At 71.6% G+C, this 46,393-nt stretch carries 48 protein-coding genes; 25 read left to right on the top strand and 23 right to left on the bottom strand.

Annotation, left to right across the window (positions count from 1 at the left end; translation table 11 throughout):
- Positions 1–9 precede the first annotated feature (9 nt).
- Positions 10–174 (bottom strand): hypothetical protein, encoded by a 165-nt coding sequence (locus ACFVYA_RS25850; RefSeq protein ID WP_387048553.1) that lies wholly within the window; start codon positions 172–174, stop codon positions 10–12.
- Positions 175–329: 155 nt separating this feature from the next.
- Here ACFVYA_RS25850 and ACFVYA_RS25845 point away from each other — a divergent pair, with 155 nt between their 5' ends.
- Together ACFVYA_RS25845 and ACFVYA_RS25840 are read left to right on the top strand one after the other, a co-directional pair.
- Positions 330–1,049, top strand: coding sequence for a methyltransferase (locus ACFVYA_RS25845; protein ID WP_387048551.1), 720 nt, complete (start codon positions 330–332; stop codon positions 1,047–1,049).
- Positions 1,036–1,251 carry a CDGSH iron-sulfur domain-containing protein gene (locus ACFVYA_RS25840; protein WP_387048549.1) on the top strand — a complete coding sequence of 72 codons (216 nt, stop codon included), beginning with the start codon at positions 1,036–1,038 and terminating at the stop codon, positions 1,249–1,251. The genes ACFVYA_RS25845 and ACFVYA_RS25840 overlap by 14 nt, the downstream gene beginning before the upstream one ends.
- 42 nt (positions 1,252–1,293) lie before the next feature.
- Here ACFVYA_RS25840 and ACFVYA_RS25835 read toward each other — a convergent pair whose 3' ends face one another.
- Entirely contained in the window at positions 1,294–2,289 is a 996-nt protein-coding gene (locus ACFVYA_RS25835) for an iron-containing redox enzyme family protein (protein ID WP_285991370.1), read from the bottom strand.
- An 8-nt stretch (positions 2,290–2,297) separates the two neighbouring features.
- Positions 2,298–3,431, bottom strand: coding sequence for a glutamate--cysteine ligase (locus tag ACFVYA_RS25830; RefSeq protein ID WP_387048548.1), 1,134 nt, complete (start codon positions 3,429–3,431; stop codon positions 2,298–2,300).
- Positions 3,432–3,537: 106 nt separating this feature from the next.
- On the opposite strand from ACFVYA_RS25830, the gene ACFVYA_RS25825 reads away from it, so the two are divergent.
- Positions 3,538–3,930, top strand: a complete 393-nt coding sequence (locus ACFVYA_RS25825; RefSeq protein WP_387048546.1) for an STAS domain-containing protein — start codon at positions 3,538–3,540, stop codon at positions 3,928–3,930.
- A gap of 12 nt (positions 3,931–3,942) precedes the next feature.
- On the opposite strand, the gene ACFVYA_RS25820 is transcribed toward ACFVYA_RS25825, so the two are convergent.
- Together ACFVYA_RS25820 and ACFVYA_RS25815 are read right to left on the bottom strand one after the other, a co-directional pair.
- Positions 3,943–4,683, bottom strand: a complete 741-nt coding sequence (locus tag ACFVYA_RS25820) for a hypothetical protein (protein ID WP_387048545.1) — start codon at positions 4,681–4,683, stop codon at positions 3,943–3,945.
- A gap of 451 nt (positions 4,684–5,134) precedes the next feature.
- Entirely contained in the window at positions 5,135–6,229 is a 1,095-nt protein-coding gene (locus ACFVYA_RS25815; protein ID WP_387048544.1) for a glutamate--cysteine ligase, read from the bottom strand.
- A 97-nt stretch (positions 6,230–6,326) separates the two neighbouring features.
- Here ACFVYA_RS25815 and ACFVYA_RS25810 point away from each other — a divergent pair, with 97 nt between their 5' ends.
- Positions 6,327–6,806 carry a hemerythrin domain-containing protein gene (locus ACFVYA_RS25810; protein WP_285991375.1) on the top strand — a complete coding sequence of 160 codons (480 nt, stop codon included), beginning with the start codon at positions 6,327–6,329 and terminating at the stop codon, positions 6,804–6,806.
- Between the two features lie 62 nt (positions 6,807–6,868).
- Here ACFVYA_RS25810 and ACFVYA_RS25805 read toward each other — a convergent pair whose 3' ends face one another.
- On the bottom strand, positions 6,869–8,344 hold the full coding sequence (locus ACFVYA_RS25805) for an aminotransferase class I/II-fold pyridoxal phosphate-dependent enzyme (protein ID WP_387048541.1): 1,476 nt from the start codon (positions 8,342–8,344) through the stop codon (positions 6,869–6,871).
- A gap of 47 nt (positions 8,345–8,391) precedes the next feature.
- Between ACFVYA_RS25805 and ACFVYA_RS25800 the strand changes: the two genes are divergently transcribed.
- A complete protein-coding gene (locus tag ACFVYA_RS25800) occupies positions 8,392–9,612 on the top strand; it encodes an amidohydrolase (protein ID WP_387048539.1) in 1,221 nt (406 codons plus the stop codon).
- A gap of 46 nt (positions 9,613–9,658) precedes the next feature.
- Here ACFVYA_RS25800 and ACFVYA_RS25795 read toward each other — a convergent pair whose 3' ends face one another.
- The 7 genes from ACFVYA_RS25795 to ACFVYA_RS25765 all read right to left on the bottom strand — a co-directional run bounded on the left by ACFVYA_RS25795 (position 9,659) and on the right by ACFVYA_RS25765 (position 16,860).
- Positions 9,659–10,555, bottom strand: coding sequence for a TauD/TfdA dioxygenase family protein (locus ACFVYA_RS25795; RefSeq protein WP_387048538.1), 897 nt, complete (start codon positions 10,553–10,555; stop codon positions 9,659–9,661).
- The gene (locus ACFVYA_RS25790; RefSeq protein ID WP_387048537.1) at positions 10,552–11,865 is read right to left on the bottom strand and encodes an LLM class flavin-dependent oxidoreductase; all 1,314 of its coding nucleotides are present in this window, start codon (positions 11,863–11,865) and stop codon (positions 10,552–10,554) included. The genes ACFVYA_RS25795 and ACFVYA_RS25790 overlap by 4 nt, the downstream gene beginning before the upstream one ends.
- Positions 11,862–12,704, bottom strand: a complete 843-nt coding sequence (locus ACFVYA_RS25785; RefSeq protein WP_387048535.1) for an ABC transporter permease — start codon at positions 12,702–12,704, stop codon at positions 11,862–11,864. The genes ACFVYA_RS25790 and ACFVYA_RS25785 overlap by 4 nt, the downstream gene beginning before the upstream one ends.
- A complete protein-coding gene (locus tag ACFVYA_RS25780) occupies positions 12,701–13,474 on the bottom strand; it encodes an ABC transporter ATP-binding protein (protein WP_387048533.1) in 774 nt (257 codons plus the stop codon). Before ACFVYA_RS25780 ends, ACFVYA_RS25785 begins: the two co-directional genes overlap by 4 nt.
- On the bottom strand, positions 13,471–14,490 hold the full coding sequence (locus tag ACFVYA_RS25775; protein WP_387048532.1) for an ABC transporter substrate-binding protein: 1,020 nt from the start codon (positions 14,488–14,490) through the stop codon (positions 13,471–13,473). Before ACFVYA_RS25775 ends, ACFVYA_RS25780 begins: the two co-directional genes overlap by 4 nt.
- Before the next feature lie 101 nt (positions 14,491–14,591).
- A complete protein-coding gene (locus ACFVYA_RS25770; RefSeq protein ID WP_387048530.1) occupies positions 14,592–15,824 on the bottom strand; it encodes an ROK family protein in 1,233 nt (410 codons plus the stop codon).
- 67 nt (positions 15,825–15,891) lie between these two features.
- Positions 15,892–16,860, bottom strand: a complete 969-nt coding sequence (locus tag ACFVYA_RS25765; protein ID WP_285991384.1) for a YafY family protein — start codon at positions 16,858–16,860, stop codon at positions 15,892–15,894.
- Positions 16,861–16,922: 62 nt separating this feature from the next.
- Here ACFVYA_RS25765 and ACFVYA_RS25760 point away from each other — a divergent pair, with 62 nt between their 5' ends.
- The 4 genes from ACFVYA_RS25760 (at position 16,923) to ACFVYA_RS25745 (ending at position 22,700) form a co-directional block, all read left to right on the top strand.
- Positions 16,923–18,050, top strand: coding sequence for an epoxide hydrolase family protein (locus tag ACFVYA_RS25760; protein WP_387048528.1), 1,128 nt, complete (start codon positions 16,923–16,925; stop codon positions 18,048–18,050).
- 145 nt (positions 18,051–18,195) lie between these two features.
- Positions 18,196–21,201, top strand: a complete 3,006-nt coding sequence (locus ACFVYA_RS25755; protein WP_387048527.1) for an ATP-binding protein — start codon at positions 18,196–18,198, stop codon at positions 21,199–21,201.
- Positions 21,202–21,231: 30 nt separating this feature from the next.
- Complete coding sequence (locus ACFVYA_RS25750; protein WP_387048525.1) at positions 21,232–22,470, top strand: FAD-dependent monooxygenase; 1,239 nt, start codon at positions 21,232–21,234, stop codon at positions 22,468–22,470.
- Positions 22,467–22,700, top strand: a complete 234-nt coding sequence (locus tag ACFVYA_RS25745; protein ID WP_387048523.1) for a DUF2945 domain-containing protein — start codon at positions 22,467–22,469, stop codon at positions 22,698–22,700. The genes ACFVYA_RS25750 and ACFVYA_RS25745 overlap by 4 nt, the downstream gene beginning before the upstream one ends.
- On the opposite strand, the gene ACFVYA_RS25740 is transcribed toward ACFVYA_RS25745, so the two are convergent.
- Positions 22,697–23,146 carry an HIT family protein gene (locus ACFVYA_RS25740; RefSeq protein ID WP_285991389.1) on the bottom strand — a complete coding sequence of 150 codons (450 nt, stop codon included), beginning with the start codon at positions 23,144–23,146 and terminating at the stop codon, positions 22,697–22,699. The two genes, ACFVYA_RS25745 and ACFVYA_RS25740, sit on opposite strands and share 4 nt — an antisense overlap.
- A 10-nt stretch (positions 23,147–23,156) precedes the next feature.
- Positions 23,157–24,275 carry a helix-turn-helix domain-containing protein gene (locus ACFVYA_RS25735; protein ID WP_387048522.1) on the bottom strand — a complete coding sequence of 373 codons (1,119 nt, stop codon included), beginning with the start codon at positions 24,273–24,275 and terminating at the stop codon, positions 23,157–23,159.
- Between the two features lie 177 nt (positions 24,276–24,452).
- Here ACFVYA_RS25735 and ACFVYA_RS25730 point away from each other — a divergent pair, with 177 nt between their 5' ends.
- Positions 24,453–25,718, top strand: a complete 1,266-nt coding sequence (locus ACFVYA_RS25730; RefSeq protein WP_387048520.1) for a YncE family protein — start codon at positions 24,453–24,455, stop codon at positions 25,716–25,718.
- Positions 25,719–25,891: 173 nt separating this feature from the next.
- A complete protein-coding gene (locus tag ACFVYA_RS25725; protein WP_387048518.1) occupies positions 25,892–26,179 on the top strand; it encodes a pentapeptide repeat-containing protein in 288 nt (95 codons plus the stop codon).
- A gap of 86 nt (positions 26,180–26,265) precedes the next feature.
- Here the strand turns inward: ACFVYA_RS25725 and ACFVYA_RS25720 are convergent, their stop codons facing one another.
- A complete protein-coding gene (locus ACFVYA_RS25720) occupies positions 26,266–26,679 on the bottom strand; it encodes a DUF5655 domain-containing protein (RefSeq protein WP_285991392.1) in 414 nt (137 codons plus the stop codon).
- A gap of 17 nt (positions 26,680–26,696) precedes the next feature.
- The gene (locus ACFVYA_RS25715) at positions 26,697–27,161 is read right to left on the bottom strand and encodes a MarR family transcriptional regulator (RefSeq protein WP_387048516.1); all 465 of its coding nucleotides are present in this window, start codon (positions 27,159–27,161) and stop codon (positions 26,697–26,699) included.
- A gap of 221 nt (positions 27,162–27,382) precedes the next feature.
- Here ACFVYA_RS25715 and ACFVYA_RS25710 point away from each other — a divergent pair, with 221 nt between their 5' ends.
- Positions 27,383–28,090, top strand: coding sequence for a DUF4142 domain-containing protein (locus tag ACFVYA_RS25710; RefSeq protein WP_285991394.1), 708 nt, complete (start codon positions 27,383–27,385; stop codon positions 28,088–28,090).
- 48 nt (positions 28,091–28,138) lie between these two features.
- Here ACFVYA_RS25710 and ACFVYA_RS25705 read toward each other — a convergent pair whose 3' ends face one another.
- Positions 28,139–29,923 (bottom strand): sigma-54-dependent Fis family transcriptional regulator, encoded by a 1,785-nt coding sequence (locus ACFVYA_RS25705; protein ID WP_387048514.1) that lies wholly within the window; start codon positions 29,921–29,923, stop codon positions 28,139–28,141.
- 138 nt (positions 29,924–30,061) lie between these two features.
- Between ACFVYA_RS25705 and ACFVYA_RS25700 the strand changes: the two genes are divergently transcribed.
- The 9 genes from ACFVYA_RS25700 to groL all read left to right on the top strand — a co-directional run bounded on the left by ACFVYA_RS25700 (position 30,062) and on the right by groL (position 39,135).
- The gene (locus ACFVYA_RS25700; RefSeq protein ID WP_285991396.1) at positions 30,062–30,301 is read left to right on the top strand and encodes a hypothetical protein; all 240 of its coding nucleotides are present in this window, start codon (positions 30,062–30,064) and stop codon (positions 30,299–30,301) included.
- Between the two features lie 105 nt (positions 30,302–30,406).
- The gene (locus ACFVYA_RS25695) at positions 30,407–32,056 is read left to right on the top strand and encodes a methane monooxygenase (protein ID WP_360185760.1); all 1,650 of its coding nucleotides are present in this window, start codon (positions 30,407–30,409) and stop codon (positions 32,054–32,056) included.
- Positions 32,057–32,070: 14 nt separating this feature from the next.
- Entirely contained in the window at positions 32,071–33,099 is a 1,029-nt protein-coding gene (locus tag ACFVYA_RS25690) for an FAD-binding oxidoreductase (protein WP_387048512.1), read from the top strand.
- Positions 33,100–33,106: 7 nt separating this feature from the next.
- Positions 33,107–34,276 carry a toluene hydroxylase gene (locus ACFVYA_RS25685; RefSeq protein WP_387048510.1) on the top strand — a complete coding sequence of 390 codons (1,170 nt, stop codon included), beginning with the start codon at positions 33,107–33,109 and terminating at the stop codon, positions 34,274–34,276.
- On the top strand, positions 34,273–34,644 hold the full coding sequence (gene mimD / locus ACFVYA_RS25680; RefSeq protein WP_387048509.1) for a propane 2-monooxygenase effector subunit MimD: 372 nt from the start codon (positions 34,273–34,275) through the stop codon (positions 34,642–34,644). The genes ACFVYA_RS25685 and mimD overlap by 4 nt, the downstream gene beginning before the upstream one ends.
- 36 nt (positions 34,645–34,680) lie before the next feature.
- On the top strand, positions 34,681–35,718 hold the full coding sequence (locus ACFVYA_RS25675) for an amidohydrolase family protein (RefSeq protein WP_387048508.1): 1,038 nt from the start codon (positions 34,681–34,683) through the stop codon (positions 35,716–35,718).
- Complete coding sequence (locus ACFVYA_RS25670; RefSeq protein WP_387048506.1) at positions 35,715–36,410, top strand: iron-sulfur cluster assembly protein; 696 nt, start codon at positions 35,715–35,717, stop codon at positions 36,408–36,410. The genes ACFVYA_RS25675 and ACFVYA_RS25670 overlap by 4 nt, the downstream gene beginning before the upstream one ends.
- Positions 36,407–37,432 (top strand): NAD(P)-dependent alcohol dehydrogenase, encoded by a 1,026-nt coding sequence (locus ACFVYA_RS25665; RefSeq protein ID WP_387048504.1) that lies wholly within the window; start codon positions 36,407–36,409, stop codon positions 37,430–37,432. The genes ACFVYA_RS25670 and ACFVYA_RS25665 overlap by 4 nt, the downstream gene beginning before the upstream one ends.
- A gap of 11 nt (positions 37,433–37,443) precedes the next feature.
- A complete protein-coding gene (groL, locus tag ACFVYA_RS25660) occupies positions 37,444–39,135 on the top strand; it encodes a chaperonin GroEL (RefSeq protein ID WP_387048502.1) in 1,692 nt (563 codons plus the stop codon).
- A gap of 69 nt (positions 39,136–39,204) precedes the next feature.
- Here the strand turns inward: groL and ACFVYA_RS25655 are convergent, their stop codons facing one another.
- Positions 39,205–39,804 carry a hypothetical protein gene (locus ACFVYA_RS25655; RefSeq protein ID WP_387048500.1) on the bottom strand — a complete coding sequence of 200 codons (600 nt, stop codon included), beginning with the start codon at positions 39,802–39,804 and terminating at the stop codon, positions 39,205–39,207.
- Between the two features lie 131 nt (positions 39,805–39,935).
- Between ACFVYA_RS25655 and ACFVYA_RS25650 the strand changes: the two genes are divergently transcribed.
- Both ACFVYA_RS25650 and ACFVYA_RS25645 read left to right on the top strand, forming a co-directional pair.
- Positions 39,936–40,577 (top strand): GNAT family N-acetyltransferase, encoded by a 642-nt coding sequence (locus tag ACFVYA_RS25650; protein ID WP_387048498.1) that lies wholly within the window; start codon positions 39,936–39,938, stop codon positions 40,575–40,577.
- Positions 40,519–41,031, top strand: coding sequence for a TetR family transcriptional regulator C-terminal domain-containing protein (locus tag ACFVYA_RS25645; RefSeq protein WP_387048554.1), 513 nt, complete (start codon positions 40,519–40,521; stop codon positions 41,029–41,031). Before ACFVYA_RS25650 ends, ACFVYA_RS25645 begins: the two co-directional genes overlap by 59 nt.
- 105 nt (positions 41,032–41,136) lie before the next feature.
- Here the strand turns inward: ACFVYA_RS25645 and ACFVYA_RS25640 are convergent, their stop codons facing one another.
- Complete coding sequence (locus tag ACFVYA_RS25640) at positions 41,137–42,321, bottom strand: epoxide hydrolase family protein (protein WP_387048497.1); 1,185 nt, start codon at positions 42,319–42,321, stop codon at positions 41,137–41,139.
- Between the two features lie 61 nt (positions 42,322–42,382).
- Here ACFVYA_RS25640 and ACFVYA_RS25635 point away from each other — a divergent pair, with 61 nt between their 5' ends.
- Entirely contained in the window at positions 42,383–43,315 is a 933-nt protein-coding gene (locus tag ACFVYA_RS25635) for a helix-turn-helix transcriptional regulator (RefSeq protein WP_387048495.1), read from the top strand.
- Positions 43,316–43,364: 49 nt separating this feature from the next.
- Here the strand turns inward: ACFVYA_RS25635 and ACFVYA_RS25630 are convergent, their stop codons facing one another.
- The 3 genes from ACFVYA_RS25630 to ACFVYA_RS25620 are packed head-to-tail and all read right to left on the bottom strand — an operon-like array spanning position 43,365 to position 45,638.
- The gene (locus tag ACFVYA_RS25630; protein ID WP_387048494.1) at positions 43,365–44,147 is read right to left on the bottom strand and encodes an SDR family NAD(P)-dependent oxidoreductase; all 783 of its coding nucleotides are present in this window, start codon (positions 44,145–44,147) and stop codon (positions 43,365–43,367) included.
- A 22-nt stretch (positions 44,148–44,169) separates the two neighbouring features.
- Entirely contained in the window at positions 44,170–45,153 is a 984-nt protein-coding gene (locus ACFVYA_RS25625; RefSeq protein WP_387048492.1) for a glutathione S-transferase family protein, read from the bottom strand.
- 8 nt (positions 45,154–45,161) lie between these two features.
- Positions 45,162–45,638, bottom strand: coding sequence for a MarR family winged helix-turn-helix transcriptional regulator (locus ACFVYA_RS25620; RefSeq protein ID WP_387048491.1), 477 nt, complete (start codon positions 45,636–45,638; stop codon positions 45,162–45,164).
- A gap of 107 nt (positions 45,639–45,745) precedes the next feature.
- Between ACFVYA_RS25620 and ACFVYA_RS25615 the strand changes: the two genes are divergently transcribed.
- Positions 45,746–46,303, top strand: coding sequence for a YceI family protein (locus ACFVYA_RS25615; RefSeq protein WP_086865416.1), 558 nt, complete (start codon positions 45,746–45,748; stop codon positions 46,301–46,303).
- The last annotated feature ends 90 nt before the right edge of the window (positions 46,304–46,393 follow it).

The raw sequence follows: 46,393 nt of genomic DNA, 5'->3' as shown, positions 1-46,393 counted from the left end.
GGTTCCGGCTCAGCCCGACTGCGGATCGCTGTCGTCGTGCTCGTCGCCGCCCGACGTGCCCTGCTCGCCGCGGAGGGTCTCGCGCTGGGCCTCCGGCGTGTCGCCGTGCGGGTCGTCACCGCGGGCGCCCTCGGCGGGCTGGGTCGGGTGCTGCGTGCGCTCTTCCGACGTCATCTCGTACCTCCTTCACGATCTTTTCCGTACCGGATACCCGGGCACGCCCCGCTCAACCACCGGCGTTTGCCGCGATGATCGCCGGGTAAGCCCGGGAGCGACGCGGTTGTCCGCCGGCGATCGCGCCGGGACCGCGGCGAGTGAAGGAGACCCAGATGACCACGTCGGCGGAACCCGTCCGCCCGGGCCCCTTGGCCGCCCGGTCCGTCGTCCACCAGCCCGTGCCGCCCGCCCCGCGGATGCTGCGGCTGCCCGGCGTCTACCGCCCGCAGGAAGACACCGCCTTGCTCGCGTCGGCGATCGCCGAACTGGCGATCCCGGCCGGCGCGCGCGCCCTCGACCTGTGCACCGGCACCGGCGCGCAGGCGATCACGCTGGCCCGCCGCGGTGCGGGAACCGTGCTGGCGGTGGACCTTTCGCGCCGGGCGCTGGCCTCGGCGCGGCTCAACGCACTGGTCCGGCAGCTCGCCGTGCGCCCGTGCCGGGGAGGCCTCGCCAGAGCACTGCGCGAGGGCCCGTTCGACGTCGTCGTCGCCAACCCGCCGTACGTGCCGTCCCCGGCGCCGGCGGTCCGGTCCACCCGGGGCTGGGACGCCGGCCCGGACGGCCGCGCGCTGCTGGACCCGCTGTGCGCCGCCGCGGGCACGCTGCTGCGCCCGGGCGGGACCATGCTGCTCGTCCACTCGACACTGTCCGATGTGGATAAATCGCGGGAGATGCTGGCCGCGGGGGGATTGCGGGCGTCGGTGGTGCGGCGCGCCCGGATCCCGTTCGGCCCGGTCCTGTCCGGGCGGACGGAGTTCCTCGAGGCGGCCGGGCTGATCGAGCCGGGCCAGCGGATGGAAGAGCTGGTGGTGCTGCGTGCCGACCGCTGAGCGGGATCCCCGCCGGGTGACCGTCGTCCCGGGCGGCCCGGTGCTGGTGGAGGGCCCGGTCGAGCTGAGCACCCCCGAGGGCGAGCTCGTGCGGTCCGACCGGTTCCTGGTCGCGGTGTGCGCGTGCCGCCGCAGCAAGCGGTTCCCGTTCTGCGACACCAGTCACCGCAAACGCGTCCGGACCCGGACCGACGACGACTGACGACGAGGGCCTCCCGGTGCGATCCGGGAGGCCCTCGCCGGGTCAGGGGCGCAGTGAGGACTTCCCGGCCTTCCAGCGGCTCAGCACCTGCTCGCCGAAGCGGCCCTCGAGGAACTCGGTCGCCTGGATGCCGAACACGACGTCGGCGGCCAGCTCGGGCTCCTGCTCCAGCAGGTCGCCGAGCACGTCGTGGCGCATGACCTGCTCGTGGACCGCGTCCGCTTCGATGTGCTCGGTGTAGAAGAACCGGCACGCCTCCGGCGCGTCCAGGCGCCGCAACGCCTGGTCCATCCGCTGCGCGGACGGGGCTGTCGTGATCTCCGCCGCGGCGAAGTGCCCGCACAGCGCGCCCCGCAACGACCGGTGCAGGCCGAACAGCGACATCATGTTGACCACCGCCAGCATCGCGCCGGGGACCTGGTCGATGAGCTCGAGGTAGCCGTCGGGCAGGCCGGCCGCGCGCAGCAGGTCGGCGTAGAGGCGCGCGTGCATCAGCTCCGCGCGGCCGCCGCCGAACTCGTCGAACTCCACCGCCACCAACGCGGCCTTGGCGCGGCCGCGCAGCCGGGGGATCACCCACGCGTGCGGGTCGGCTTCCTTGTGGTGGTAGATCGAGCGGTGCGTGAAGTACTCGCGCATCTGCGTCCAGTCGCCGTGGTCGCGCAGGTAGTGCGAAACACCTTCGACGTCGATCGGCTCGACCAGCAGGGCGTCGAGCCCGGCCGCGACGTCGTCGCCGCCGGGCACGTTGTCGCGCAGCGCGGCGAGGAACCGCGCCTCGAGCGCACCGCGCAGGCGCAGCAGTTCCGGGTCCCACTCCCAGTCGGGTGACACCCCGGGCAGGCCCTGGTAGTGCAGTTCGTAGCACAGGTGCAGCGCCAGCTGGAGGTCGTCGCCGAGCGGGTCGGCGTCCGCGAGGCCGTCGAAGTCCAGGTCCGCCCGCGGGTGTTCGCGCAGGAGGATCCCCAGCACCGACTCCGACAGCGGACCGCGGGCGGTGGGCAGGGTGACCGCGCCGGCAGAGGTGGAAGTCGTCATGATCCCGGCTACCCGGTGAGCAGCGTTCCATGCGTCGCGGGCACGGTCGCGGCGGTGAGCCACCGCACCGCGGCCGCTGTCCCGTCGTCGGCGACCGCGCGCTGCTGCGCGGCGCCGGTACCGCCGTCGCGCACGGCGTCGACGAGCTTCCGCACCTCGGCCAGGTCACCGCTTTCTTCGAGGGGTGCCCGCACGTGCGCCAAGAGCTCGTCGACGAGCGTCCATGCCGGACGCCGGGTCTCCTCGGCGGCGTCCACGAGCTGCCCGGAGAGGCCGTGTCGCGCCGCGGCCCACACGGCCGCCGCCGCCACCTGCGGGGACAGCGGCGCGGCTTCCCGCCCGCCGGCGAGATCGGACAGGGCTCGCTGCACCAGCGCCCGGCTCAGCAGGGCCTGCAGCACGGCGTGGTCGACGGTCAGCGCGGTGTCGGCGACCCGGAACTCGACCGTCGGGAACCGGCCCGACGGGCGGGCCAGCCAGAACGTCTGGTCCGGGTCGACGAGCGCACCGCAGTCGACCAGCGTCTCGACGGCCCGCCGGTACTCGGCGTGCCCGCGCAGGTGCGGGGCGATGCCGGAGCCGGGGAAGCGCGACTGCAGCACCATCCGCCAGCTGTCGTAACCGGTGTCGCGCCCGTGGTCGAACGGCGAATTACCCGAAAGGGCGAGCAGGGTGGGCAGCCACCGGCCGAGGTGGTTGACGACGGCGACCGCGGTGTCGGGATCGGGCACCCCGACGTGGACGTGGCACCCGCAGGCCTCGTAGTCGGCGACGACCGCGCCGTAGGTGGCGTCGATCTCGGCGTACCGGCCGGTGCTCGCCGGCGGCGGCGCGGCCGGTCCGGGTCCGACGGGCGTCCCGGTGGCCAGGAGCGCGCAGTCTTCGGCCGCCGCGGCGCCGGCGAGCACGCGGCGCGCGGCGGTCAGCTGCCCGCGCAGTTCGTCCGCGCCGGTGCAGACGCCGCTGGCGGCTTCGAGCTGGGTGAGCCGCAGTTCCCGGTGCATCCGGACGCCGTCGGGCAGCGGCCCGTGGTGGCGGTACCGGGCGAGCACCGGTTCGGCGCACGGCGAAGCGTGTCCGGTGCGGGGGTTCACGAGGAGGAACTCCTCTTCGACACCCATCGTGGGCGGGCCGTCGGACATGGGCGGGCTCCTTCCGGACCGGCTGGGGTTACCCGTTCCGGTGGCGGAAATGCGCCGGGTCGCCCGGCTTGTTTCGCCAGGCGCTCGCCGGGGGTACTTCGCCCCCATGACGATGCACGAACGGTTGCGCGTGGCGGGGCTCGACCTCCCGCCGACGCACCGGCTTCCGTCGCCTCGAGCGCCGTCCGAAGGCGACCTGGAGAGCCGGATCAGGTGGAAGAGCCCCGAGGCGGTCGTCGTGGAGGTCACCGGCGAAGTCGACCTCTGCACGGTCACCCGGCTCGCTGCGGTGCTGGACGAGCACCTCCGGGCCCGCCCCGGTGTCCTGCGCGTCGACCTCGGGAAGGTCTGGTTCCTGGGCGCCGCGGGGATGCGCGTCCTGATGCGGGCCCGCCGGCACGCCGAAGCCGCCGGGATCCACCTGGTCATCGACGCCGGGGAGTCCCGCGCCGCGGTGCGGGCGCTCGAGCTGCTCGACCGTCTTCCGGACCAGGGGTAGTCCGGAGGAGCGTCACTTCTTGATCGACATCCAGGAGGCGACCTCGGCCAGCGCGTCGAGTGTCTCGCCATCGAAGTGACCGGTGGCGTTGTCGGCTTCGGCCACGACCATCCCGTAGCCCTCCGGGCGGGAGGCGTAGTGCAGGCCGGTCATCTTCACCCCGGCCACCCCGAGCACCACTGCGGCTTCCAGCGGCCGCACGTCGCCGCTGCCCTGCACCCGCTCGACCTTCTCGAACGCGGCGGCCTGCTTCTTGCTGCGGAATCCGACGCGCACCACCGAAATGACCGCGGCGTTGCGATGCCCGTCACCGACCGCCAGCAGCATCCGGTGCAGGGACGAACACGGTGTCTTCACCAGGAAGTCCCGCACTTTGCCCGTGGCGGCCGCGACGCACTCGGCCGCGTGCTCGAGGTCGTGGACTTCCCGCCGTAGCTGCTTGACCTTCAGCCTGCTCCACGCCTCGGCCGGCTTGCCCTTCTTCGCCGACTCGCGGCCTTCGGCCCGGCGCGTCTTGATCGATCGCCCCGGCAGCGAGTCGACGACGTCACCGGCGGCGTTGCCGGCGAAAGCCTCGGAGGCCGCTCCCGCGCCGACGCCACCACCGCCCGCGAACAGGCCGCCCGCACTCGCCCCGGCGACGCCACCGCCGGCAAGGACGACCGCGGCAGCGACCGCCACCAAGGGACCCGCGCCGCCCTTGCCGTCCTCGATGTAGATCTTGTTCCCGTTCTTGGTGATCCAGCGACCCACGTGTGCGCTTCCCCTCGCATCTGTTCCGTGCGCCTCGCGAACGCGAGATGTGACTGAACATTTACGCGGCGCACCCCGGAGGCGGTTGCCCACCATCCGAGTGAACTTGTGCGCCGGAGGGAGCGGGAGAAGCCGGCATCGGACGCGGGCCATCACGTGTCGGCGGAGCTACGGCTGGACGAGTAATGCGTAACTCGGTCAGTGCTCGTAGGCGGTCAGGGATTGGGTGATGGTTGCCGGTGGCGCGGGTGTGCCAAATGGCGGCGGGCCAGGGTGACCAGCTCGGCGTCGGTGAGCTTCGGTGGTCTGCCCACCCTCCGCCGGGCGACCAGATGGTGGTCGATCTCGACGCAGAGTGTGGTGAGAAGGGTGTTCAAGCCGGTCGTCGCAAACCGATCTTGAACACCCTTCGTCCGTCTTCGGCTACCGCCGCGACTTACGCATTGCTCGGCTAGCCGCCCGTGAGCAGGTCGACGACGTCCTCCGCCCGCTGCCGCTCCGCGAACCGGCGTCGCTGCCGGTCGGCGCCGCCGCCTTCGGCAGCCAGGCGGGCCGTTCCTTCGCGGGCGAAGTCGAGGTCCCCAGCCGCTTCGAGGGCGGGAGCCACGAGGTCCACGAGGTCGTCGAGCACCGCCTTCGACGGCTCCAAGTCGCCGCTCTTCGGGTGCGGGCAGCAGCCGGTGACGCCCTCTCGCGACGCGCGCCAGAGCTGGGCCCGGAGCACCTCGTTCGACAGGTGCGGCGCGGGCGCGTCCTCGGCCAGCGCGGTGGCCACCAAGCCGCGCGCCAGTACGCCCAGCAGCACCGCGTCTTCCGGCACCGCGGCGACGTCCGCGATGCGGAACTCCAGCGTCGGCTGCTTGTCCGACAGCCGCACGTCCCAGTAGATCATCCCGCGGTCGAGGATCGAGCCCGCGCGCAGCCAGCCGTCGACGATGCTTTCGTACTCGTCCAGCGACGCGAACCGCGGCGGTGGTCCCGCCGACGGCCACCGGCTCCACTGCTGGTAGCGCCAGCTGCAGTAGCCCGTGTCGTAGCCGTCGGAGATCGCCGAGTTCGCGGTCACCGTGAGCAGGGCGGGCAGCCACGGGCGGATCCGGTTCAGCACCTGGACGCCGCTTTCCTTGTCCGGGATCGCGACGTGCACGTGGCAGCCGCAGGTGAGCGACGTCCGCGCGGTGGCGCCGAAGTGCTCGGCCATCCGCTCGTAGCGCGGGTTCGGCGTGATGACCGGCGGGTCCGCTTCGAACAGCAGCGGGGACGCGGCGGGCAGCACGCGGTACCCGCGCCGCCGGGCGGCCCCGGCGAGGTCTTCGCGCAGCCCGCGCAGCTGGCGCAGGGCTTCGGTGTGGGTCCGGCAGACATCGGTGGCCGCCTCGGCCTGGGACCGGGTGAGCTCGTGCTGCAGCTCGCCCTGGTCGTCGCCCGCGGCTTCCGCGGCGTCGACGACGTCGTCGCCGGCGTGGGACAGCTGCCCGCGGCGGTCGACGACGAAGAACTCCTCTTCGATGCCGAACGTCAGCACATCGCCCGTCGGTTGGTTCACCGGTGTTCTCCTGGGGGGTCGGGAACCGGATGGATACCCGTGCGGTGATTCGGGCAAACAGCGTTTTCCGGCGCGGTGAGCGGGTATTCGCCCGGTCATGTCGACCGATGCGATCGTGCTGCTCAAGAACGACCACAAGACCGTGGAGAAGCTCTTCAAGCAATTCGAAAAGGCGGGGGAGGACGCGTACGACGAGAAGCGGCGGATCGCCGACTCGATCATCGAAGAGCTGACCGTCCACGCCTACATCGAGGAAGAGATCTTCTACCCGGCGGCGCGGGAAGCCGTGCCGGAGACGAAGGACCACGTCCTGGAGAGCGTGGAGGAACACCACGTCGTGGTGTGGATGCTGTCGGAACTGCTCGGCATGGACCCGAAGGAGGAGACCTTCGACGCGAAGGTCACGGTGCTCACCGAGAACGTCCGCCACCACGTCGAAGAGGAAGAGGACGAGTGGTTCCCCGAGGTCCGCTCGGCGATGGGCCGCAAGCAGCTGCAGGAGCTGGGGCAGCGGATGATCGACGCGCGCTCGAAGGCGCCGAAGAACCCCCTGGACCTCAAGAGCGCCAAAGCCTGACTGCCGGGCCCGGACCTGCGGTGATGACTCGTTCCTGGCGACGGACGCCAGGAACGAGTCATTCACCGCGTCCGGGTGGCGTCCTTGGCCACCACACGAACGGACTTCAGCTCGGAATCGGCCGGGTCGGGCAGCTCCATGCCCGCGCCGAGGCCGCTGCGCAGGTAGTCGAGCATCGGACGGGTGATCACCTCTCCGGGCAGCACACCGGGCGCCCCGGGCGGGTACGGCGTGATCATCTCGGCCGCGATCCGGCCCACCGCCTCCGCCACGGGCACCTGTTCGGCCGGGCCGAAGAACGCGTCGCGCGGCAACATCGCCGTCTCCAGTTCCATCTCCCGCGGTGACGGCAGATCCACCCTCGGCGGCTTCTCGAACGAAGGCGCGACCTTCACCAGCGCGTCGATGGCGTTGATCAGGGTGCCCGCGGTCGCTTCGTCGTCGGAGTGGTTGAACTGGGCCACGATCCGGCGGTGGTCGGACAGTCCCACGGTGACCCGCCGGTGCTCGCGCAGCCAGTCGGCCGCCTGGTACCCGCTGATGCCCAGCGGGTCGAGGTCGAGCACGACCTTGAGGGGGTCGACCGAGTCGGCGAGGTCCGGGCCGAGGAATTCGTCGTGCATCACCGGCACGCCCAGCTCGGCCAGCCGGCCGCGCACCGACCCGACGAGCGTCAGCGCGCCGTCGAGCAGTTCCTTGCCCTGTTCGGCCATCTGCCGCCGCCAGCCGTCGAGCGCCGCGTAGACCAGCGAGCTCGCGCTCGTCGTGCCGAGCAGGTCCTCCCGGGACTTCAGCACGTCCGGGTCGACGCGGTCGCCCTGCAGGTGGAAGACCGAGCTCTGCTCGACCGCGGCGCCCATCTTGTGCACGCTCGTGACGCACACGTCGGCACCGGCGTCCATGCCCCACGGCGGCAGGCCGTCGTGGAACGGCAGGTGGGCGCCCCAAGCTTCGTCGACGATCAGCGGGAGCCCCCGTTCGTGGCACCAGTCGGCGATCGCGCGGAGGTCGCCGCAGGTGCCGTAGTCGGTCGGGGTCACCACGAGCGCGCCCTTGACCTCGGGGTCGCTCTCGTAGGCCTCCGCGAACTCCCGCACGCCCGGCGGGTGGCTCAGGTGCCGCTCGCCGTCCCAGTGCGGGCGCACCCAGACCGGCCGCACCCCGCTGACGATCAGCCCGGAGATCACCGACTTGTGCACGTGCCGCGGGACCAGCAGCTTTTCGTGTGGGCCCGCGACGGCGAGCATCGCGCTCTTGACCGAAAGCGAGCTGCCGCAGGTCGAGAAGAACGTGTGGTCGGCGCCGACCGCGTCGGCCATCAGCTCCTGGGCGCGGGCGAGCACGCCCTGGCGCATCAGCCGGTCGTCGAGGCCGTTGAGCGCGATGACGTCGGACTTGAAGACGTCGGCGCCGACGACCTCCAGCACCCGCGGGTCGATGCCGCGGCCCTGCTTGTGGCCGGGCGCGTTGAACGGAACGTAGCCGGCGCTGTGGTAGTCGCGCAGCGCCTCGAGCACCGGTGCCTTGCTGTGGTCCATGGCGCCCGGGTAGCCGGAGGCGCCCCGCGCGAAACACCACCGGTGGCATGACCGTCGGTGGTTGGGGTATTCCGGAGGGCATGGAGTGGCACGAGGAGCTGCACGAGCGGGCGGACGAGCGGATCGAGCACCTGGACGAGCGGCTGTGGGCCGTCGCCACGGCGCTGCACGAACGGCCGGAACTGTCCTATGAGGAGCACGCCGCCGCCGAACGGCTCACCGGCGAACTGGCCGCGGACGGCTTCGCGGTGGAAACCGGGATCGCCGGGCTCCCCACGGCGTTCGTCGCGCGTGCCGGCGAAGGGCGCCCCTGCGTCGCGCTCCTGCTCGAATACGACGCCCTGCCCGGCCTCGGGCACGCGTGCGGGCACAACCTGATCGCGGCGGCCGGCCTGGGCGCCGCGCTGGCCGCCAAGGAGGTCCTGGGCGACGCTCCGGGTTCGCTGCTCGCGGTGGGCACCCCGGCCGAGGAACGCGGCGGCGGCAAGGTCGCGATGGCCGAGGCGGGCGTCTTCGACGACGTCGACGCGGCCCTGATGGTCCACCCCGGTGTCCATTCGTGGTCGTGGGCGCCGCTGACCGCGCAGGTGGAGCTGAAGGTGACCTTCCACGGCCGGGCCGCGCACCCGACCGGCGACCCCGAGCACGGCATCGACGCCCTCGCCGCGCTGATCCAGGCGTTCGGCGCGGTTTCGGCCCTGCGCCAGCGGCTGCCCGCCGGCTCGCACGTCCAGGGGATCATCACCGAGGGTGGCGAGGCGACGAACATCGTCCCCGACCGCGCCGAAGGCCGGTTCGGCCTCCGCGCCCTGACGACCGACGCGCTGGACCGCCTCGCCGAGGACGTGACGACGTGCGCGGAAGGCGCGGCGCTGGCGACCGGGGCGAAGGTCGACGTCGAACGGCTCGGCCGCGGGTACGCGCACTTCCGCGACAACCCGGTGCTGTCGGAGCGGTTCACCGAGCACCTGGCGGCGTGCGGGATCCACGCGACCCCGCCGGCGCCGGGGGTCTTCCTCGGCTCGTCGGACATCGGCGACGTCAGCGTCCGCGTCCCGGCGATCCACCCGTTCGTCGCGATCACGGCGGAGGAGAAGTCGGACCACACGCCGGAGTTCGCCGCCGCGGCGGCGAGCCCGCGGGGCCGGGCGGCGATGCTGGCTTCGGCGGCGGCGCTGGCACGCACGGTGATCGACCTGCGGACCCACCCGGCGCTGGTCAGCCGCGCGTGGGACTGCTTCCGGGGCCTGGCGCGGAACGGGCGGTGACCGGTCGGGCGCGCCGGTGCCGAGGACCGCACCGGCGCGCCCCGGTTCACGCCACCGGCGTGTAGTGCGACGCGTCACCTTCGAGCGACTCGCTCGGCCGCCCGTCGATGCCCACCGGCACGTCCCCGGCCACCGTGACGCGGTTGAGCCGCCGCGGGAGGCCGTCGTAGTTGTCGATCGCGTAGTGCTGGGTGATCCGGTTGTCGAACAGCACCAGCTGGTCCGGCTCCCACGTCACGCGCACGATGTTCTCCGGCCGCGTGACGTAGGACTGCAGCAGCCGCAGCAGGTCCCTCGACTCGCTGACCGACAGGCCTTCGATCCGCTGGGCGAACCCGCCGATGAACAGGCCGCGCTCGCCGGTCACCGGGTGCACCCGCACCACCGGGTGGACGGTCCGGTACTTGCGCGAGACGAACTGCTCCCGCCGCGCCCGCTCCTGCTCGTCCACCGTCTCCGGCGGCTGGACGTAGTCGTAGTCGTTGGTGTGCACCGCCCGCAGCGTGTCGGCGAAGGCGCGCAGCGGTTCCGGCAGGTCGCGGTAGGCCGCGGCGGCGTTCGCGATCAGCGTTTCCCCGCCGTACGGCGGCACCACCAGGCTGCGCAGCGTGCTCGCCTTCGGCGGGCTGAGCACGAAGGTGACGTCGGTGTGCCAGTGGTTGGCGCGGCCCCGCTCGCTGTCGACGGGCAGGATCGTCGGTGCGCCTTCGACGGCGGGGACCGTCGGGTGGGCCTTGGTGAGCTCACCGAAGTGCGCGGCGAAGCGCTGCTGGCCCTCGTCGTCGAGCCGGGCGTTCCGGAAGACCAGCGCCTTGTGCTCGTGCAGGGCGTCGGTCAGGAACGCCACCTGCGTGCTGTCGAGGTCCCCGGCGGGGTCGAAACCGACGATCTCGGCGCCGATCCTCCCGGTCAGCTTGCGGACGTCGGTGCCGATGGTGGTCATGCGGGCTCCTTCACTCGGTTGCGGTTGGCGGGACGCGCGAGGCCGTAGTGCTCGCGCAGGGTGGTGCCGGAGTACTCGGTGCGGAAGAGCCCGCGCCGCTGCAGTTCCGGGACGACGAGGTCGACGAAGTCGTCGAGCCCGCCGGGCAGGGTGGGCGGCATGACGTTGAAGCCGTCGGCGGCGCCGCCGAGGAACCACGCCTCCAGCTCGTCGGCGACCTGGACCGGCGTGCCGGCGAAGACGCGGTGCCCGCGCCCGCCGGCCAGCCGCTCGAGCAGCTGCCGGATGGTGAGGTCTTCGCGCCGGGCCAGGCCGACGACCAGGTCGAACCGGCTCTGGCCGCCTTCGGTGAAGCTGCCGACGTCGGGCAGCGGTCCGTCCAGCGGGTAGCCGGTGACGTCGTGGTCGAGCATCTTCGACAGCTGCCGCAGCCCGTAGTCCGGGGTGATCAGCGCGTTCAGCTCGGCTTCCCGCGCCCGGGCCTCGGCTTCGGTGCGGCCGAGGATCGGCGAGATGCCCGGCAGGATCTTGAGCTCGTCCGGCGTCCGGCCGTACCGCGCGAGCCGGCCCTTGACGTCGTCGTAGAACGCCTTGCCTTCGGCGTAGGTCTGCTGCGCGGTGAACACGGCCTCGGCGTGCCGGGCCGCGTACTCCTTGCCGGTCTCCGACGAACCGGCCTGCACGAGCAGCGGGTGCCCCTGCACCGGGCGTTCGATGTTGAGCGGCCCGCGGACCTGGAAATGGGGCCCGTCGTGGGAGATCGCGCGGATCCGGCCGGTGTCGGCGTAGACGCCGCTCGCCCGGTCGACGACCGCGGACTCGTCGTCCCAGCTGTCCCACAGCTTCTTGACGACCTCGACGAACTCCTCGGCCCGGTCGTACCGAGCCTCGTGCGACGGGCGCTTGGCCAGGTTGAAGTTGCGGGCCTCGTCGATGCCCGCCGAGGTGACGATGTTCCAGCCCGCGCGGCCGCCGGAGAGGTGGTCGAGCGAGGCGAACTTACGGGCCAGGTGGTAGGGCTCGTTGTAGGTCGTCGAGGCTGTCGCGATCAGTCCGATGTGGACCGTGGACGCGGCGAGCGCCGAGAGCAGCGTCAGCGGTTCGAAGTGGCTGTGGGAGTTGTGCTTGACGTTGCCCCACAGGGCGACGCCGTCGGCGAGGAAGAGCGAGTCGAGCTTGCCGCGCTCGGCGGTCCGCGCGATGTCGGCGTAGTGCTGCAGCGTCCGGGCCCGGTGCGGGTCGGTCGAGGGGTGCCGCCACGCGGCTTCGTGGTGGCCGTTCGGCATCACGAACGCGTTGAGGTGCATCATGAGGTCTCCTTGGGACGCCAGGTGGAAAACCGCCGTTCGAGGGCGACGAAGCCGGCGTTGACGAGCACGCCGAGCAGCGAGACCGCGATGATCCCGGCGTACATCTGCTGGATCTGGAAGTTCACCTGGCTCGTGTTGATCAGGTAGCCCAGCCCGGCCTTCGCGCCGACCATCTCCGCGGCCACCAGCACCAGGATCGAATAGGACGCCGCCATCCGGATGCCGGTGAACACCGTCGGCACCGCCGAGGGCAGGATCACCTTGCGGAACAGCCGCGGGCTCGACAACCCGAGCGAGCGGGCCGCCTTGACCAGCAGCGGGTCGACCGTGTTGACCCCGGCGATCGTGTTGAGCAGCACCGGCCACACGCAGGCGTACACCCCGCGGCTGACCTTCGACAGCTCGCCGATGCCCAGCAGCAGCGTGAACACCGGCAGCAGCGCCAGCGCGGCGGTGTTGCGGGCGAGCTCCAGCAACGGCTGCAGGAACCGCGCCACCGGCCGGTACCAGCCGATCAGCAACCCGAGCGGCACGGCCACCGCGACGGCGACGGCAAACCCGGCGGCGGAGCGCCCGACGCTGGCCAGCAGGTGGACGGCGAGCTCGCCGTCGAGGGCGAGGTCCCACAGCGCCTGCAGATCCTCCGACAGCGGCGGCAGGAACGTCCGGGTGCTCTCGTCGAGCACGAACCGGGGGACGAGCTCCCAGAGCGCGACGAACAGCACGACCGCGGCGGACGCGTGCACCGCCCGGGTGAGCGTCTTCCGGAACCGGCGCGGCTTCGGCGGCGCGACCACCGGTCCGGTGTGGACGGCCGGTGCTTCGAGGGTGGTCGTCATCGGGCCGCGCTCCGTTCGTGTTCGGCCGCCTTGCGGACCTCGTCGTGCAGCAGTTCCCAGAGCTGGTGGCGCTGCCGCCCGAACGCCGCGCCGGAGCGCACGTCCCCGGTGCGGTCGCCGAGGTCGACGTCGACGACGGCCTTGAGCCGGCCGGGCCGCGACGTCAGCACCGCGACCTGTTGTCCCAGGTAGACGGCTTCGTCGATGCCGTGGGTGATGAACACGATCGTCTTGCCGGTCCGGCGCCAGATCCGCAGCAGCTCCTCCTGCAGCTGCTCGCGGGTCTGCGCGTCGAGCGCGGCGAACGGCTCGTCCATCAGCAGCACGGCCGGGTCGTAGGCGAGGCTGCGGGCGATCGCGACGCGTTGTTTCATCCCGCCGGACAGCTCGTGGGGGTAGCGGTCCTCGAAGCCGGACAGCCCGACGAGGGCGAGGTATTCACGGGCCCGGTCGGCCCGCTGCCGCTTCCCGAGCGACCCGCCTTCGAGGCCGAACTCGACGTTGGCGCGGGCCGTCCGCCACGGGAACAGGGCGTACTGCTGGAAGACAACCCCGCGGTCGAGGCCGGGGCCGCGCACCGGCTCGCCGTCGATGAGCACCTCGCCCGAGGTCGGGGTGGTCAGCCCGCCCAGCAGGTCGAGCAGCGTCGACTTGCCCGAGCCGCTGGGGCCGACCAGGGACAGGAACGAGCCGTCGGCGATGTCGAGGGAGACGTCGTCGAGCGCGGTCAGCGCGCCGAAGGTCTTGGTCACCGAGCGGATGCTGATCACCTGGTCACCGCCGGGGCGCCGTCGCGGTAGGGGTTGAACTCGTTGGTGTAGAGCTTCGCGGTGTCGATCTTGTCGTGCTTGAGGTAGCCCTCCTGCTTCAGCCACGGTTCCCACCGGGTGTAGTCCGCATCGGAGATGAGGCCGCCGCGGGTGATGCCGACGCTCTTCCAGTACTTCAGGGTGTCGGTGCTTTCGTTGCGGCCGCGGGCTTCGATGATCTTCGTGAAGCGGGCGATCACCTCGTCGCGCGGGGTGGTGCGTTCCCACTCGATCGCCTTGGCCACGGCGGAGACGAAGACCTTCGCGGTCTCCGGGTACTTCTTGATGAAGTCGGTGCGCAGCACGTACGGGCCGCCGTTGTAGGGCCCGAACGCGCCGACGTCGGTGAACAGCGGGCGGATGCCGCCGGCGGACAGGGCGTGGTCCTGCAGGATGCCCTGGAGCGCGGCGACGTCGAGCTGGCCGTTGCGCAGTGCCTGTTCGGCGTTCACCGGGGGGATGACGACGAGTTGCACCTGCTTGATCTCGTCGTCGGAGAGGCCCTGTCCCTTCAGCCAGGTGTCGAGCGCGGCTTCGAGGTTGGCGCCGGCGGTGTTGACGCCGACCTTCTTGCCGATCAGGTCGCGGGCGGTCCGGATCGGACTGTCCTCTCTGGCGTAGAAGCCGATGAAGGCCAAGGCGTCGGAGCCGTAGTAGTTGACGACCGCCTTGACCGGCGCGCCGGCTTCGACGAGCTTGACGACCGCGCCGGTGAAGGCGCCGCCGAAGTCGGTCTGGTCGGTGGCCGCCGACTGGATGTCCTGCGGGCCGCTGATCGTGTTGCCGACCCACTTGAGCTTGACCGGGCCGAAGTAGCCCAGGTCCTCGGCGAGTTCGGGGAGGGTCACGGCGTTCGCGTTGCCCTGGTAGCGCAGTTCGAGCTTCTCCGGTTGCCCGGGCGCACCGGTGGCCGTCGCCGAAGCGCAGCCGGCCAGCAGTACCACGGCGGCGGCGAACAGGGGCAGGGTTTTCTTCACGGTGGTTTCGTCCGTTCCGGGAGTCGGTGGGGATGGAGCAATTGTTCGCAGCCGACGAGCGGACGGTCAATTTTGCGAGTTCGTGAAATAACTCCGCCGGTTCACGCTGTGCTGATCAACGAAGTGCGCGGCAACCCGGCCGGCAGCGGGCCGAGCGGGTCTTCGTACAGCACGTCGAGGAGCACCGCGCCGCCGGCCGTCGCCAGTTCGGCTCCCGGGAAGCTGGTGCCCACAACGGTTTCGGCCGGATCGGCGCACCGGGACCGCGTGCCGACCTCGTCCCGGATGATGGGAAGGCAGCTCGGCACCCGGGCTACACTGCGGTCGACCACCACGAGCACGGCCGGGTTGAGCACTTCGAGCAGGAGGGCCGCCGCCTGGCCGATGAACCGCGCGCGTTCGTGGAACATCCGCACCGCCGCGGAATGGCCGTCCGCGGCGAGCGCGAGCAATTCCGGAAAGTCCGGACGCTCGAGCAAACCGTTTTCCACGGCTTGGCGGGCGAGTGTTCCTTCCGAAACGGCCGCTTCGAGGCAGCCGGTGCGTCCGCACCGGCACGGCTCGGTGCTGCCGTCGACCGGCAGGTGCGCGACGGCGCCCGCGGCCGAACGCGGCCCGTGGTGCACGCCGTCGCCGGTGGCGAACGCGGCGTCGACGACGTTGCCGGTGAACAGCTGCACGACGCTGTCCCGGGCCCGCGGGTGCCCGAAGAGCCGTTCGGCGTGCACGAGCGCCCGCGCGTGCCCGTCGACCTCGACGGCCAGCCCGGTGCTGCCCGTCAGGAGGTCGCGGACCGGCACGTTCCGCCAGCCGAGCAGCGGGTGCTCGACGACGGTGCCGGACGCGCGGTCGACCCAGCCGCCGGTGGCGACGCCGAGGCCGAGCGGCTCGCGGTCGGGGGTGTGCCCGAGCAGGAGGTCGTCGAAGATCTCGGCGGCACGGGCGAGCAGGTCTTCGGCGGCCAGGCCGTCGTGCGGTTCTTCGTGCTGGGCCAGCACGTTCCCGCGCAGGTCGAGCAGGGCGACGGTGGCGTGGTGCACGGCCAGGTGCAGCGCGCCGGCGACGTACCGCCCGGTGTCGAGGTCGACCGGCACGTGTGGCCGCCCGACGCTCCGGCGCGGTTCGGCCTCCGGGAGTTCGCGCAGCAGCCCGAGCCGGGCCAGCTCGGCGGTGTGCCCGGTGACGGCGGCGGCGGACAGGCCCGTCCGCCGCGCGATGGTGCTGCGCGCGATCGGGCCGCCGTCGAGCACCGCCCGCAGGACGGCGCTCGCACTGGCGCTGCGCCGGACCCCGCGTGCGTCCGTCCTCTGTGGACTCATCGCCCGGCTGGTCATCGGCCGATCGTGGCAGACGAACCGGCGCGTGCCCAGCGTGCCCAGGATGTGGGTGGGACACCGGAGATCAGCCAGGAGCCGGCCGGCTCGCTTGGCCGGCGGCCCGCAGGAACCGCTCGCCCGTCGCCGCCAGTGCCGCGGCGAGCTCCGGCGCGTCGAGCACCTCGAAGTCCACTTCGAGCAGGCCCAGGTACAGCCCGAGCATCGACGCGTTGTCGGAGCCGACCTCGGCGACGCAGCGGTCCGGGCCCTCGGGTGTGACGTCGACCGCGATCGGCAGCCGGGCCCGCACGTGCTCGACCGGCGCGTGCAGCCGCACCCGGGCGTGGAAGCGCCACGTCGCCGCGCCCACGCTGCGCTGGACGAACTGCGCGACGTCGCCCTCCGGTGGCTCGCGCGGGGCGAAGCGCGGGCCGGTCGGCACCTTCGGCGTCATCCGGTCGACGCGGAAGGTGCGCCAGTCGTCGCGGGCGGTGTCCCAGGCGACCAGGTACCAGCGGTGCCCCCAGCTGACCAGCCGGTGCGGCTCGACGTCGCGGCGGCTCGGCGTGCGCTGGTGGCTCGTGTAGTCGAAGCGCAGCCGCTCGCTCGCCCGGATCGCCGTCGCGATCGCGGTGAGCACGTCCGCGTCGACGGCCGGGCCGGCACCGGGCACCGCGACCGTCGCGGTCTGCAGCGCCCGCACCCGGTGCCGCAGCCGCGACGGCAGCACCTGCTCCAGCTTGGCCAGCGCGCGCACCGACGTCTCGCCGATGCCGGCGACGCCCGTCGCGGTCCGCAACCCGACCGCGACGGCCACCGCTTCGTCGTCGTCCAGCAGCAGCGGCGGCAGCTGCGCGCCCGCGCCGAGGCGGTAGCCGCCCTGGACGCCGGGTGCGGCCTCGACCGGGTAGCCGAGTTCGCGCAGCTTGCCGATGTCGGTGCGGACGGTGCGCGCGGACACGCCGAGCCGGCCGGCCAGGTCGGCGCCGGTCCAGTCGCGCCGCGTTTCGAGCAGCGACAGCAGCCGCAGGAGGCGGGCGGAGGTCTGCAACATTCTTCGAGGATCGCACGGATTGCGGAAGGAAGTCTTCCGCAATGGCTCCTAGCGTGCTTCTCATGACGAACGAAATCCACCCCTTCCGCATCGACATCCCGCAGGCCGAGCTGGCCGACCTGCACCGGCGCCTGAACTCGGCCCGGTTCGCCGACCCCGTGCCCGGCGACGAGCCGGACTGGTCCCGTGGCATCCCCACGGACGTCGTCCGGGAGCTGACCGAGTACTGGCGCGACGGCTTCGACTGGCGTGCCCAGGAAGCGGCGCTCAACGCGTTTCCGCAGTTCACGACCGAGATCGACGGCCAGACCATCCACTTCCTGCACGTCCGCTCGACGCAGGCCGACGCGGTGCCGCTGCTGCTCACCCACGGCTACCCGAGCTCGATCGCGGAATTCCTCGACGTCATCGGCCCGCTGACCGAGCCGGGCCCGGACGCGTTCCACGTCGTCGTCCCGTCGGTGCCCGGCTTCGGGTTCTCGACGCCGTTGAGCGGGCCCGGCTGGGAACTGGCGCGCACGACCGACGCGTTCGCCGAACTGATGACCCGGCTCGGCTACGACCGGTTCGCCGCGCAGGGCGGCGACATCGGCGCGGGCGTCACCGGCCGGCTCGCGGCGCTGTACCCGGAGCGGGTCATCGGCACCCACGTCAACAGCGATCGCGGCACGATCGCGCTGGCCGGCGAGCAGCTGCCGATGCCGGAGCACCTGTCCGAGGCCGAACAGTCCGAATTGGACGCCGCCCGCGCGGCGTGGCGGGCCGGCCGCGGTTACCTCGACCTCCAGTCGCACAAGCCCGAAACGATCGCGGCCGCGCTCACCGACTCCCCGGTGGGGCAGCTGGCCTGGATCGCGGAGAAGTTCGAGGCGTGGACCGGCGCCGGCCGCGTCGACCGCGACCGGCTGCTGACGAACGTCAGCATCTATTGGTTCACCCGCAGCGGCGCGAGCGCGGCCCGGTTCCTGTACGAGGCCGCCCATTCCGGGCAGGGCTGGCTGGCGCCGTCGGCCGTCCCGGCGGGCTGGGCGGTGTTCGACTCCTCGCCGGTGGTCCGGCGGATCATGGACCCCGACGAGAAGATCGGGCACTGGTCGGAGTTCGCTTCCGGCGGCCACTTCGCGGCGATGGAGGAACCCGGGTTGCTCGTGGCCGACATCCGCGAATTCTTCCGCGAACTGCGGCCGTGAACGTCCGAGCGCTCGCGCCGTACGTCGGGCTGTGGACGCGGCTCGCCCGGTTCCGCCCGGACGAGTTCCCCGCCGCGGGGGAGCGGGCGGTCCGGTTCGCCGAAAACCGACCACCGGACCCCCGCCCTGGGCCAGAATCGTCGGCGTGCAGTTCGCCATCCTCGGGCCGGTCGAAGCCCGCCGTCCCGACGGGACCCCGGTCGCCCTCGGTGGCCCGCAGCTGCGCGGGCTGCTCGCGTTGCTCGCCCTTGACGCCGGGCGCGTCGTCAGCGCCGAGCGGCTGATCGACGGCCTGCACGGCGAACACCCGCCCGAGGGCGCGGCCGAGGCCCTGCAGTCCCAGGTTTCGCGGCTGCGACGCCGGCTGCGCGACGGCGGCGCACCCGACGGCCTGGTGGAATTCACCCCCGCCGGGTACCGGCTGGCCGTCGACCACCAGGACGTCGACGTCCACCGGTTCGAACGGCTCACCGCGCAAGCGAGGGAAACTTCCGATCCCGCGGCGAAACTCGAGCTCTTCAGCGAAGCGCTCGCGCTGTGGCGGGGTCCGGCGCTCGACGGGCTCGCCGACCCGCCGCGTGCGGCCCGGCTGGCGGAACTGCGGCTGGCCGCGACCGAGGACCGCGTCGAAGCCGGGCTGGCGCTCGGCCACCACGACCGGCTCGTCGCCGAGCTGCGGGAGCTGACCGGCGAGCACCCGCTGCGCGAACGCCTCACCGCCCAGCTCGTGCGGGCCCTGCACGGCAGCGGCCGGTCCGCCGAAGCACTGGCGGTGTTCGCGCAGGCGCGGGAGCGCTTGGCCGACGAACTCGGCGCCGACCCGTCGCCCGAGCTCGCGGACGCGCACACCGCGGTCCTGCGCGCCGCCGCGCCCGCCCCGGCCCGCCGGGTGCCGGTGCCGCTCACCGGGTTCGTCGGCCGCGCCGAGCTCGACCGGCTCACCGAGGCCCTGCGCGACGCCCGGCTCGTCACGCTCACCGGCCCGGGCGGGGCGGGCAAGACCCGGCTCGCGGTCGAGGCCGCGGCCCGGGCGGCGGGGGAGGTGTGTTTCGTCGAACTCGCGACGACCACCGACGTGCCGCGCGCCGTCCTGGCCGCGCTGGGCCTGCGTGAACAGGGCGTGCTGACGCCCGGCGCGGCCGCGGACCCGGCCGACCGCCTGGTGGCCGGGCTCGCCGACCGGCCGCTGCTGCTGGTCCTCGACAACTGCGAACACGTCGTCACCGAGGCCGCGCGGCTGGTGCGGCGCCTGCTGGGCGAGTGCGCCGGCCTGCGCGTGCTGGCGACCAGCCGGGAGGCGCTGGCCCTGACCGGCGAGACGCTGGTGCCGGTCGGCCCGCTGCCCGCCGGCGCCGCGGCCCGCCTGTTCACCGACCGGGCCGCGGCGGTCGCCCCCGGCGCGGCACCCGACCCGGGCGCGGTCACGCGGATCTGCGCCGCCCTCGACGGCCTCCCGCTGGCCATCGAGCTCGCCGCCGCCCGGCTGCGCTCGCTTTCCGCGGACGACGTCGCCGCCCGGCTCGGCGACCGGTTCCGATTCCTGTCGCGCGGCGACCGCACCGCCGAGCCGCGGCACCGGACCCTGCGCGGTGTCGTCGAGTGGAGCTGGGATCTCCTGGAACCGGAGGAACGGCTGCTGGCCGGCCGGTTCGCGGTGTTCGCCGGCGGTGCCCGGCCGGCCGCCGTCGAGCGCGTCTGCGCCGTTCCCGACGCCGATGCGGTGCTGACCGGCCTGGTCGAAAAGTCCCTCGTCGAGTTCGGCGGCGGCCGGTACCGGATGCTGGAGACGATCCGCGCGTTCTGCGCCGAGCAGGGCGACGACCGGCGCGCGGCACACGCGAAGCACTTCCTGGACTTCGCGGTGACCCACGAGCCGAAACTGCGCGGCGCGGACCAGCTGACGGCCCTGGCCGAGCTGACCGCCGAACACGCCGACCTGCACGCGGCCCTGCGCTGGAGCGCCGCCGAAGAGCCGGAGACCGCGTTGCGGCTCATCGCGGCTCTGTCCTGGTACTGGTGGCTGCGCGGCCTGCGGAGCGAGGTGACGCCGATCGCGGACACCGTGCTCGCCGCCGTCGGTCCCGAACCGCCGCCGGGACTGGCCGAGGAGTACGTCCTCTGCGTGATCCAGGCGTCCGACACCGACGTCGCGATCGAGCCGGTCCTGCGGCGGCTCGACGGGCCGCTTCGGTACCCGTACCTCTTCCTGCTGTGGGCGTTCTCCCCGCGCACCAAGGCCGAGGACGGCGAACGGCTGGCCGCGCTGATCGGCCCGGACGCGTGGTCACGGGCGTTCGCGCGGATCGGCGACGGCCTCGGCGCGCAGTACCGGGGCCGGATCGCCGAAGCCGAAGCGCACTTTTCGGCGGCATTGGAGGCGTTCCGCGCCTTGGGCGACCGCTGGGGAGAAGCGAGCGCGCTGGAGAAGCTCGCGGAGTTCGCGGACTGGCGCGGCGACCACGCGCGGTTCCGCGAGCTGATGGACGAGTCCGTCCGGCTGGCCGCCGAACTCGGCGCGGCCGAAGACGCCGCCGACCTGCTGTGCCGCCGCGCCGACGGCGTCCTGCGGCAAGGGGACGCCGAAGCCGCGAAGGCCGACTACGAAGCCGCCGCGGAGCAAGCGCGCGCCGCGGGCACGCCCGTGACGCTCGCCCGGGCCCGCGGCGGCCTGGGCGAGATCGCGCGGCGGGCGGGTGACCTGGCCGCGGCCCGGCGCTGGTACACCGCGGCGCTCGCGCTGGCCGCCGACCCGGTGACCGGCGGCGAGACGCGGATCCGCGTCCACACCGGCTTCGGCTGGACGGCGGCCGCCGAAGGCTGCCTGGAGGAGGCGACCGAGCTGCACCAGGAAGCCCTGGCCACGGCGCTGGAACACGCGAACCTGCCCGGCGCGGCGCAGGCGATCGAAGGACTGGCCGGCGTTCTCGCCGGGCGGGAGGAGGACGAGCGGGCCGCGTTCCTGCTCGGGGTGGCGGTCGGGCTGCGCGGCGCGCCGGTCACCGGGGACACCGACGTCGCGTCGGTGACGGACCGCGTCCGGGGGCGCATCGGCGCCGAGGCCTACGCCGAGGCGTTCGGCCGCGGCCGGGAACTGCCGCCCGAGCAGGCGGTCGAGGAGGCCGGTCAGCGGCGGTTCGCGCTCGGTTCGTGAGCGGTCAGCGGCCCCGCCGATGCTCGGGGCATGACGAAGAACATCCTGATCTCCGGCGCCAGCATCGCCGGCCCCGCCCTCGCTTATTGGCTGCACCACCACGGCTTCGACGTCACCGTCGTCGAGCGCGCCCCGAGCCTGCGCGAAGGCGGCTACAAGGTCGACATCCGGGGCGTCGCGGTCGACGTCGTCCGCCGGATGGGCCTGCTGGAGCAGGTGCACGCGGCGAGCACCGACATGCGGGGCGCGGCGTTCGTGAACAAGCGCGGCAAGCAGCTGGCCACCCTCGACGCGGACACGTTCGGCTTCCGCCACGGCGACGACACCGAGATCCTGCGCGGCGACCTGTCCCGGATTCTCCATGACGCCACGTGCTCGAATGCCGAATACGTCTTCGGCGACTGGATCACCGGCCTCGACCAGCGTCCCGACGGCGTCGAGGTGACGTTCGCCCACGGCGCGCCCCGCCGGTTCGACCTGGTGGTCGGCGCGGACGGCCTGCATTCCGGCGTCCGCGCGCTGGCGTTCGGCCCGGAGGAGGACTACCTGCGCCGCTTCGACGCCTACATTTCGATCTCGACGGTGCCCAACCGTTTCGAGCTGGACCGCTGGGAGCTGCTGCACTCGGCGGCGCCGGGCAAGATGGTCAACGTCTACAGCACCGCGCGGGCGGCCGACGCGAAGGCGGCGTTCTGGTTCACCGCACCCCCGCTGACCTACGACCGCCGCGACGTCGACGCCCAGAAGGACCTGGTGGCGGACCGGTTCGCCGGCCTGGGCTGGGAAATCCCGGCGCTGCTGGAGGCGATGCGCGAGGCGGACGACTTCTACTTCGACCCGGTGTGCCAGATCGTGCTGGACAAGCTGTCGGTGGGCCGGGTGACGCTGCTCGGCGACGCGGGCTACTGCGCGTCACCGGCCTCGGGCCAGGGCACGAGCCTGGCGCTGGCGGGCGCGTACGTCCTGGCGGGCGAACTGGCGGCATCGGACGACGTCGCCACGGCGTTGTCCCGGTACGAAGCCTCGATGCGGCCGTTCATCGAGAAGAACCAGGCCCTGGCGAAGACGGCGTTGCGGGGCATCATCCCGCAGTCCCGGGCGTTCGCGTGGTTCAACACCCGGATGATCAAGCTGATGCCGTACCTGCCGGGCCGCAACCGCGTCCTGGAGCAGATGTCCCGCCCGATCCGCGAAGCGGCGAACGCCCTGGAGCTCAAGGACTACGCGGCTGGTGCGGGGGATCGTGCCCGCGACGGGTACCCGCGGTGATCACGGGTACCCGTGCCGCCAGGACCGAGGAATTCAAGAAGGGCGACCGCGTCCGGTGGGACGCGGGCAACCAGAGCTCGATCGGCACGGTCGAGGAAAAGCTCACCGAGGACACCCACGCCGGCAAGCGCGACGTCAAAGCCTCACCCGGCAACCCGCAGTACCTCGTCCGCAGCGAGAAGTCCGGGAAGACCGCCGTCCACCACCCGGACAAGCTGCACAAGGCCTAACGCGCCGCCCGGACCTTCGCCGCGACCTCCGTCAGCTCCTCCTTCGTCCGCACCCGCCAGTCGGCGTTCAGCACGAAGCCGTCGCCGGCGAAGCGGGGGATCACGTGCAGGTGGACGTGGGGGATCTCCTGGCCCGCGGCCTTGCCGTCGGCCAGGAACAGGTTGATCGCCTCGCACTGCAGGTCCGTGCGCCGCAACGCCGCCGCCAGTTCCTGGGCGATGGTGAACATCCGCGCGCCGGCGGAAGCCGGGAGCGAAGCCAGGTCCGCGTGGTGCGCCCGGGGGAGGACCAGCAGGTGGCCGGTCGTCACCGGGCGCAGGTCGACGATCGCGACGAAGTCGTCGTCCTCGTGGACGAAGGCAGCCGGCGCCTGGCCCGTGCCGATCGCGCAGAAAACGCATTCTCCGGTCGACGTGGTCGCCGGCATGCGGCGGAGTTCAGCCATGCGGGTGACCTTATCGGCCGCCGAGCCAGTGGTGCAGGGCCCACCACGACCGGACGGCGTCGAGGACGCGGCCGCCGCTGTTTTCGGCCAAGGCCAGCGGGGTGAGCTCGGCCAGCCGGTCGAGGCGGTACCGGACCGTGTTGGGGTGCAGGTGCAGTGCCTCCGCCGTGGGACGCAGGCGCTGGCCGTGGTCGAGGTAGGCCAGCGCCGTCGCGGCCAGCTCGCGGTGGAACGCGTTGCCCGGGTCGAGCGCGCCGAGCACGCCGGTGGTGAGCAGCTCCGCCAGCAGCGGCTGGGCCGTCAGGGCGATTTCGCCCGCCAGCTCGGTGAGGTCGTGGTAGCCGGCGCCGGCGATCCGGGCCGCCGCCGTGCAGAGACGGTGCACCTCCCGAAGCTCGGGCAGGGCGGCCGGGGGCGCGACGACCACCAGGACCCCGTCGGCGAGGGCGACGCCGGCGGGCGGGCGCGCCGCCAGACCGGTCAGCCTGCCCTCGACCAGCCCGTACACCCCGCCGAACTCGAGCAGCGCCTGTTCGAGGGTGCGCGCCCGCGCCGGGTCGCTGACGTCGGACACCACGCAGGCGTACCGGCCTTCGGGACGCAGCCCCGCCTGCCGGAGCTCTTCCGGCGTGGGCGGGTGCCCGGCCAGCAGCAGGGTGCGCAGCAGCTGGGTCCGCGCGTCGCGGACCGTCCGCGACAGCTGGAGCTCGGCGGCGTGGTAGCCCTTGACGATGTGCCGTTCCAGCGCGCCGGTGTAGCGCTCGGCGTCGAGGATGGTCTCGAGGATGACGTCGTCGGGCAGGCCCGCCGCCCGCGCGCGTTCGACGGCGAACCGGGCCGCGAGCGTGCGACCGGCCTGGACCCCGCGCAGCAGGTCGGTGAGCGGGACGCCCTGCGCGGCCCGGTCGGCGCCCAGCGCCTCGGCGGTGGTGTAGTCCGCGGTGTCGGGGTTCGTCGTGGCGCGCAGCGCGGCCGACAGCAGGAAGTGGACGTGCCGCCGGTTCTCGGCCTCCGGCAGCCGCGCGACCTCCGGTGACTGGCTCCGCGCGGCCTTCACCAGCTCGTCCAGGACGGTCTCGTCGTCGGCCATCGCCTCCAGCACCTGCCGGAGCAGCGATGAGGCCGGCACAGCACCCTCCCGTTGTGGCAGGGCCACAACACCGCGTCCGCGATGTTGGGCGAGCGGCCCTACCGGAACGGCTCCGGTGGCCGGTTATCGTGACAATACCGGACAGTAACCCCGTTCCTTCGCGAAATCCATCGACCGAAGGTCACCACACCTCTTCAGTGCCGAAAGGTGTCTCCCGTGCGCAATTCCCCGGTCCGTCGGAAACGCTCGTACCTCTCCCGCCTGGCCTGCCTCACCGCCTCGGCCGCCCTGCTGGCGACCGGCGCCGCGGTGCCGGCGACCGGCGCCGCGGCGGCCCTGCGGGAGGTGATGTTCGTCGGCAACAACTGGGAAGGCACGGCGGACGTCATCCAGTCGCGCGGCTCGTTCGCCCGCATCGGGCGGGTGAACATCATCCCCGACAAGGACCAGCGCCTGGCGGAGATCTACCTCAACCCGATCAAGCTGGCCTTCTTCCTCGGCATCCGCAACGGGCCCGGCGAAGGCCACGACCAGTTCGTCGACGACATGTACACGACGCCGGACGGCGGTTCGGTGGTGGCGTCGCGGCCGAGTTTCGCCGACGTCGTCTCGATCAACCTGACGACCGGCCGGATCAACTGGCGCTTCCCGGTGTCGGGCTTCCGCTCCGACCACATGGCGGTTTCGCCGGACGGCCGCCGCGTCGCCGTCTCCGCCTCGACGTCGAACACCGTGCACGTGCTGGACATCGTCACCGGCCAGCAGGTGGGCTCCTTCGCGACCGGGGACAAGCCGCACGAGAACGTCTTCACCGACGGCGGCCGGTACCTGTGGAACATGTCGATCGGCGACGTCAACACCGACCTCGACGACCCGGGCTGGGACTTCACCAAGGGGGACCGGCGCATCACCGTCGTGGACGCCGCGACCTTCCGCCAGGTCAAGGTGATCGACATGCGCCAGCGGCTCGACGCCTTCGGCCGCAGTGACCTCTCGGACGCCGTGCGCCCGGTCGCGTTCACCCCGGACGAGTCGAAGCTGTACTTCCAGGTGTCGTTCTTCAACGGGTTCGCCGAGTACGACGTCGCCACCGACAAGATCACGCGGGTCAAGGAACTGCCGAAGAACCCGGCCACCAGCGACGACCGCAAGACCTTCGTCAACGACTCGCGCCACCACGGCATGTCGATGAACCCGGCCGGCACCAAGCTCTGCGTCGCCGGGACCATGGACGACTACGCCACGGTCGTCGACCGCGCGTCCCTGCAGCAGGGGACCCTGGTGCCCGCGGTGAAGCCGTACTGGGCGACGGTGAGCGGCGACGGCAAGGCCTGCGTGATTTCGGAGGCCGGCGCCGACCAGGTCACCGCCATCGACTTCGCGACCGGGCAGAAGCTCCTTTCGGTGCCGGTCGGCGACCACCCGCAGCGGGTCCGCATCGGCCACGTGCCCGACGGCTGGACGGGACCCACGGGTTCCTGAGCACGAGCGGTGCCCGCTCGGGTGAATCCCCGGCGGGCACCGCGCTTGTGCGCCCACCAGCGGCGTGCCGACTTCGGCGAAGCGGAGTTCGAGGATTTCGCCGGGTTCGACGGGGCCGGTTTCCGCGAGTGGGCCCGGTTCTTCGAGGCGCGGTTCGGCGGGACCGCGTTCGGATGGCTCACGGGATTCGACGGCGCCGTTTTCGCCAGGGCCGCGGAGTTCCGGGCGCCCGGTTCGGGGAGCTCTGGTTCAACAGGGCCAAGTTCGGCGGGGCCGCCAGGTTCTCCGGGGCCACGTTCGCCGGAAACGCCGAATTCGGCGGGGTACGAGTCCGCCTGGCCCCGCCCAGGGGTCGGACTTCGGTGCGGCTGGCCGGCGAAGTGATCGACGAGGACGCGTACCCGGAGGGGGGATCACGTCTTTCCCGGCGCGCTGGTCGTCGTCGGCCCGTCTGCCGGTGAAAGCGCCTCGCTGCCGGGTCGCCAGGGCAACGGGGCTACCTGACCTCGACCGCCGACGCGCAACCCGAGTCTCGGGAGTAGCGGGCTCAGGACGTCTCGAACGCGATCGTCAGCCAGCCGCGGACTTCGTCGTCCACATCGGACACCGCGCGCAGGCTGAGCTTGTGCCCGACGCGCGGCCCGCTCGCCCAGCTCGCCGGGGCGATGCGGGCCGTTTCGATCGGCCGGGGCAGCCACAGGTACACCAGCACGTCCCGCGAGCGCGGGCGCAGCTCGGCCAGCTTCCGGTCCCGCTTGAGGAACACCCCGACCTTGACGGCGTCTTCGTGGACGTCGCCGAGGGTGCGCAGGTGCTCGAGGACGGCGTCGTAGACCTCGCGCTGCCAAGGCGCCTTGCCGGCGAAGGTCTCCTCGACCGTGCAACCGGGGACACAGGTGTGCCCCTGGCCGGCACGCGCGAACTCGCGGTCGCAGCGCGGGCACGTCCACCGGGTCGGCATGCCGTCCAGGATGGCACTCACAGCGCGGCCGGGCCGAGCGCCGGGATGGTGGCGGCCGCGTGCACCAGCTGCCGGGCCGCCTCGGCCGCGGCCTTCCGCTGCGCCGGTGGCAGCTTGTCCAGCAGCGACCCCAGTGCGGCGTGGCGCCGCTCGAGCATCCGCGCCACGATCTCGTGCCCGGTTCCGGTGACCTCCAGCGTGACGACGCTGCGGTTGCCGGGGCTGCGGCCGCGCGCCACGTAACCGAGGGCTTCCAGGCGGTCGGCCAGCCGGGTCACCGAGGACGCGTTGACGCCCATCGCCGCCGCCAGCTGCGAGCTCGGGACGCGGCCGAGGCGGTCGAGGACCAGCAGCAGCCGCGTCTGCGGGAACGACACCTCCGGCGGGGCCGCGTGCGCGCATTCCCAGGCGATCCCGACCAGGACCACGGTGAGGCCGTCGAGGGCGGCCACGGCCGGATCGGCGTCTTCGAGGGGTTGCATGGCGCAATACTTGCCAATCGCAAGAGCATCGGTCAAGATGGACATCCCCGGCGCTCGCCGGCGGTGTCCGGCCGGCTCGGCCGTCGCTCCCCTTTTCGTGGTCCAATGTCGCTTGACGCGCTGAATCCGTTGGCGCGTAAGGAATTCATAAGGATTTCGCTGAACCTCCGCATGACGGCGTCCGTGTTCCCAGTACCGAACTGTCGTCAGAAGGAGGAAGCATGCCGGATCACCGTGGCATGACGGGCCGTGCCAAGGCCCGGACCGCGCTGGTCGTCGTGGCCACGCTCGCCGTGGTCGGCGTCGGCTCGGTCATGGTGCTGAACGCCAGCGCCCAGACCGCGCCCGGCTCGACGCAGGCGCAGGTCCCGGCGCACAACATGGGCGGCATGCAGATGGGCTCGGCCGCCCAGGCCGCGGCCACGAACGACGTGGCCGGCGCCGGGCCGGTCACCGAGCTCGACAAGACTTTCCTGGTCAAGGTCCGCCAAGCGGGGCTCTGGGAGATCCCCGCGGGTGACCTGGCGCAGACCCACGCCAGCAGCGAGGCCGTGAAGCGCGCCGGGCTGCACCTGCTGGACGGGCACTCGCACCTCGACCAGCTCGTCCGGGAGGACGCGAAGATACTGGGCGTGACGCTGCCGGACCAGGCCTCCGCCGAGCAGCAGGGCTGGGTCCGCCAGCTGACCAACGCCCAGGGCCTGGAGTTCGACAAGCTGTTCGCGAACCTGCTCCGCGCCTCGCACGGCAAGATCTTCGCGACCATCGCCGAAGTCCGCGCCGGCACGCAGAACGACGTCATCCGGCGGCACGCGACACAGGCGAACCAGACCGTCCTCGACCACATGACGGTCCTGGAGGACACCGGGCTCGTCGACGCGACGACGATCGCCGACGTCGCCGCGGCGGTGAACCCCCCGGCGAAGTGACGTCCGCGCCGGGGAGGGAGGGTAGCCGCCCGACGGGGATCCGGGCGGCTACCGGGCCGGCGGCACGATGCCGTACTCGTGGATCTTGCGGTAGATCGTCGCCCGTGAGATGCCCAGCAGCTTCGCGGCTCTGACCTTGTTGCCGTCCGCGTCTTCCAGGCACCGCACGATGGCGTCCCGTTCGATCGACTCGAAGCGGTTCAGCGGCCGCCGGGTCACCGCGTGGAACTCCGCCGGGAGGTCGCCGGGGCGGATGGTGCCCGCGCGGCGGCGCTGGGCCACCTTGCGCAGCACCTGGTGGAGCTGGCCGGTGTTGCCCGGCCACTCCGCCCGCATCAGCAGGTGCAGGGCCGCGGCCGAACACGTCAGCCTGCCGCCGTAGCCGAGCTTGCTCAGCACCAGCGGGACGAGTTCCGCGAGGTCTTCGACGTGGTGGCGCAGCGGCGGCACCTGCACCGTCCGGGGGAAGAACTTGAGCAGCTCGGCCAGCGCCGGTTCGCTCTCGGCCTCCGGCACGAGGGTGAGCACCACCCACGGCGCGCCCGGGGCCTCGCGCAGGGTCCGCAGGACCGCGGCCAGCGCGGCGGCCGCCGGTGCCGTCAGCCGGTCGGCGTGCCGGATCACCAGTGTGCGGATCGGGGCTTCGGCGTGCTCTCGCGGCAGCGCGGCCCAGTCCGTGCCGGGCACCGCGTCGACGGTCAGCAGCCGGGCCGCCGGGTGGTGGCGCTGGTGCAGGCCCTTCGTCAAGGTCAGCTTGCCGGTCCCGGGCTCGCCTTCGAGCGCGACCCACTCGCCACGCTGGTGGCCGCGGTCGAGGTCGTGCCCGCAGCGCTGCCACAGTGGCGCCGAGCCGACGACACCCGGCAGGTACATCGGCAGCATCGGAGCCGGCGCCGCGAAGGCTTCTTCGGCCTCGATCAGCTTCACCGACAGCACGCCACCCGCGGTCTCGGTCTCCCTGCGCCCCGCGACGCGGCGGCAGAGAACGCGGACCCGCAGCCCGCTGGACAGGGACAGCGTCGCCGGGGTCCGGCGGCCCTCGGCCAGTGCTTCGGTGGCGTGGCCGAGCAGCACCGACTGGTCGGCCGGGTCGAGCAGCTGCCGGGCCCGGTCGTTCATCATCACGATGTCTTCGTTGAACGCCAGCACGATGCCCGTCCACCGGCGGCAGGTCTGCAGGTAGGCCTGGAAGAGCAGCATCTCCCGCAGGTCACTGTGCCGCAGCAGGGCCTGGCGGATCTGCTCGGCCGTCGAGCGGGCCAGCGCGACGAGCAGGCCGCCCGCGTCCTTGTACCAGCAGGTGAGGTCGACGGCGCCGACCTTCTTGCCCGAGATCGGGTGGTGGATCGGCACCCCCGCGCAGGCCAGGTTCTCCAGGTGCTCGGCGTAGTGCTCGTGCCCGGACACCGTCGTCGGGCGGCCGTCCTCAAGCGCGGTGCCGATGCCGTTCGTGCCGACGGACTGCTCGCCGTAGCTGAACCCGGGCACCAGTTCGACGCGCTCCAGGTGCCGGGCCAGGTCGGCGTCACCGGTCCGCTGGGTGAGCACCACGCCGTTCGGGTCGGTGAGGATGAGGCTGATCGGCTGGCCCTCGAACTGCTCGCCCAGCTTGTGCAGCACCGGTTCGGCGCCGCGCATGAGCGGGATGTCGAGGTTCTGGTCGCCGAGGTAGAGCGGGTCGATCCGGTCGGCCTCGACCTGGAACTCCCGGGACCGCCGCCACGAGGCCAGGATCGTCGGCCGGACCGTGTCGGCGGGCACCGCTTCGGCGGTCAGGAACCGCACGCGGGTGCGGGCGAGCACGTCGTCGGCGACCAGGGCCGTTTCGTCCACGTGACCTCCCGTTTCCCCGCGGCCCACGTGGGTGCGGGCACACCCGTTGTGCCGCCCGTCCAGCCTAGGCGCGCGAGGCCCGGGCGGGTGTCTCAAATTGAGACGCACCCGGTGCCGCGGCGGCGGTGCGATGGAGACATGGCCGCCGAGACGTACAACCCCTGGACGATCGTCAACCTGGTCTTCACGCACCTGGCCGAGCAGGGCCTGCACCCGGAGCTCGGCGCGGCGGGCCACCCCGGCGAGCCCGCCGCCGCGCTGCTGCGCGCGTTCGGGATCGTCCCCACCGTCGAGGGTGACGCGCGCGTGCAGGCGGGGATCCACGACGAGCTGGCCGGGCTGCGCGCGCGGCTGCTCGACGCCGACGAAGCATCCTGAGCAGCGGTTCTGTCTCAGATTGAGACCCGCGTCGCCCGCGGATGCCCGCCTAATGGTGAACGCAGGACGCCCTGGGCGGCGAGCTCAGGAGACAAGGAGTGATCCATGAGTCGCCAGAGTGTGGCGAAAGCCCACCAGAAAATCCAGGAACTGTCGTGGGAACCGGCCTACCACACCCCGGTTTCGCACTACGGCACCGACTACACCTTCCGCAAGGCCAAGAAGAAGGATCCGTTGAAGCAGGTCCTCCGCTCGTACTTCCCGATGCAGGAGGAAAAGGACCACCGGGTCTACGGCGCCGAGGACGGCGCGATCCGCGGCAACATGTTCCGCCAGGTCCAGGAACGCTGGCTGGAGTGGCAGAAGCTGTTCCTGTCGATCATCCCGCTGCCGGAGATCTCCGCGGCGCGGGCGATGCCGCTGCTGTTCCGGACGGTCCCGAACCCGGAACTGCACAACGGCCAGGCGATCCAGATGATCGACGAGGTCCGGCACTCGACGATCCAGCAGAACCTCAAGCGCCTGTACATGCAGAACTACATCGACCCGGCGGGCTTCAACTCGAGCCTGCGCAACTTCCAGAACGACTACTGCGGCACGATCGGCCGTCAGTTCGCCGAAGGCTTCATCACCGGTGACGCCATCACCGCGGCCAGCATCTACCTCACGATCGTCGCCGAAACGGCGTTCACGAACACGCTGTTCGTCGCCATGCCGGCCGAGGCCGCCGCGAACGGCGACTACCTGCTGCCCACGGTGTTCCACTCGGTCCAGTCCGACGAATCCCGGCACATCAGCAACGGCTACGCGACGCTGCTGATGGCGTTGTCCGACGAAAGCAACCACCAGCTGCTCGAACGCGACCTGCGGTACGCGTGGTGGAACAACCACGCCGTCGTCGACGCCGCGATCGGCACGTTCATCGAATACGGCACCAAGGACCGGCGCAAGGACCGCGAGAGCTACGCGGAAATGTGGCGGCGCTGGATCTACGACGACTACTACCGTTCGTACCTGGTCCCGCTGGAGAAGTACGGGCTCGTCATCCCGCACGACCTCATCGAAGAAGCGTGGAACCGGATCTGGAACAAGGGCTACGTCCACGAGGTCGCGCAGTTCTTCGCCACCGGGTGGCTCGCCAACTACTGGCGCATCGACCCGATGACCGACGAAGACTTCGAATGGTTCGAGTACAAGTACCCGGGCTGGTACGACAAGTACGGCAAGTGGTGGGAGAACTACAACCGCCTCGCGACGCCGAACGGGCACCACCCGATCGTCGCCGAGGACGTCGGGTACGTGTACCCGCACCGGTGCTGGACCTGCATGGTGCCGTGCCTGATCCGCGAGGACATGGTGGTCGACGAGGTCGACGGCCAGCACCGCACGTACTGCTCGGAGACCTGCCGCTGGACCGACGCCGAGGCGTTCCGGCCCACCTACCAGGGGCGCAGCACCCCGAACATGGGCCAGCTGGTCGGTGCCCGCGAGTGGGAGACGCTCTACCACGGCTGGAACTGGGCCGACGTCGTCTCCGACATGGGCTTCGTCCGCGACGACGGCAAGACCATGGTCGCCCAGCCGCACCTGGACCTCGACCCGAAGAAGATGTGGACGCTGGACCACCTGCGCCGGATGCCCGAGGTGCAGTCGCCGAACGTGCTGCTCAACCAGATGACCGCCGAGCAGCGCGCCGCGTTCGTGGCCGACTACAACCGCCAGGGCCCGGCCGGGCGCCCGGCGCCGCAGGCCTGACGGGCGGGTCCGGCATGACCGAAAAGCACCGCGTCCGGTTCGAGCCGGTCGGGATCGAGATCGACGTCGCCGAGGACCAGACGATCCTGCGGGCCGCCGCCGAGCAGGGCGTCATGCTCATGCACGGCTGCAAGGAAGGGCAGTGCGCGGCCTGCAAGTCGTTCCTCCTCGAGGGCGACGACGTCGAACACGACCGGTACTCGACCTTCGCGCTCCCCGACTACGAAAAGGAGGAAGGCTTCACGCTGCTGTGCCGGGCCCACGCCTACGAAGACCTGACGATCGAGCTGCTCAACTACGACGAGGAGATGATCCAGTCCGGCCTGCCGATCCAGGAGGCGGAGGTCGAGGTCGTCGCCAACGACCCCGTCACCCACGACCTGCGGCACCTGGTGGTGCGGCTGGACGGGGACCTCAAGTTCTTCCCGGGCCAGTACCTGGACTTCGCCGTCCCGGGCACCGGGGAGACGCGGTCGTTTTCCATGGCCAACACCTCGGCCCGCGACGGCTTCCTGGAGTTCGTCATCAAGATCTACCCCGACGGGCTGTTCTCCCGGTTCCTCGACACGGGAGTCGCGGTCGGCGACCGGCTCCGGGTGACCGGCCCGTTCGGGGTGTTCACCCTCCGGGACAACCCGGGCAAGGACCTCGTCTTCGTCGGCGGCGGGGCCGGGATGGCGCCGATCCTGGCGCTGCTGCGGTCCATGGCCGAGCGCGGCCTCGACCGGAAGGCGACCTTCTACTACGGCGCCCGCCGCCGTCGCGACCTCTGCTTCGAGGCGGAACTGCGGGAGCTGGAAGCGAAACTGCCGGGCTTCCGGTACGTCCCCGCGCTGTCCGAGCCGGGTGACGACGACTGGATCGGCGAAACCGGCTTCGTCACCGATGTCCTGCGCCGGGCCGGCGTCGACCTCACGGGCGCCGACGCCTACGTCTGCGGGCCACCGCCGATGGTCGAGGCGGCGCTGGAGCTGCTGCCCGCGCTGGGCGTCGACGGCAAGCGCGTCTTCTACGACAAGTTCACCACCACGGGCGAAGGGTAAGGAACCCATGACAGCCACCCACGAACGCAGCGTGCCGAAGCCGACGTTCACCGACGCCGAAGCGGGTGCGAAGGTCTTCCCCGACTCCGACGCCCGGCGGTTCAACTACTTCACCGCCGCCAAGCGCAAGCAGAGCCACTACGAGGACGTCACCGTCGAGGTCCAGCCCGACCCGCGGCACTACCTGTCCCAGGGCTGGCTCTACGCCTTCGCCGACGGCCAGGGCGGCTACCCGCTGGAGTGGACCGCGCTGAAGGCGTGGGGTTCCGACCGGCCGCTGCCCGAACGCGGCCCGGGCTCCGGCGGCCGGGGCTACGACTGGCCGGCCCTCGGCTGGCACGAGTTCCGCGACCCCAACGAGGAGTGGGAGCTCACCCTCTACCGCTACAACGCGAACGTCGTCCGCCAGCTCAACCAGAACATCGACGCCGCCCGGCAGGCCAAGGCGTTCGAGCAGTGGAACCGCAACTGGGTCGACTTCGTCGCCAAGCACGTCGGCGCGTGGATGCACGTCGACCACGGCCTCGGCCTGTACCTGTTCGCCAACGCCAACCGGCGCGCCCCGACGAACATGCACAACAACGCCATCTCGGTGAACAGCATGCACCGCATCCGCGCGGCGCAGGACCTGGCGCTGTACCACCTGACGCTCACCGAGGAGATCGAGGGCTTCGACGGCATCGCCCACCTCGCCACCTGGAACGAGGACCCGGCCTGGCAGGGCGTGCGGGACACCGCCGAGCAGCTGACCGGGATCTGGGACTGGTGCGAGGCGATCTTCGCCGCGAACGTGGTCTTCGAGCCCCTGGTCGGCGAACTGTTCCGCAGCAACCTCGTCCAGCAGGCCGCACCCGCGAACGGCGACTTCGTCACCCCGACGCTCATCGGCGCCGAAGAGTTCGACTTCTCCGAACGCGACCTCCGCTACACCAAGGCGATGTTCCACCTGCTGGTCAACGACAAGGAGTTCGCCGCGCACAACCAGGCGCTGCTGCAGAAGTGGCTCGAGGACTGGGTGCCGAAGAGCATCGCCGCCGCCCGCGCCCTGCAGCCGCTGTGGTCGCAGCCCGACGCCAAGCCGATCCGGTTCGAGGACGGTCTCGACCGGGCGAAGAGCCGGTTCGCCGGAATCCTGTCCGAATTGGGCCTCAAGGCACCCGAGGAGCTGGGCCAGTGACTGTCTTCAAGACCGCGGAAAGCCCGTTCAAGGCCGACAACACCGCGTCGAACATGTGCGGTTTCACCCTGATGAACAACCAGGTCGGCGCGATCATCGCGGAAGTCATGTCCGCCAAGGAGAACGTGACCGTGACCCCGCTGCCGTCGATGATCCGCGTCGACGCCCGTGGCCGGACGGACCTGGTCTACGCCGAGGTCGACGAAGCCGCCGGCGAGGAAGAGGGCTGGTTCAACGCGGCCGAGTTCGAGGAGAGCATGTCCACCCACTACGGGCGGATGATCCACGAGGACGACCGCACGATCATGTTCGCCAACCCCGAGGACGCGGCCGAATACCTCGACTTCGACCTGAAGGTAATCCGCTAGGAACACCGCACTCGATCCCGCTCAGGAGGATCAGGAATGTACGAAAAAGACGGCGAAAAATACTTCGTGGTGGACGCCCACACCCACTTCTGGGACGCGAGCCCGGAGAACTGGGTGGAAGGCCAGGAGGAATACGCCAAGGGCTGGATCGAGTGCTTCCACGCCTACCAGGGACTCGGCCCGAAGGAGACGCACTGGCCGATCGACCGGTTCCAGAAGTACTCCGAGGAACTGATGATGCACGACCTGTTCGAGGTGGGGCACGTCGACAAGGCCATCTTCCAGCCGACCAACCTGCGGCAGTGGTACAAGACCGGGTTCAACACCACCGAGAACGACGGCGCGCTGGCCGAAAAGCACCCGGACAAGTTCCTCGTCAACACCACCTTCGACCCGCGGGAAGGCGACGCGGGGATGAAGGCGTTCGAGGAGCGCGTGAAGCGGTACAACTGCAAGGGTGTCAAGCTCTACACGGCCGAGTGGCGGGGCGGCTCCCGCGGCTGGAGCCTGAAGGACCCCGCCGCGGCTCGCTACCTCGAGAAGTGCGAAGAGCTCGGCGTCACCAACGTCCACATCCACAAGGGACCGACGATCTGGCCCCTGGACAAGGACGCCTTCGACGTGTCCGATGTGGACCAGGTGGCGACGAGTTTCCAGGGCCTGAACTTCATCGTCGAGCACGTCGGCCTGCCGCGCATCGAGGACTTCTGCTTCATGGCCACCCAGGAGCGGAACGTCTACGCGGGGCTCGCCGTCGTTGTCGGCGGCCTGATGCACGCCCGCCCGAAGTTCTTCGCGAAGGTCATGGGTGAGCTGATGTTCTGGCTCGGCGAGGACAAGCTGATCTTCGGCGCGGACTACGCGATCTGGGAGCCCAAGTGGCAGGTCGAGGGCTTCGTCGACTGGAACATGCCGGCCGACGACGAGCTGTCGGACTTCGCGCCGCTGACCGTCGACCAGAAGAAGAAGATCCTCGGGCTGAACGCCGCCCGTCTCTACGGCATCGACGTCCCCGAGGAGCTGAGGCTCGCGGATCCGGAGAACGTCGAGCCCGTCGGCGTGCCGAACTCATGACCGCCGTGGTGACCGGCGCCCGCGCCGCCGTGTGGGCGGCGCTGGGCACCGTCCGGGATCCCGAACTGGACGAACCCCTCACCGGCCTCGGGTTCGTGGCCCGCTGCGAGGTGAGCGACGCGGGCCACGCCGTCGTCCGGCTGCGGCTGCCGACGTACTTCTGCGCGCCCAACTTCGCGTTCCTGATGGTCGCCGACGCCTACGACGCCGCGGCCGGGGTGCCGGGCCTGACCGGGCTCGACATCCGGCTCGACGACCACTTCGCGTCCGACGTCATCAACCGCGGGGTGGCCGCGCGGCAGGGGTTCGTGGCGTCGTTCGAGGGCGAAGCCGCCGACGAACTCGACACCCTGCGGCACGACTTCGTCCGCAAGGCCGTGCTGGCCGGCACCGACCGCGTCTGCCGGTCCCTCGGTCGAGACCCGCGATCGCTGACCCTCGGCGATGTCCCGCCGAGCCCGGACCTCGACCGGTTGCGGGCCCGTCGCCGCGAACTCGGCCTGCCCGCCGAGGACGGCGACCCGCTGCTGCTCGACCCCGCGACCGGCGCCGCAGTAGCCCCGGCCGACGCGAAGCGGCACCTCGCCTTCGCGCGGCTGACGCGCACCAGCATGGAGGCCAACTCGGGCGTCTGCCGCGGCATGCTGCGCGTGCGGTACGCCCTGACCAGCGAAGAGGAGGGCACGGGATGAAGGCCGTGCGGCTGCAGAAGTACCACGAGCACCCGGTGATCGACGACGTCCCGGAGCCGCGCGCCACCGGGCCCTTCGACGTCGTGGTCAAGATCGGCGGCGCCGGCGTCTGCCGCACCGACCTGCACATCATCGAGGAGCAGTGGGCCGGGAAGTCCGGGGTCGAGCTGCCGTACACGATCGGGCACGAGAACGCGGGCTGGGTGCACGAGGTCGGCCCGGCGGTGACGAACGTCGAGGTCGGCGACACGGTCATCCTGCACCCGACGCCGACGTGCGGGCTGTGCCACGCCTGCCGCGCGGGCGACGACATGCACTGTCCCCACGGGAGCTTCCCGGGCATCGACAGCGACGGCGGGATGGCGGAGTACCTGCTGACGTCGGCGCGGGCGTGCATCAAGCTCGACCCGGCGACCCAGCCCAGTGATGTCGCCGCCCTCGCCGACGCGGGCATCACCGCCTACCACGCGGTGCGCAAGGCCGTGCCGCGCCTGTACCCGGGCACCACCTGCGTCGTCAACGGCGCCGGCGGCCTCGGGCACATCGGCATCCAGTCGCTTCGCGCGTTGACGGCCGCCCGCGTGATCGTGGTGGACCGCAACGCCGACGCCCTGGAACTGGCGTCGACCCTGGGAGCGGACGAAACGGTGCTGGCCGACGGCAAGCAGGTCGAGGCGGTGCTCGACCTGACCGATGGCCACGGCGCCGAGGTCGTCCTCGACTTCGTCGCCGAGCAGGGCGCCCAGCAGGACGCCTTCGCGATGACCCGCCGCGCCGGGTCGCACTTCGTCATCGGCTACGGCTCGAACATCGAGATCCCGACGATCGACATCATCTCCACCGAGCGCAACGTCATCGGCAACCTCGTCGGCACCTACAACGACCTGGCCGAGCTGATGGTGCTGGCCCAGGCCGGGAAGGTCACCCTCCACACGAAAAAGTACCCCCTGGACGCGGCGCTCGACGCGCTGGCCGACCTCGACGCCGGGCGCGTGCGCGGCCGGGCCATCCTCACCCCCTAGGAGCACCGCACATGGCGAAGGAACTGCGGTTCGGCCCGGACGCCCGCGACCTGCTGCTGGCGGGCGTCGACAAGCTGGCCGAAGCGGTCAAGTCCACCCTCGGCCCCAAGGGCCGCAACGTGATCATCGAGAAGATCACCGGCTCGCCGGTGGTCACCAACGACGGCGTCACCATCGCCCGCGAGATCCACCTGAAGAACCAGTTCGAGAACATGGGCGCGCAGCTGGTCAAGGAAGCGGCGATCAAGACGAACGACGTCGTCGGCGACGGCACCACCACGGCCACCGTGCTCGCGCAGGCGATCGTCCGCGAAGGGATGCGGGCCATCTCGGCCGGCGGCAATCCGGTGCTCGTCAAACGCGGCATCGACCACGCGGTCGGCCTGCTGGTGGCGCACCTGGAGAAGCAGGCCCACCCGGTGGTGTCCGAACAGGACTACGCGCGGGTGGCGGCGATCTCGGCCAACGACGACGACGCCGTCGGCGCGGTGATCGCGAAGGCCCTGCACACCGTCGGCGACGGCGGGGTGGTGACCGTCGAGGAGTCGCCGTCGATCGGGATGAGCGTCGAGTTCGTCGAAGGGTTCGAGTTCGACAACGGTTACCTCTCGCCGTACCTGGTCACCGACCCGGGTCGGCTGGAAGCGGTGCTCGACGACCCGTACATCCTGATGTGCGCGGAGAAGATCACCAAGGTGCAGCAGCTGATGCCGCTGCTCGACAAGGTGATGCGCGCGCCCCGGCCGCTGGTGGTGATCGGCGAGACGGTCGAGGGCACGGCGCTGTCCATGCTGGTGCACAACCACATGAACGGCACCTTCCAGTCGGTCGCCGTCCGCGCGCCCGGCTTCGGCGACCGGCGGCTGCACAAGCTGGAGGACCTCGCGGCCATCGTCGGCGGCGCGGTGCTCTCGCGGCAGTCCGGGTTCACGATGGAGACGATGACCCTCGACCACCTCGGCCGGGCCAAGCAGGTCCGGGTCACCGAGAACCGCACCACGATCGTCGGCGGCGCGGGTTCTCCTTCCGCGGTCGATTTCCGGGTCGGGCAGCTGCGGGCGGAGCTGGAGCGCGCGCAGTTCGGCGTCGACGAGGACGTCCTGACCGAGCGGATCGGGGCGCTGACCGGCAAGGTCGCGGTCGTCCGGGTCGGCGCCGCCACCCCGGCGGAGCTGAAGGAACTGCAGCACCGGGTCGAGGACGCCCTGTCGGCGACCCGGGCGGCGATGGCCGAGGGCATCGTGGCCGGCGGGGGAGCGGCACTGCTGCACGCCGAGAAGGCGTTGGAGGGCCTCGGGCTGGAGGGCGACCAGGCGATCGGTGTCGAGATCGTCCGGCGGGCCCTGGCCGAACCGGCGTTCCTGATCGCGCACAACGCGGGCCACCCGGCCCACGAGATCGTCGCGCGGACCCGGGAACTGGGCGACGACGAGGGCTTCGACGCGCTCCACGAGCGCTACGGCGACATGGTCTCGATGGGCGTCGTCGATCCGTTGCGGGTGTGCCGTTCGGCGGTGCAGAACGGCGCTTCGGTCGCGGGCCTGCTGCTCACGACGAACTCGCTGATCGCCGAGGAACAGACCCCGTGGGGCGGCAGCGCGGCCCTGATGACCGAGTTCGGCCCGCTGGACGAAGGCCTGCACCAGCCCTCACCGGACGCCAGCACGCCGCAGTCCCTCGGGATGGGCCCCTCCGTCGGCTGAGCTCTCCGGCCCGCGGAGTGCGGAGATCTCCCCGCCGGTGTCCTGAGCCCCGGCGGGGAGTCCTCCGGCTCAGGGGGCGAGCCCGTGCCGGGCCAGTTCGTGCCCGGCGAGCTTCTCGATGACGTCCCGGTCACGCTCCCGCCAGCCGGTGGCCGGCTCGCCGACGGAAGCCAGGCGCCCCAACGGCTGCGTGGCCAGGGCCCGCAACGCGAGCAGATCCAGTCCTTCGTCGCCGAGGGCCCGCAGGCGCGCGGCCGCCGTGGCGCGGCGGGTGTAGCGCCACCGCAGCGGGAGCCAGGTCACCACCAGCGCCAGCACCGGCAGCGCGATGATGATCGCCGCCATCCACCAGGCCAGGTTCTCGACGGCTTCGATCTGCCAGTGGCCCGCGTCCGTGAGCTTGGTCCCGACGTCCGAACCGCCGTGGAGGGCCTTCGCGAGCGCGTCCCCGACGAGCGGGATCCCGTCGGCGGAGTTCGCCGCGGAGTCGAAGGTGCCGCGCAGGCCGGTGCCGGCGTCGACGAGCCCGTCCCCGGGCGCCCGCAGCTTCATGACTTCGTCGTACACCGAGTTCGCCAGCCACACCGCGAAGACGACGAGCAGCACGGCCAGGAGATCGCTCACGAGCTGGGCGGTACGGCGGATCGGCCGTTCGGCGTAGAGCTGCATCGGGGGGCGCCTTTCGCGGTGGGGGAGCGCGGCCACGGCAACGTACCCGCCGCGCTTGCGGGCGAACCGCCGCGGTGATCTATGACGGCGGTCATAGTGTGTTCTCCCGGTTGGTGTGCTCTCATGGCACTATGACCACTGTCATAGAGGACGTGGACCGCGAGCGTGTCGCCGCCGTCGTCGCGGCCTGCTCGCCCGACAGCCTCCGGCGCCGGTTCATGATGGGCGGATCCGCCCGCCCGGCCGACGTTTTCGAGCGTTACCAGCGGTTTCTGCTCGCCGGGCCACCGGCGGGCGTCGCGCTGCTCGCCTACCGCGGGGGCACGCCGGTGGGGCTGCTCAACTTCGTCTCCGAGACCCCGGGTGAGGCGGAGGTTGGGATCCTCGTCGCCGACGCGTGGCAGCGGCAGGGGATCGGCAGCGCGCTGAGCCGGTGGCTGTGGGCGTCCGGGCGCTGGGCGGGCTGGACCGTGCGGGCCACCGTGTGGGCCGGGAACACCGGAGCCGAGGCGCTCCTGCTGGGCCAAGGCTTCCGCCCGGTGCCCGCCTACGAGCGCGGCGAGCGGGACTTCGCCCTGGTCGTGCCGGACTGGGCTACCATGACGGACGTCATGAAGGAGGCGGTCGATGACCAGGGCACCGCGCGAGCGGATGGTGCTCAGCGCCGCGCAGCTGGTGCGGATCCACGGTGTCGGGGCGACCGGCATGCGGGACGTGGTCGCCCACGCCGAAGCGCCGCGGGGGTCCCTGCAGCACTACTTCCCCGGCGGTAAGGACCAGCTGATCGCCGAAGCCGTCGCCTGGGCCGGCGACTACGCCGCCCGGCGGGTGGCGCGCGTCGCGGCGAAGCTCGCGGACCCGACCCCCGGCAACCTCTTCGAGGCCATGGCGGCCCAGTGGCGCGACGAGTTCACGACGGCGGGCTTCGACGCGGGCTGCCCGCTGGTGGCGACGGTCGCCGACACGGCCGCGACCAGCGACGAACTGCGGGAAGCCGTCGGCAAGGCCTTCGACGGCTGGCAACGCCCGGTCGCTGCCACCCTCGAGCAGCTGGGCGTCCCCCCGGCCCGCAGCACGTCACTGGCGGTGCTGATGCTCAGCACCCTCGAGGGCGCGATCGTCCTGGCCAGGGCACACCAGGACGTCGCACCGCTCGACACGGTGGTCGCGGAACTGCGGCCGCTGCTCGACGGCGCCGTGGACCGGCGGCGGCGCCGCGAGCTCTGAGGTGGCCACGGACGAGCCGATGTCGTTCCACCCGCACGACGAAGCGGCTGGTTTTGCGGCCGCGGTGCTCGAAGCCGCGACGGCGACCGGGCGGAAGCGGCACCATCACGTGTCCACAGGAGACAGTGGTGAGGTCGTCCGGCCGACTCGCTCGCTGCCCTTGAGCTCTCGGAAGAATTCCCGGATGTCGCCCACCAGGACTTCCGGCGCCTGAAGGGACGCGAAGTGCCCACCGGTGTCGTACTCCGACCACCTCGTCACCGTGTTCGACAGCTCGGCCAACCCCCGGAGCGCGTGGTCGCCCCGGAAGTTCGCCACGGCGGTCGGGACGCCGGAGGGGGCGGGCCGCTCGCCCCAGCCGTCCTGGCCGGCCTCCAGGTAGAGGCGTGCGGCCGAGCCGGCGGTGCCGGTGAGCCAGAAGATCGTCACGTTCGTCAGGATGGCGTCCCGGCTCACCGGCGTCTGGTTCGTGGCCGTGGGGTCCCAGTCGACGAACCACTCGAGGTTCCAGGCCAGCTGCCCGGCGGGCGAGTCGTTGAGTGCGTAGGCCAGGGTCTGCGGGCGGGTGGCCATCTGCGTGGCGTAGCCGGAGTGGGCGTACCACCAGGTTTCGTTCTCCCGCGCCCGTTTCCGGTCCTCTTCGGACAGCCGGTCGAGATCACCGGGAGCGGTCGGCACCCCGGCGTTGGCGACGGCGTTGACGTGCACGCCCAGCACCGCTTCGGGAGCGACCCGGCCGAGCTCGGGGGAGACGATGCTGCCGAAGTCGCCGCCCTGGGCGCCGTAGCGTTCGTAGCCGAGCCGCCGCATCAGCTCGGCCCAGGCCCGGGCGGTCCGGCGCGTGTTCCAGCCCGGGGCTCCGGTCGCGCCGGAGAAAGCGAACCCGGGCACCGACGGCGCGACCACGTGGAAGGCGTCCTCCGGGGCGCCGCCGTGGGCGCGGGGGTCGGTGAGCGGCCCGAGGACGTCGAGGAAGTCGGCGACCGTGCTCGGCCAGCCGTGGGTCATGATCAGCGGGGTGGCGCCGGGCTCGGGGGAGCGGACGTGCAGGAAGTGGATGCGCTGGCCGTCGATGGTGGTCGTGAACTGGGGGTGGGCGTTGAGCCGGGCTTCCTGGGCCCGCCAGTCGAAGTTCGTTCGCCAGTACTCCGCGAGCTCGGCGAGGTAGGGCTGGCTGACGCCGTAGTCCCAGCCTGCGCCGGGTAGCTCCCCCGGCCAGCGGGTCTTGGCCAGGCGGTCGTGGAGCTCGTCGAGGTCTCGCTGGGGGACGTCGAGGTGGAAAGGATCCATGGGGCGACCCTCTCGCCTGTGTAGGACAGCTTCGGTCCTCGACGTCTGGCAGTCTTCGGGAATGCGCGAAACCTCCGGCCGGCTGCTCCGGCTGCTGTCGCTGCTGCAGGCGCACCGGGACTGGCCGGGTACCGAGCTCGCGGACCGCCTCGGCGTGACGACGCGCACAGTGCGCCGCGACGTCGACCGGCTGCGGTCGCTCGGCTACCCGGTGCACGCGGCGATGGGGCCGGCCGGCGGTTACCGGCTCGGCGCCGGGGCCGAGCTGCCCCCGTTGCTGCTGGACGACGACGAGGCCGTCGCGGTGACGATCGCCCTGCACACGTCCGGCTCGGAAGAGGCGTCACTGCGGGCGCTGAGCAAGCTTTCGCGGGTCCTTCCATCCCGGCTGCGCCACCGCGTCGCGGCACTGGAGGCGAGCATGCTGGCGTTGCCGGTGCGCGGCCCGGAGGTGGCGGCGGCGGTGCTCACCCAGGTTTCGGCGACGATCCGCGCGGCCGAAACGCTGCGCTTCGACTACGTCAGCCACGACGGCACCTCGTCACACCGGACGGTGGAGCCCCATCGCCTGGTGTCCTGGGGACGGCGCTGGTACCTGGTCGGCTGGGACACCGGCCGCGCGGATTGGCGCACCTTCCGCGCGGACCGCCTGTCCCTGCGCACACCCAACGGACCCCGGTTCGCCCACCGCGACCCCCCGGACGGCGACCTCACGGCGTACCTGACCCGGACGATGGGCCGGGAGATGAGGCCCTACCGCGCGGTGCTGAAGCTCCACGCGCCGGCCACGGCGGTAGCGGACCGCGTCGAAGGCGAGGTGACACCGATCGACTCGCGGAGCTGCCGGCTGGAGCTGGCGTCGGATTCGTGGGACATCGTGGCGTTCGTCGTCGGGATGCTCGACGTGCCGTTCGAGGTGGAGTCACCCCCGGAACTGACCGAGCGGCTCGAGGTGCTCTCCACGAGGTACGCCGCCGCCGTCAGGTCCCGCTGAGCCGGCCTTTGCCGCGGATCGCCCCGGAAACCAAGGTTGCCGAAGCGGCTCAGGTGTGCGTGCCGCCGTCGATGCGGATTTCCGTGCCCGTGATGAACTTGCCGTCGTCCGAGGCCAGCATCGCCACCACTCCCGCCACCGTCTCCGGGCCCGCCACCGCGTTGCCCACCTCCGTCGTCAACTCCGTCGGCAGGAGCGGCAGCAAGCGCCCGAACAGGGAAAAGTCGATGTTCTGGGGCAGCCAGCTCGCCGCCGAGTCCGTGATGCCGCTCTTCACGCTTCCCGGGGCGATGCTGACCGCGCGCAGGCCCTGCTTGCCGTACTCCAGGGCCAGCGAGTGCGTGAACGCCTGGATGCCGCCCTTGCTCGCGCTGTACGCCGCCATGTACGGGTGGGCGAACGACGCCGATGTCGAACTGAAGTTCACCACCACGCCGTTGTCCGACGCCAGCAGCGACGGCAGGGCCGCGCGCGTCACCAGGAACGTGCCCGTCAGGTTCACCGCCAGCACCCGGTTCCACAGCTCCAGCGACGTCTCGTGCGTGTGCGACGCCAGCAGGATCCCGGCCGCGTTGACCAGGACGTCGAGGCCGCCGAGCACGTCGACCGCCGACTTCACCCCGAATTCCACCGATGCCTCGTCGGCCACGTCCATGACGTACGTCGTCAGGCCGCCGATGCGCGCGGCTTCCTGGGTGCCGAACAGGCCCTCTTCGGAGACGTCGGTGCCGATGACCTGGGCACCCTCCTCCATCAGGCGGAGCGTGGTGGCCCGGCCGATGCCGGAACCGGCGCCGGTGACCAGGACTCGGCGATCGCGCAGGCGTTCCATGGCGATCACCGTAGCCAAGATCTCAGAGCGCGGGCACCCTCTCGCCGGCAGGCGGCGGCCCCGGCGGCGTCCCGTCGCCGAACGGGCGGCCGCCCAGCTCTTCGCGGCCGTGCGGGGTGAGCCAGCCCGACGCGTCCGGGCCCAGCGGGACGATCCCCGTCGGGTTCACGTTCTTGTGCACGACGTAGTAGTGCTCCTTGATCTGGGCGAAGTCGATCGTGTCGCCGAACCCCGGCGTCTGGAACAGGTCGCGCGTGTACGCCCACAGCACCGGCAGCTCGGTGAGCTTCTGCCGGTTGCACTTGAAGTGGCCGTGGTACACCGCGTCGAACCGCACCAGCGTCGTGAACAGCCGGATGTCCGCTTCGGTGATCGTGTCGCCCACCAGGTACCGCTGGTCCGCCAGCCGCTCCGACAGCCAGTCGAGCCGGGCGAACAACTTGCGGTACGAGTGCTCGTACGCCTCCTGGGACCGGGCGAACCCGCACTGGTACACGGCGTTGTTGACGTCGGTGAACACCTTCTGCGCCACGTCGTCGATCTCGTCCCGCAGCTTCTCCGGGTACAGCTCCGGCGCGCCGGAGCGGTGGTACGCCGTCCACTCCGTCGACATGTCCAGCGTCATCTGCGCGAAGTCGTTCGTGACGACCTGGCCGCTCGGGATGTCGACGAACGCCGGCACCGTGATACCGCGCGGGTAGTCCGGGTCGCGCTTGAAGAACGCCTCCTGGAGGCGCTCGATGCCGAGGACCGGGTCGCGCCCGTCCGGATCGAGGTCGAAGCTCCAGCTGCGCTCGTCGTGCACCGGGCCCGCGATGCCCATCGACAGGACCGGCTCGAGGCCCAGCAGCCGGCGCACGATCACCGCGCGGTTGGCCCACGGGCACGCCCGCGCCACCACCAGCCGGTAGCGGTCCGGCTCGACCGGCCAGCCGTCGCGGCCGTCGGCCGTGACGCGGTCCGGCAGGTAGTTCAGGTCGCGCTTGTACTCGCCCTTGTCGGTCATCGGCGTCCTCAGCAGTCGTCGGTCGGGGGAGCGGCGTCCAGTGCCGCGGCCAGCCGGGCCAGCACCGGCCCGGCCGTGCGGATGTCCTCGGCGCTCAGGTGGTCGAACACCGACGCCCGCACGCGGGCGAGGTGGCCCGGGTAGGCCGCCTCCAGTCTGGCCAATCCCGCCTCGGTCAGCACGGCGTTGGACGCGCGGCCGTCCTCCGCGCAGCGGCGCTTCTCGACCAGGCCGCGGCGCGTCAGGTCGTCGACGACCCGGCTGATCCGGCTCAGCGACAGCCCCGTGGTCGCGGCCAGCGCCGAGATGCGGAGGAGGTGATCCGGGGCTTCGGACAGCGCGACCAGCACCCCGTAGTCGGTGATCGCGAGCCCGGTATCGGGCAGGAACTGGTCTTCGAGCGCTCGCGGCAGCGCGGTCATGATGCGCATCAGCGGCCGCCAGAACGCGGTTTCGTCGGGGTCGAGCGCGGACAGTTCACCCATACCGGCGACTCTACCGAAAGCTTGCTTGCGCAACCAGCCAAAGTGAGTACAGTGTCGTTGAACCCTCAATCACAGGGGGGCGCCACCACGAGGAGAGAAGAACAGCGATGACCAGCGCGACCACCTACCCCCAGCTGACCGGCGAATACACCCTCGACGCCGCCCACTCGCGGATCGGGTTCGTCGCCCGGCACGCCATGGTGACCAAGGTGCGCGGCAGCTTCAACGAGTTCACCGGCGCCGCGACCATCGACGGCGACGCGCCGGAGAAGTCGAGCGTCCAGGTGACCATCCAGGCCCACAGCATCGACACCCGCAACGCCGACCGCGACGGGCACCTGAAGAGCAACGACTTCCTGTCGATGGACGAATACCCGCAGATCACCTTCACCTCGACCGAGATCAAGCAGACCGGCGACACCAGCTTCGACGTCACCGGCGACCTGACCATCAAGGACGTCACCCGCTCGGTGACCGTCCCGTTCGAGTTCGAGGGCTCCGCGAAGGACCCGTTCGGCAACGACCGGATCGGCTTCGAGGGCTCCACCACGATCAGCCGCAAGGACTACGGCATCACCTGGAACGCCGCGCTCGAGACCGGCGGCGTGCTGGTGAGCGACAAGGTCACGCTGGAGTTCGAGATCTCCGCGATCAAGTCCGCCTGATCCCGGGAGCGGGAACCGGGGTCACCGGTTCCCCCTCCCCCGCAGGTTACCGATGCCCACCTCGAACGCCGCGTATAGCAGGATCAAGTC

The sequence above is a fragment of the Amycolatopsis sp. NPDC058278 genome (assembly GCF_042881395.1).
Lineage (GTDB): Bacteria > Actinomycetota > Actinomycetes > Mycobacteriales > Pseudonocardiaceae > Amycolatopsis.
The sequence above is the reverse complement of the archived record's forward strand: the minus strand, read 5'-3'. Positions and strand labels throughout refer to the sequence as shown.

Bases quoted from the DNA above. Each gene is read 5' to 3' on its own strand.
- ACFVYA_RS25850 (WP_387048553.1), bottom strand. From the start codon at position 174: ATGACGTCGGAAGAGCGCACGCAGCACCCGACCCAGCCCGCCGAGGGC.
- ACFVYA_RS25845 (WP_387048551.1), top strand. From the start codon at position 330: ATGACCACGTCGGCGGAACCCGTCCGCCCGGGCCCCTTGGCCGCCCGG.
- ACFVYA_RS25835 (WP_285991370.1), bottom strand. From the start codon at position 2,289: ATGACGACTTCCACCTCTGCCGGCGCGGTCACCCTGCCCACCGCCCGC.
- ACFVYA_RS25830 (WP_387048548.1), bottom strand. From the start codon at position 3,431: ATGTCCGACGGCCCGCCCACGATGGGTGTCGAAGAGGAGTTCCTCCTC.
- ACFVYA_RS25825 (WP_387048546.1), top strand. From the start codon at position 3,538: ATGACGATGCACGAACGGTTGCGCGTGGCGGGGCTCGACCTCCCGCCG.
- ACFVYA_RS25810 (WP_285991375.1), top strand. From the start codon at position 6,327: ATGTCGACCGATGCGATCGTGCTGCTCAAGAACGACCACAAGACCGTG.
- ACFVYA_RS25805 (WP_387048541.1), bottom strand. From the start codon at position 8,344: ATGGACCACAGCAAGGCACCGGTGCTCGAGGCGCTGCGCGACTACCAC.
- ACFVYA_RS25800 (WP_387048539.1), top strand. From the start codon at position 8,392: ATGACCGTCGGTGGTTGGGGTATTCCGGAGGGCATGGAGTGGCACGAG.
- ACFVYA_RS25795 (WP_387048538.1), bottom strand. From the start codon at position 10,555: ATGACCACCATCGGCACCGACGTCCGCAAGCTGACCGGGAGGATCGGC.
- ACFVYA_RS25790 (WP_387048537.1), bottom strand. From the start codon at position 11,865: ATGATGCACCTCAACGCGTTCGTGATGCCGAACGGCCACCACGAAGCC.
- ACFVYA_RS25785 (WP_387048535.1), bottom strand. From the start codon at position 12,704: ATGACGACCACCCTCGAAGCACCGGCCGTCCACACCGGACCGGTGGTC.
- ACFVYA_RS25770 (WP_387048530.1), bottom strand. From the start codon at position 15,824: ATGACCAGCCGGGCGATGAGTCCACAGAGGACGGACGCACGCGGGGTC.
- ACFVYA_RS25765 (WP_285991384.1), bottom strand. From the start codon at position 16,860: ATGTTGCAGACCTCCGCCCGCCTCCTGCGGCTGCTGTCGCTGCTCGAA.
- ACFVYA_RS25760 (WP_387048528.1), top strand. From the start codon at position 16,923: ATGACGAACGAAATCCACCCCTTCCGCATCGACATCCCGCAGGCCGAG.
- ACFVYA_RS25750 (WP_387048525.1), top strand. From the start codon at position 21,232: ATGACGAAGAACATCCTGATCTCCGGCGCCAGCATCGCCGGCCCCGCC.
- ACFVYA_RS25740 (WP_285991389.1), bottom strand. From the start codon at position 23,146: ATGGCTGAACTCCGCCGCATGCCGGCGACCACGTCGACCGGAGAATGC.
- ACFVYA_RS25725 (WP_387048518.1), top strand. From the start codon at position 25,892: ATGGCTCACGGGATTCGACGGCGCCGTTTTCGCCAGGGCCGCGGAGTT.
- ACFVYA_RS25720 (WP_285991392.1), bottom strand. From the start codon at position 26,679: ATGCCGACCCGGTGGACGTGCCCGCGCTGCGACCGCGAGTTCGCGCGT.
- ACFVYA_RS25715 (WP_387048516.1), bottom strand. From the start codon at position 27,161: ATGCAACCCCTCGAAGACGCCGATCCGGCCGTGGCCGCCCTCGACGGC.
- ACFVYA_RS25710 (WP_285991394.1), top strand. From the start codon at position 27,383: ATGCCGGATCACCGTGGCATGACGGGCCGTGCCAAGGCCCGGACCGCG.
- ACFVYA_RS25700 (WP_285991396.1), top strand. From the start codon at position 30,062: ATGGCCGCCGAGACGTACAACCCCTGGACGATCGTCAACCTGGTCTTC.
- ACFVYA_RS25695 (WP_360185760.1), top strand. From the start codon at position 30,407: ATGAGTCGCCAGAGTGTGGCGAAAGCCCACCAGAAAATCCAGGAACTG.
- ACFVYA_RS25690 (WP_387048512.1), top strand. From the start codon at position 32,071: ATGACCGAAAAGCACCGCGTCCGGTTCGAGCCGGTCGGGATCGAGATC.
- ACFVYA_RS25685 (WP_387048510.1), top strand. From the start codon at position 33,107: ATGACAGCCACCCACGAACGCAGCGTGCCGAAGCCGACGTTCACCGAC.
- ACFVYA_RS25675 (WP_387048508.1), top strand. From the start codon at position 34,681: ATGTACGAAAAAGACGGCGAAAAATACTTCGTGGTGGACGCCCACACC.
- ACFVYA_RS25670 (WP_387048506.1), top strand. From the start codon at position 35,715: ATGACCGCCGTGGTGACCGGCGCCCGCGCCGCCGTGTGGGCGGCGCTG.
- ACFVYA_RS25665 (WP_387048504.1), top strand. From the start codon at position 36,407: ATGAAGGCCGTGCGGCTGCAGAAGTACCACGAGCACCCGGTGATCGAC.
- groL (WP_387048502.1), top strand. From the start codon at position 37,444: ATGGCGAAGGAACTGCGGTTCGGCCCGGACGCCCGCGACCTGCTGCTG.
- ACFVYA_RS25655 (WP_387048500.1), bottom strand. From the start codon at position 39,804: ATGCAGCTCTACGCCGAACGGCCGATCCGCCGTACCGCCCAGCTCGTG.
- ACFVYA_RS25650 (WP_387048498.1), top strand. From the start codon at position 39,936: ATGACCACTGTCATAGAGGACGTGGACCGCGAGCGTGTCGCCGCCGTC.
- ACFVYA_RS25640 (WP_387048497.1), bottom strand. From the start codon at position 42,321: ATGGATCCTTTCCACCTCGACGTCCCCCAGCGAGACCTCGACGAGCTC.
- ACFVYA_RS25635 (WP_387048495.1), top strand. From the start codon at position 42,383: ATGCGCGAAACCTCCGGCCGGCTGCTCCGGCTGCTGTCGCTGCTGCAG.
- ACFVYA_RS25630 (WP_387048494.1), bottom strand. From the start codon at position 44,147: ATGGAACGCCTGCGCGATCGCCGAGTCCTGGTCACCGGCGCCGGTTCC.
- ACFVYA_RS25625 (WP_387048492.1), bottom strand. From the start codon at position 45,153: ATGACCGACAAGGGCGAGTACAAGCGCGACCTGAACTACCTGCCGGAC.
- ACFVYA_RS25620 (WP_387048491.1), bottom strand. From the start codon at position 45,638: ATGGGTGAACTGTCCGCGCTCGACCCCGACGAAACCGCGTTCTGGCGG.
- ACFVYA_RS25615 (WP_086865416.1), top strand. From the start codon at position 45,746: ATGACCAGCGCGACCACCTACCCCCAGCTGACCGGCGAATACACCCTC.